Here is a 54,849-nt window from a genome sequence, read left to right as displayed (position 1 = left end):
GGCATGGGTGTCGTATCCGGCATCGTCATGCCCTTCCAGTTCGGCACCAACTGGAGCCGCTTCTCGGACCAGGCATCGAACATCGTCGGCTCCCTGCTCGCCTACGAAGTCGTGACCGCCTTCTTCCTCGAAGCCGCCTTCCTCGGCGTCCTGCTGTTCGGCCGCAACCTGGTGCCGCAATGGGCGCACGCGCTGGCGGCTGTGCTGGTCGGGCTCGGCACCCTGATGTCTTCGTTCTGGATCCTGGCGGTCAACAGCTGGATGCAGACGCCGCGCGGATACGAGATCGTCGATGGAAAGTATTTGCCGACGAGCATGTTCGAGATCATCTTCACGCCCTCCTTCCCCTACCGCCTCACGCACACCGTCATCGCCTTCCTCGTCACCACGGCCTTCGTGATCCTCGGCGTCGGCGCGCACTACCTGCGGCACAACCGCTTCCCGGCGGAAAGCAGGATCATGATGCGCATGTCGCTCGCCTTCCTCGGCATCATGGTGCCGCTGCAGGTCCTGGTCGGCGACCTCCACGGACTCAATACGCTCGAACACCAACCGGTCAAGGTCGCGGCCATGGAAGGCCTGTGGGAAACCGGGCGCGGCGTGCCGGCGTCGATCTTTGCCATCCCCGACCAGGAAGCGGAAAAGAATCATTTCGAGGTCGCCATCCCCAAGTTCGCGAGCCTCTACCTCACGCACGAATGGGACGGCGAGGTGAAAGGCCTCAAGGACTGGCCGAAGGAAGATCGCCCTCCCGTGGCCATCGTCTACTTCGCTTTCCGCATCATGGTCGGCATCGGGCTCGTCATGCTGACGACTGTCATCATCGGACTCGTGCTCTGGTCGAAGAAGCGCTTGTTCGACAGGCCGTGGTACCTGCGCCTGTGCATGCTGGTCTCGCCGCTCGGCTTCGTCGCCGTGCTCGCCGGCTGGACCACGACGGAAGTCGGACGGCAGCCGTGGGTCATCTACGGTTTGATGCGCACGAGCGAGGCCGTCACGCCATCGCTGACCACGAGCGACGTCGCCATCTCGCTGGCGACCTACGTGATCAGCTACCTCTTCATCTTCGGCGCCGGCTTCATCCTGCTGCGCCGCCTGGTACGCATTGGCCCGCCACCGGATGAAACGCACGAATCCCAGGCGCACCCGAAGCGGCCATTGTCAGCGGTCACCGGCCACGACAAAGGCGTGGGCGTGCCCGTGATGCGCGGATTGGGAGGACGCCATGACGCTTGACCTCGTACCGCTGTGGGCCTTCATCCTGTCGCTGGCCGTGCTGATGTACGTGCTGCTCGACGGCTTCGACCTGGGTGTGGGCATCCTGTTCTTTTTTCGTCGGCATGACAAAGACCGCGACGTCATGGTCGCCTCGGTCGCGCCCATCTGGGACTTCAACGAAACCTGGCTCATTCTTGGCGGCGGCGGCCTGCTCGCCATGTTTCCGCTGGCGTTCGCGGTCATCGTTCCTGCGGTGTACTTCCCCATCCTGCTGATGCTGCTTGGCCTGCTGTTCCGTGGCGTGGCCTTTGAATTTCGCGATGCGCCCGAAGCGCGCAAGCACTGGTGGAATGCTGCCTTTGCCTACGGCTCGCTCATCGCAACGTTTGCGCAGGGCGTGGTACTGGGCAATTTCATCCGCGGATTCCCGGTCGAGGGGCGCTCGTTTTCGGGCACCAGCTGGGACTGGATCGCGCCGTTCCAGCTCCTGACCGGTCTCGGCCTGCTCGTCGGTTACAGCCTGCTGGGTGCGACCTGGCTATACATGAAGACCGAAGGTGAACTGCAAGCGTGGGCACGCCGCATGTCGCGCTGGTTCCTGCTCGGCCTGCTCGCGTTTATCGTGATGGTCAGCGTATGGACGCCGCTGGAGGAACCGCGCATTGCCGAACGCTGGTTCAGCTTTCCGAACCTGCTGTATTTCTCACCCGTGCCGATCCTGACGGTAGTACTGGCCTGGCTGCTCCTGTGGGCGTTGAACAAGGGGCGCGACGTGCTGCCCTTCCTGTGCGCAATGGGCCTGTTCTTCCTGTCCTACACCGGCCTGATCATTTCCATTTGGCCGTATGTCGCGCCGCCATCCATCACGCTGTGGGACGCGGCGGCGCCGCCGATGGCGCAGCAGTTCCTGATGGTGGGTACGATGTTCCTGCTGCCGGTCATCCTGCTGTATGTATTCTGGTCGTACTGGGTGTTTCGCGGAAAGGTGCGGGCGGGAATGAGTTATCACTGAGCACGTCACCTTCTTCTGCTTGTTTTCGCGCTGGCAAATCAATTTTGCCCCAGGCCCGCCGCATTCCCGTGAATTTGATCCAGGTCATAGTCGCAGGCAGGTCAGATTTCTAGTATGGCCTCTCACTCTCCGAAGCGCCGTGCTTGAAGCTGGCGCTTTGGTGCATTCTCTTTCACGACGTCAATGGACCTGCATACTGAATCGGCTTCTGCGCGCAGCAAGCCAGGCACCGCTCCCAACGGTAACATGCATCACTGTGGACGAAACACCGACTCGCCCGACACGCTCATTTCAGATGCGCTGCACGCCGTGCGCACGCTGCTCGACATGGACGTGGCATTCGTATCCGAATTCAATGGTGGACGAAGGATTTTCCGCTATGTCGACAGCAGCGAGGAATTCACTTCGGTGAGTGCGAACGCGTCCGACCCGCTTGAGGAAACTTACTGCCAGCGCGTGCTCGACGGCCGCATGCCGGAACTCATTGCCGATACAGCAAAGAATCCCGAGGCACTGAAGCTGGCAATTACCTCTCACCTGCACATCGGCAATTACCTCGGCGTACCCATCCGCTTCAGCGACGGCGCCGTGTACGGCACCTTCTGCTGCTTCAGCACGCAGGCTAATCACGCGCTGAACAACCAGCACCTCGAGACGGTGCGCCTGTTTGCGAATTTCGTAGGCAAGGTGGTGGAACGGCATTCGCTCGCGGACCTGCGGAAGGAGAGCAGGGCGCGGCTCAACAAAGTCCTGGAGGAGGAGCGTTTCGACATCCACTATCAGCCGATCATCCACGTCTCGGAGAACAGGCTGGTGGGACACGAAGCGCTCGCCCGCTTTTCATGCGACCCGATCCGCACGCCCGATTGCTGGTTCTCGGAAGCCGCCGAAGTCGGATGCCAAGAGGCACTCGAACTTGCCGTCATCAGGAAGGCGCTGTCGGCGCTGCCCCACCTTCCGCAGGACACCTACGTCTCGGTCAACGTCTCACCCGAGACCGTGCTCAAAGGATCGATTTCCACCGTGCTCGACGGTTACCCGCTTGAGCGCATCGTTCTGGAGATGACGGAGCACGCGCTGGTCGACGACTATTCCTCGATCGCCCGTCAGCTCGCCTTCTTCAGGAGAAAAGGATTGCGACTTGCCGTCGACGACGCGGGCGCTGGATTTGCCAGCTTCCGCCACATACTCAAGCTGAAGCCGGACATCATCAAGCTCGACAGCAGTCTCATCCAGCGCATCGACATCGACGTGAATTCGCGCGCGCTGGCTGCCGCGCTGATCCGGTTTGCCGAAGAGACCGGGAGCAAGATCGTTGCGGAAGGTGTTGAAACAGAGTCGGAACTGAGCGTGTTGCGAGAGTTGAAGGTGAACAAGGTGCAGGGCTTCCTGCTTGGGCGGCCGCGACCGATCTACGCGCATTGACCGGCCAGTGTGCGGCCTCATCCGCTAATTGAGTGCGCCGAACACCTTGCCGATGATCTTGCTCCCCGTGCCGATCGGATCCTTGCGAATCGCCTTCTCTTCCTCGGCAATGATCGTGTAAAGGCCATCCAGCGCCTTTTGCGTCACATAGCCCTCCACGGTGGCCTGCTCCGATCCGAGTCCCAGCTTCGATGCCTGCGCCATGGCGCCGTTATACGTCGCCGAGAGATTGGATCGATCCGTGATTTTCTTCACGATCGGCAGGAATTTCACGGCGAGTTCGGCGGAGGTCTTCTGACGGAAGAAATCCGTCACCGACGTCTCGCCGCCGGTCAGGATCTGCTTGGCATCGGTGAGCGTCATGGATTTGACGGCATTGACCAGTAACGGCTTGGCCATCGGGACCGCTGCTTCCGCCGCGCGGTTCATGGAAACGACCAGCTCGTCGAGCTGCTTGCCCTTCCCGGTCATTTTTAGGATCGGCCGCGCCTGTTCGAGGATCGACGGCAGCTGGATCTTCACCTTTTCATTGTTGAGGAACCCGTTTTCGACGCCGAGCCTGGCGACGGCGGCGTTCGATCCGCGCTCCAGGGCGGCCTTCAGACCGCTTGATGCGTCCTGGTTGGACAGGTCGGACAAGGAGGCCGCGATGGCTGTCGATGCGAGGAAGGACAGTGACAGGACGAGGCCATTGGCGAGAGGGCGCAAGGACATTGGGACTCCGCGGGGAAGTTGGTGACTTTGTCAGTCTACGCCGGATGATGCTGCTTGGACATGGGAAGCCCGGTGCCCCAAACATAATGGCTCACAACTCTGCGAGCCGCTTATTGATTTCTAGTGCGGATCAGTCTGAATCATCCCGTGTGCCTCACCCTGTGCAGCTCTCAGAGGCCCCTCTCCTTTTGTAGCAGTTCACGCCCTGAATTGTTGAATACAAGCATCAGAGATGATCAATCGCAAAAATCTGATGCGTTTCATCCCGACGTAGTGCAGCTGCACTATTGCGCATGGAAATGTCGAATGGCATTGTCGTATCGACAAAACAACCAAGGGAGGTAACCACGATGAAGACGAGGCGCAGCACTATGTGCGGACTGTTAATGGCAGCTCTGGCCGGGTGCGGGGGTGGGGATCAGAGCCGCACCGAGAAATTGCAGTCGAATTGTGCAGCAGGATTCGAGGCAGCGTGCACGACCCTCGCTGTAGAGACTGGAAAGACCACAACAACGACAACGTCCAGCTCCACCGGTAGCGGCTCAAGCGCCGGGTCAACCACAACAGTGAGCACCGCCTCCATCTCGCCTATCTCGATAAGCCCCCATGAATTGACGGTTAGTGACTGTACGACCAATTTGCCATTTATATTTTCAGGTGGAACGCCACCCTACACAGTTCTGACCAGTGACAACCAAAAGATTCCTGTCACTAACGCAGAGCCACTCGGAAGCACAAATTTCTTCTTCATGGCAAGTATCGGCCCGCTGATCCTTATCAAGCGCGACTCGCCAGATTCTCCACCACGTTACAGTGACATGTATCCGCCGGCGACCCTGACCGTTCTGGACGCCCAAGGGCGCACTGGAACAACGACCCTCAAATTTCCAGTGATTCATCTGACCTGTCCAGACAATCCTCTGCTTATTGCCAGCCCAGCGTCGGCAAACGCACGAGAGACGGAAGTCCTTGCGTTCAATGTGGATGGCGGTTCGGGAACATTTACTGCCGTATCGAGAGACAGCAACATTGCCACCGTACTCGGGCAGACTTCAACCGGCTTCACGGTGCAAGCAAAGTCCGTCGGCAGCGTTCTAATCACTGTATCGAGCAGCGACGGACAGAACTCAAACATTGTATTCCGCGTGTTGCCTCTACAATGACTGAACGAACCGTCAGTCGATAACGCCCATCTGTGTGGGCGCCTGACATGGCCACATGAGCAAAAAAAGAAAAAGGGTTAGTGCCGTGGAAGGCGCTAACCCTTTAATTCTGGTGCTGATGAGAGGAGTCGAACCTCCGACCTACTGATTACGAATCAGTTGCTCTACCAACTGAGCTACATCAGCGAAAACGGGGATTCTACCAAAAAAAGTTACAGATCCGCTAGTCCGGCGTTTCCCCGCCTTGCCGAAGCGGCATTATTTCAAGGAAAACACCAGTAAATTACTCGGGAACTACGGCGGGAGAGGCTGTCCGCCCCTCGCACTGCCGCAGCCTTATTCCGCGTGATAGCTCGTCACGCGCTCCACTTCGCTGCGCGATCCCAGGAACACGGCCACACGCTCATGCAGCTTCGACGGCTGGATGTCGAGGATGCGCTGCTTGCCGTTGGTCGCGGCACCGCCGGCCTGTTCGACGATCATGGACATCGGGTTGGCTTCGTACATCAGGCGCAGTTTGCCCGGCTTGTCCGGCTCACGCGCGTCGGCCGGGTACATGAAGATGCCGCCGCGGTTGAGGATGCGGTGCACGTCGGCGACCATGGAGGCGATCCAGCGCATGTTGAAGTTCTTGGCGCGCGGGCCGGTTTCGCCGGCGAGCATTTCGTCAACGTAGCGCTTGACCGGCGGGTACCAGTGGCGGGCGTTGGACGCGTTGATCGCGAATTCCTTGGTTTCGGCCGGGATTTTCATGTTGCGCTGGGTGAGGACCCAGGAGCCCATTTCGCGGTCGAGCGTGAAGCAGTTGACGCCGTTGCCGGTGGTCAGCACCAGCACGGTTTGCGGGCCGTAGACGGCGTAGCCGGCTGCAACCTGCTTGGCGCCGCACTGGAGGAAGTCCTTTTCCGTCGGTTCGGCCATGCCTTCCGGTGCCTTGAGCACGGAGAAGATAGTGCCGATCGAGACGTTGACGTCGATGTTGCTGGAGCCGTCGAGCGGATCGAACAGCAGCAGGTATTCGCCCTTCGGATAGCGGTTGGGGATGGGGAAGATCTCTTCCATTTCCTCCGACGCCATCGCGGCCAGGTGGCCGCCCCACTCGTTGGCTTCGAGCAGCATTTCGTTCGAAATGACGTCGAGCTTCTTTTGCACTTCGCCCTGCACGTTTTCGCTGCCGGCGCTGCCGAGCACTTCACCGAGCGCTCCCTTGCTGACGGCGTGGCTGATGGTCTTGCACGAACGCGCGACCACTTCGATCAGCAGGCGCAGTTCGGCGGGGATGTTGTTGTAGAGACGCTGTTCTTCGACCAGGTACTGCGTCAGGCTGACTCTTTTCATGGATTTTTCCGGTAGGTGCGTGGTTAGTTGGATAGGGATTTGGTAATGACTTCGAGGACGTCCTTCGACAGGTCCTTGGTGCGCGAGACCTTCTTCAGGGCGGCATGCATCTTTTCCTGCAGGGCGGGCGCGAACTTGCGCCAGCGGTCGAGGGTGCGCGCCAGGCGGGCAGCGACCTGCGGGTTGATGGCGTTGAGCGCGATCACCTGTTCGGCCCAGAATTCGTAGCCGCTGCCGTCAACCGCGTGGAATTGCGACGGGTTGCCGTTGCAGAAGCTGAAGATCAGGCTGCGGGCACGGTTCGGGTTCTTCAGGGTGAAGGCCGGGTGCTTCATCAGGGCACGTACGGCGGCGACGTCGGTCGTGCGTGAGGTGGCCTGCAGCGAGAACCATTTGTCGATCACCAGCGCTTCCTGCTCGAATTCGTTGTAAAAACTGGCCAGCGCGTCGTTGCGGCCGGGAGCGCTGCTGTTGGCCAGCGCGGTCAGGGCGGCAATGCGGTCGGTCATGTTATTCGCGTTGTCGTACTGGGTCTGCGCGTGGTGGTGCGCTTCCGCGTCGTCGTTGTCGGCGATGTAGGACAGGGCGAGGTTCTTCAGCGCGCGTTTTCCTGCCGAAGCGGCATCGGGGCTGTAGGTGCCGGGCGTGCGGTTGGCCTGGTAGGCCACCATCCAGTCGACGCGCAGGGACGATGCCAGCGAGCGGCGCAGGAAGCGGCGCACCGCGTGGATGGCGTGCGGGTCGATGACCTGCATCTGTTCGGCGACCACGGTTTCGGACGGCAGCGTGAGCGCGAGTTCGCGGAAGGCGGGGTCGAGCGCGTCGTCATTCAACGTGGCGCGGAAGGCATCGTTGAGCACGTTCTTCTCGAGCTCGGCATCGCTCAGCGCGTGGTTGTTCTGCACCGCTTCGGCCAGCGCCAGCATGCGGCGCATCGCAAGGCGCTGTCCTGCTTCCCAGCGGTTGAATGCGTCGCTGTCATTGGCCATCAGGAAGGCGAGCTCTTCGTCGCTGTAATCGATGTCGAGGACAACCGGGGCGGAGAAACCGCGCAGCACCGAGGGCACCGGGCGTTCCGCGACCTGCTTGAAGCGGAAGGTCTGCGTGGCTTCGGTCAGCTCCAGGACCATGGTCGCCGGCGCGTCGTCCTTCTCTTCGCCTTCAAGGTGCAGCGGCATGTCGTTGCCGCGCGCGTCCAGCAGGCCGATGGAAACCGGGATATGGAAAGGTTTCTTTTTCGGCTGACCCGGCGTCGGCGGGCAGGACTGCGTGAGCGTGACCGCATAAGTGAGCGTGCCGGCGTCATATTCAGTGTCGACCTTCACGCGCGGCGTGCCGGCCTGGCTGTACCAAAGTTCGAACTGGTCCAGGTTGCGCCCGCCGGCGTCCGCCATCGCGCGGCGGAAATCGTCGCACTCGACCGCCTGCCCGTCATGACGCTGGAAGTACAAGTCCATGCCCTTGCGGAAACCGTCGCGTCCCAGCAGGGTCTGGTACATGCGCACCACTTCCGAACCTTTTTCGTAGATCGTGACGGTGTAGAAATTGTTGATCTCGACGTAGGAATCGGGGCGCACCGGGTGCGCCATCGGACCAGCGTCTTCCGGGAATTGCGCCTGGCGCAGTACGCGCACGTCCTCGATGCGCTTGACCGCGCGGCCGCTGTCGGTGCCAATCAGGTCGGCGGAGAATTCCTGGTCGCGGAAGACGGTCAGGCCTTCCTTCAGCGAGAGCTGGAACCAGTCGCGGCAGGTGACGCGGTTGCCGGTCCAGTTGTGGAAGTATTCGTGGCCGACGACGGATTCGATCCCGGCGTAATCCGTATCGGTGGCGATGCGCGGATTGGCGAGCACAAACTTCGTGTTGAAAATGTTGAGGCCCTTGTTCTCCATCGCGCCCATGTTGAAGTCGCTGACGGCGACAATCATGAAGCGATCGAGGTCGAGTTCCAGGCCGAAACGCTCCTCATCCCAGCGGATGCTGTTCTTGAGCGAATCCATCGCGTGCTGGGTCTTGTCGAGGTTGCCCTCTTCTACCCAGACCTGTAGCAGGACTTCGCGGCCGGATTTCAGCGTATAAGTTTCTTCCTGGCACACCAGGTTCCCGGCGACGAGTGCGAACAGGTAGGACGGCTTCTTGAAGGGATCTTCCCACACGGCGTAGTGGCGGCCGTCGCCGAGATCACCTTCTTCGATCAGGTTGCCGTTGGACAGCAGCACCGGATACTTCTCCTTGTCGGCGCGCAGCATGACGGCGTACTTCGCCATCACGTCCGGACGGTCGGGGAAATAGGTGATCTTGCGGAAGCCTTCTGCCTCGCACTGCGTGAAGAAATTGCCGTTGGACACGTACAGGCCCATCAGCGAGGTATTCATGTTGGGGTGCGTGACGGTCTCGATCTCGAGCGTGACCTTGTCCGGCGGATTGAAGATCTCGAGCGTCCCGTGGCCGAGCGCGTACTGGCGCTTGTTCAGCGGCTTGCCGTTCATGCGCAGCTGTTCCAGGCGCAGTGATTCGCCGACCAGCACGAGGTTCCTGTTCGGGCTGTCCGGGTTGCGGCGCATGGTCATGCGGGTGGCGACATGGGTCGCTTCGGGATCGAGGTCGAAACCCATTTCAACGGTATCGACCCAGAAGCTGGGAGGCGTGTAATCCTTGCGATAAATCGTCTGGGGAGTATCGGTGCGCATAGGCTGAGAATCCGGTGAATCGGGGGGATAATGCTGGAAACTGCTATTTTACCAACCGACAGGGACGGGAGCCCATCTCGATGAAATCATCCTTTGCGCTTTTCGTAGTTGCCATTTCGGCATTGCTCGCATCCTGTACGCAGGAGCAGCAGAACCAGATCAGCCGCAGCGTGCAGAACTGGACCGGCACCAACGGCGTGCTGGAGGTCTACGCGGGCGACAAGGTGGTGCGGCGCTTCATCCAAGTGGACAAGATTTCAACAGCGCTCGGCACGGACGACAACAAGCCGCGTCCCTACCGCTACGGATACGGCGTGCTGGACGAGAACCTGAACATGGTGGCCGATCCGGGCGAGAAGAAGGTGTACTTCGAGATCAGCGATTACGCGTCGAATTACCTTTTCTTTGAAAATCCGCGGTAGATACAAAACGTTACGGATCTTTTTCGACTTGTCCGGAACTAATTTCTATACTGGCATCAAGATATATCCCGCTGGAGAACATCATGAAAGCTTTGCTGTCCGCCTGCATCCTGGCCGTCAGCACCCTGGTCGCCGGCTGCGGCACCATGATCAGGAGCGATGTCACCACCTTCCACGAGTGGCCCGACACCCTTCCCGACAAGTCCTACGTCTTCGAACGCACGAAGGAACAGAACGACAGCCTCGAGTACCGGAATTACGAAAACCTGGTGCGCAACGAGCTCAACCGGCTCGGTTTCACCGAGGCGCCCGCTTCGACCAAGCCTGCGCTCAAGGCGGCCATCCACTACAGCATCAATGGCCGCGATGTCCGCGAGGTGTACCCGGCGGTCGTGAATCCTTATCCCTATGCGCATCCGTACTGGTACGGGCCGGCATGGCGCGGCTACTACGGCCCGTTCTACGATCCGTTGTGGTACGGCCCGCCGATCGTCGAACAGCGCGTCGCGCAGTACCAGCTGTTCAACCGCCAGCTGCGGATTTCACTGGCGCGGATGACGGACAGCAAGAAGCTGTTCGAGACGACGGTGGTGAGCGAAGGCACCAACGGCACGCTGGCGACGATCATGCCTTACATGGTGCGGAGTGCGTTTGCGGAATTTCCGGGGAAGAGCGGGGTGCCGCGGCGCATTGAGTTGAAGATGGAGCAGTGATTGTGGGAGCGAGTCAAGCGCTGCCCTCTCCCCGTCGTTCCCGCAAAGACGGGAACCCATAGTGCGGCGATCAGTGCAAGCTCAGCATGGATGACCGTCCTTCGAAACTGCGGCCTTCGGCCTTGTTTTCCCGCCTTCGCGGGAATGACGAAGCATTGAGAGACGCGCACTAAACCCCGTCAAGAACCGTTTTCCGCGCCGCTTATCTTTTGCAAGGCCGCAGCAATCGCGCGGCTGACGAATTCACCCGCAGGAAGGCGCGCCACCCGCTCTGCGAGCATCCCCTGCGCCAGCCCTTCCCGATCAAGCGTGAACAGCCGCTGCCCCTGCTTGCCCGCGAAGATAAAGCGGCTGCTTCCCGGACTGGTCCAGAGCAGCTTGCAGTTGACCTTGCTGCCGTCATTGCGCACGAACTCGAACCATGCCCCCGGCCCGAGTTCATCAATTTCCTGCATGAAAGGCGCAAACGCTTCTGCGCGCTGTTCCTGCGCACGCCGCTCGAGACGATGTTCGCTGGCGCGTTCCACCGTGTCCATGCGGCGTTCCAGTGCCTGACGCGCGTCGATGTCCGCGCCACGCATGGACGCGGCATGCCGGCTGGCCAGATTATCGAAAAAGAGATCCCGCTCCGGACCTTCCCATTTCACGACGTTCAGCCATGCATTAAGCATCGAGAGCAGTGCCGGCAGACGCGCCACCAGCTCCTTGCGCGCCTCCGCGCTCGTCCTCGGCTTTACGCTCCCGAGCAACTCGTCCATGGCCTCCAGGGCCTTCTGCAGGACGTCGGGCTTGGCGTCTCGCACGCCGTGGGCAAATGCCAGGACACGCGTCCATTGCGCCCGAAGGAATGACTCGATCAACGGGTCGGCCTCGCCGCTTTCGATGCGCGCCAGCACATCCTGCTCCGCGCGGCGTTCGGCCTGCGCGACATTTTCCTGCGTGACAGCGTCAGCGACGGCGGCGATCAGCTTGTCGTCGAGCAGACGGTCTTCGTGGTCGGCAAGGACAACGAGTTCTTCAGCGATAGCCTTGTACTGAGCCAGTGCCGCAGACGGAACGCGTGCGCACTGTGCCTCGATGGACGGGAAAAGCCGGTCCTCTCCCTCGTCCTTGCGACAGCCAAGGCCTGCGGCGAGGATGCCTTCCAGCACGCGCCGCACCGGATGCTGCAGCTCAAAGAAAAACTGCGAATCGTCGAGGATGGCTTGCTTGAGCGGCGTCTCCAGACATGCCAGCAGGCGCCTGATGCGAACGGGCACGGCGTCGAGATTCGACAGGAAAACAAACAGCTCATCCGCCAGCGATGCTGCGCGCGCATCAATCACCTTCAGCACACCTTCCGGCGCCAGCCATTGGCGCAGCGTCTCGTCCGCGGGCGGCGGTGGAATGGAATCGCTGCCTTTCGCACGCTTGCGAAAAGCCTGTTCCGCATCGGGCAGCACATGGCGCAGCGCCAGTTCCTGGTTAAGCGCCTTCCACACCGGGAGCAAATCGAGGAAAACCTGCGGGTCCATCTGCCGCAGGACCAAGCGGTGCGTCTCCTCCATCGGGTCGAACGTGAACCAGGCATCGGCAACGGCTTTGAGGAACACCTCTGAGCGGAACGGATTGCGCAAGGCGCCGATGTCGTCCGCGCCCAGCCAATGGGAAACACGCAGGCTGAGCACCGCGAGTTCTTCAGCGCCGGTACGGTCGATCGCCTGGCTGAGGTTATCGACGATGACCTTGCGCTCCATCGCCTCAAAGGTGATCAGGCTCAGGTCGAGTGCGCCGCGGTCGACGCCATACGCCACGTCGTCGGCCGTATCCTGGATGGCCTGCATCAGCGCGCGCTGCAAGGCATCCGCGACGAGGCGCTGGAATGTGCCGCAATGGGCTTGCAGTTGCTGGTGAGCGGCACGGAATAGTATGCGCTCTGCATGGCTTTCGGCGTCGCCAGAACGTGCACTCAGGGCCTGTTCAAGACGCGCCGTAAAGGCCTCGCGCTGCGCGGCACAAAGTCGCAGCGCCGCGAACGCCAACGTATGCAGCAGGGCGAGACGATCCGGGGTGATCGCAGCTTTTCCTGCTGTACGATGTGTGTGCGGATCGGACATGGTGACAGGCCGGCTTGTGGCCGGCCTTCGTGGGTCAGGAGTAAAGGGCTTCCGAGGCGATGGTGACCGCAACGATCACCAGCACCGCCGCGCCGAGGACGAGCAGCAGGCGCCCGAACCTGGGCGCCTCGTCCGCACCTGACGGCTGCTCGGGCGGATGGTCCATCGGGTTGTCGGATTCGTCGCTCACGGCAGCAGAATGGTGGAGCCGGTGGTCTTGCGCGACTCCAGGTCGCGATGCGCCTGGCCCACGTCCTTCAGCGCATAACGCTGGTTGATGTCGATCTTGACCTTTTTGCTTTCCACCATGCCGAACAGGTCTGCGGCCATGTTGTCGAGGTCCTCGCGCTTTGCGGTATAGGTGAAGAGCGTCGGCCGCGTGATGAACAGCGAGCCGCGCGAGGCGAGTTCCTGCAGGCCGAACGGCGGCACTGGTCCCGACGCGCTGCCAAAGCTGACCATCATGCCCAGCGGCGAGAGGCTGTCGAGCGAGCCGGTAAACGTGTCTTTGCCGATCGAATCATAAACGACGGGCACGCCCTTGCCGCCCGTGATTTCCTTGACGCGCTCGACAAAGTTTTCGGTGTTGTAGTTAATGGTGTGCGTGCAGCCATGGGCTTTTGCCAGGGCCGCCTTTTCATCGGAGCCGACCGTGCCGATCATCGTCACGCCCATCGCACGCGCCCATTGGCAGGCGATAAGGCCGACGCCGCCGGCAGCGGCGTGGAACAGGATAGTTTCGCCGCCCTTGAGCGGGAAGGTACGGCGGAACAGGTATTGCACCGTCAGACCCTGCAGCATCATCGCTGCACCGGTTTCGAAGTCGATCGACTCCGGCAGCTTCACCAGGATGGATGCCGGCATGACGCGCAGTTCCGCGTAGGCGCCAGTGGGCCGGCCGGCATAAGCCACGCGGTCACCCGGCTTCACATGGGTGACGCCCTCGCCCACGGCTTCGACCACGCCCGAGCCTTCCATGCCCAGCCCGGCGGGCAGCGGCTGCGGATAGGCGCCCGTGCGGAAATAGACATCAATGTAGTTCAGGCCGCACGCCATCTGGCGCACGCGCGCCTCACCCGGACCGGGATCGCCGACCTCGACGTCGACGTATTCCATCACCTCCGGTCCGCCGACTGCGTTGATTCGGATTGCCTTTGCCATGTGTGCTCCCTAAGTGTGAGTGTGGTGATGATGCGGCACCATCTGCGTCAGCAACAGCCGTGCCGACGTGACATTGGTGGCGCAGGGAATATTGTGAACGTCGCAGGCACGGACCAGGGCATTGATGTCCGGCTCATGCGGTTGCGGCGTCATCGGATCGCGCAGGAAAATCACGCAGTCGATCTTGCCTTCGACCAGCTCCGCGCCGATCTGCAAGTCGCCGCCGTACGGCCCGGACAACTTGCGTTCGACGGTCAATCCTACTTCATCATGCAGCCGCTTGCCGGTGGTGCCGGTGGCGACAAGGATGCACTGGCGCAAGAGGTCGGCGAACTCCGAGGCGAGTTCGACCATGTCGTCCTTCTTCTGGTCGTGGGCGATCAGCGCGATGCGTTTTTTCACTTTGCCTCCTAGAAGGTTCCCGGATAGTTGCCGCCGTCGAGCAGCACGTTCTGGCCCGTCATGTAGCCGGCATGCGCGCTGCACAGGAAGGCGCACACCGCGCCGAACTCCGCCGGGTTGCCGAAGCGTTGCGCGGGAATCTGCACGCGGCGCGCCTCGAAGACTTCGTCCATGCTCTTGCCCGTCGTAGTGGCCGCCGAGCCCAGCGTCTTCTTCAGGCGGTCCGTATCGAACTGTCCGGGCAGCAGGTTGTTGATCGTGACGTTATGCGCGACCGTCTTCCGTGCGATGCCGGCGACAAAGCCGGTCAGGCCCGAGCGCGCGCCGTTGGACAGGCCGAGGATGTCGATCGGCGCCTTGACCGCGCTTGACGTGATGTTGATGATGCGGCCGAAGCGGCGATTCATCATGCCGTCGACCGTGGCCTTGATCAACTCGATAGGCGTCAGCATGTTGGCGTCGAGCGCGGCGATCCAGTCGTCACGCGACCATTTGCGGAAGTCGCCGGGCGGCGGGCCGCCGGCGTTGGTCACGAGGATGTCCGGGTTGGGACAGGCGGCGAGCGCCTGCGCGCGGCCTTCCGGCGTCGTGATGTCGCACGCGACCGCAGTCACGGTCACCCCGGTTTTCTGACGGATTTCCTGCGCCGTCGCTTCCAGGGCATCCGCGGTGCGCGCAACGATGGTGACATGCACGCCTTCAGCGGCCAGCGCTTCCGCGCAGCCGCGCCCTAGTCCCTTGCTTGCGCCGCAGACCAGCGCGTGTTTTCCTGCAATTCCCAGATCCATGGTTTCCCCTATGCTCTCTTCCTGGACAACAAATAAATGCCGGTCAGCACCAGCGCCGTGCCGGCCAGCTGGATGCCGGTGATCGGTTCACCGAGGATCAGCGCCCCCATGAACAAGGTCGACACCGGCCCGATCATTCCTGCCTGCGATGCCGTGGCGGGACCGATGCGCGACACCGCCTCCATTGTCAAATATACCGGGAACACCGTGCAAAACACGGCGTTCACCAGCGACAAACCATAGACCTGCATTGGCTGCAGCAGCATGGACGGCGGCCGCAACAGGAAAAACTGCACGATGCATGCCACGCTGGATACGCACATGGCGTAGGCGACGAGGCGCAGCGATCCGACACGCTTGACCAGTTCGCCGGACAGCAGCAGGTACATCGCGTAGGCGACTGCGCTGCCGAGCACGAACGCACCGCCGAGCATCACATTCGATCCGCCCAGGCGCACGTCATGCAAAAACACCAACACTGTTCCAAGATAGGCCGTCCCGAGCGCGAGCCATTCCACCATGGTGATCTTCTTGCGCAGGAATACCACTGAAATCAGCAGCACGAACGATGGCGTGAGGAACAGGATGAGACGCTCGAGGCCGGCCGAGATGTACTGCAGGCCGAGGAAATCGAGGAAGCTGGACAGGTAGTAGCCGAGCAGGCCGAGCACCACGATCCTGCCGCGCTCGCCGCCGGTCAGCGGCGCTTCGGTGCGCGACTTCCATAGCGCGACCGCCGCAAAGAACGGCAGCGAAAACAGCATGCGGAAGGTGATCAGCGTGACGGCGTCGACGTCGTAGCGGTAGATCAGCTTGGCGACGATCGCCTTTGCCGAGAAAAGGATGGCGCCCGCGATTGCAATCGCCAGGCCGGTGAGGAAGGCCTGGCGCGCGGACGGTGAAATGGTGGTTGAAGACATCCGGCGATTTTACGACGCCGGTGATTTTCTTACATTGAGCCCGATTACTTCTTCAGGATCGAGCCGAGGACGCCGCGGATGATCTCGCGTCCGACTTGCGAACCAATGCTGCGCGCGGCGGATTTGACCATCGCCTCCACCATCGTGTCCTTGCGCCGTCCGACGCCGCCGCCCCCACCGAACAAGCCGCCCAGCATGTCGCCGAAGCCGCCGCCCGATTCCGCCGGGGCTTCCGTCTGTGCTCCCGCCTTTCCTTTCCCCGGCTTGGGTGCTTCGGCAGGCATTTCCCTCTCCACGCGCCCTTTCAGCTTCTCGTAGGCGGATTCGCGGTCCACGGATTTTTCATAGACGCCGGCGACCACCGAATTCGACATGATGTCCTTGCGTTCGTCGTCGGTGACGGGGCCGATCTGCGACGCGGGGGGAACGATGAACGCGCGCTCGACGATGTTCGGCCGGCCTTTTTCATCGAGGAAGGACACCAGCGCCTCGCCGACACCCAGCTCGGTAATGACCTGTGCGGTATTCAGCTTCGGATTGGGGCGGAAAGTCTCGGCGGCCGTCTGCACCGCCTTCTGGTCGCGCGGGGTGTAGGCACGCAAAGCGTGCTGCACGCGGTTGCCAAGCTGGCCAAGCACGGTGTCGGGAATATCGAGCGGGTTCTGGGTGACGAAATACACACCGACACCCTTGGAACGGATCAGGCGCACCACCTGCTCGATCTTCTGCAGCAATGCTTTGGGCGCCTCGTCGAACAGCAGGTGCGCTTCATCGAAGAAGAACACCAGCTTCGGCTTGTCGAGGTCGCCAACTTCGGGCAATTGCTCGAACAGCTCTGCCAGCATCCATAACAGGAAGATTGCATACAGGCGGGGCGAATGCAGCAGCTTGTCGGCGGCCAGGATGTTGACCATGCCCTTGCCGCGCGCGTCGGTCTGCATGAAGTCCATGATGTTGAGCATCGGCTCGCCAAAGAACTTGTCGCCGCCCTGCTCTTCGATCGCCAGCAGGCCGCGCTGGATGGCGCCCACGCTGGCCGGAGAAATGTTGCCGTACTCCGCCTGCAGCTGGCTGGCGTTCTCGGCCACGTTCTGTAGCATGGCGCGCAGATCCTTGAGGTCGAGCAAGAGCATGCCGAGATCGTCGGCAACCTTGAAGACCAGTTGCAGCACGCCTTCCTGCACTTCATTGAGATTCAGCATGCGCGACAGCAGCAGCGGCCCGAGGTCGGACACGGTAGCGCGCACCGGATGGCCTTTCTCGCCGAACACGTCCCAGAAGGTGACCGGGCAGGCCGACCAGGCGGGCTCCTCCAGTTTCAGCAGGTCAAGGCGCTCCTTGATGCGTGGCGTCGCCGATCCCGGCTTGGCCAGACCCGACAGGTCGCCCTTGACATCGGCCATGAAGACCGGCACGCCGATCCCCGACAAGGCCTGGGCCAGCGCTTGTAGCGTCACCGTTTTGCCGGTGCCGGTGGCGCCGGTAATGCAGCCGTGGCGGTTGGCAAGGTTGGACAGCAGGGCGAGTTCCTGCTCCTGGTTCTTGGCGATCAGCAAGCTTTTGGACATGTTTTATGAACTTTCCGGCAAGTTTTGGGAGGGGGCGATATGGTAAAATTGTAGATTGGTTTTCGGCTGGGCACCGGGCTATTTTGGATCAATTCTCGCGGTGCCGCCGCCCTCCCTCGAATACTTCCAAGAAAGAAACACCATGGCTGGACACAGTAAATGGGCCAATATCAAGCACAAGAAAGCGGCTGCTGACGCCAAGCGCGGCAAGATCTGGACGCGTCTCATCAAGGAAATCACGGTTGCAGCCCGCCTCGGTGGCGGCGACCTGGACAGCAACCCGCGTCTGCGCCTCGCGGTGGACAAGGCGGCCGACGCCAACATGCCGAAGGATAACGTGACCCGCGCGATCCAGCGCGGCACCGGCGGCCTGGAAGGCGCGAACTACGAAGAAATCCGTTACGAAGGCTACGGCATCAACGGCGCCGCCATCATCGTCGATTGCATGACTGACAACCGCGTCCGCACCGTCGCCGAGGTGCGCCATGCGTTCAGCAAGTTTGGCGGCAACATGGGCACTGAAGGTTCGGTGGCATTCCTGTTCAAGCATTGCGGCCAGCTCTTCTTCGCGCCGGGCACGGACGAGGACAAGCTGATGGAAGCAGCGCTCGAAGCCGGCGCCGAGGACGTCGTGGCCGACGAGGAAGGCGGCTTCGAAGTGCTGACCGCCCCGAACGACTACTCCGCCGTCAAGGACGCACTGGAAAAGGCAGGTTTCAAGGCGGAAATGGCTGAAATTGTGATGAAGCCTTCCACTGAAACGGTCTTCACCGGCGATGACGCCGTCAAGATGCAGAAATTGCTGGACGCGCTGGAGAATCTCGACGACGTGCAAGAGGTCTACACCAACGCCGTGATCGAAGAATAAGATAGAGCAATACCTGTCGAAGTCTGTCTTTCGTTTTACCCGTTTCACAAGTAAATTGGGGAGTGCAGGGTTGAATCGCTGCACTCCCCCCCAACGTTTCGATATCTCCATGAAAATTCTGGTAGTCGGTTCAGGCGGCCGCGAACATGCCCTGGCTTGGAAGCTTGCGCAATCCGAGCGCATTCAAATGGTTTATGTTGCTCCGGGCAATGGCGGCACCGCGTCCGATCCGCGCCTGCAGAATGTCGACATGACCGATCCGGGCTGGCTGGCGCAATTCGCGATCAAGGAAAACATCGCGTTGACCGTCGTCGGCCCTGAAGCGCCGCTGGCTGCCGGGATCGTCAACATTTTCCGCGAGCAGGGCCTGAAGGTCTTCGGCCCGACCAAGGAAGCCGCGCAACTGGAAAGCTCGAAGGACTTCGCCAAGGCCTTCATGAAGCGCCACCGTATCCCGACGGCGGACTACCAGACCTTCTCGGATGCCGCGCTGGCCCGCAAGTACATCAACCAGAAAGGCGCGCCGATCGTGATCAAGGCCGACGGTCTGGCTGCTGGCAAGGGCGTTGTCGTCGCAATGACTGTCGACGAAGCGCACGCCGCCGTCGACATGATGCTGTCGGACAACAAGCTCGGCGATGCCGGCGCGCGCGTCGTGATCGAGGAATTCCTCGCCGGCGAAGAAGCCAGCTTCATCGTCATGGTGGACGGCAAGCACGTCCTGCCGCTGGCTACCAGCCAGGATCACAAGCGCCTGAAGGACAATGACGAGGGCCCGAATACCGGCGGCATGGGCGCCTATTCGCCCGCCCCGATCGTCACGCCGTCGCTGCACGCCCGCGTGATGCGCGAGATCATCAACCCGACCGTGCTCGGCATGCAGAAGGATGGCCTCCCCTACACCGGCTTCCTGTACGCTGGCCTGATGATCGACGCCAAGGGCAACCCGAAGACCCTGGAATTCAACTGCCGCATGGGCGATCCGGAAACCCAGCCCATCATGGCCCGCCTGAAGACTGACTTCGTGAGCGTGATGGAGCATGCCGTCAACGGCACGCTGGATGAAGTTGAGCTGGAATGGGACCGCCGCACCGCGCTGGGCGTGGTAATGGCCGCTGCAGGCTATCCGGATGCGCCGCGCAAGGGTGACGTGATCACCGGCATTCCCGCTGAGACGCCGGATTGCGTGACCTTCCACGCCGGCACGACGATGGCTGGCGGCAAGCTGATGACTTCCGGCGGCCGTGTGCTGTGCGTGGTCGGGCTTGGCGACAGCGTACGTATTGCGCAGAAGCATGCGTATGACGTGGTGGACAGCATCCGTTTCGATGGCGCGCAGTTCCGTCGTGACATCGGCTGGCGCGCGCTGAAGCGGCACGGGCAGTAAAAGAATTTACCTTTGGGCGGGACGCGATTCTCAAGTTTCCTCGCCTTCCCCCGCGTCATTCCCGCGAAGGCGGGAATCCATACTGAGGCTGAAGAGTCGAGCTCCCTATGGATTCCCGCCTGCGCGGGAATGACGGGGAAGCTGTGACGAAGGCTACGCCGAAGCCGCCCGCCTTCACGCCAAGCGAACCGGTCTGCCCCGTCCGCCGAGCCGCAGTAAAATCTCCCGATCCCAATCCAGCCGAAGTCCCACATGACCACCTCCCCCGACACCGTCAAGGCCTACCTCCTCGACCTGCAGAAACGCATCGTCGCCGCCCTCGAAGAAGTCGACGGCAAACAGTTCATCACCGACCAATGGGAACGCCCGCATGGCACGAGCCCCATCAACGGCGGCGGCATTTCGCGCATCCTCGAGGAAGGCAACGTCCTGGAACGCGGCGGCATCGGCTTCTCGCATGTGAGCGGCAGCAGCCTGCCCCCGACCGCCGCCGCCAACCGCCCCGAGATCGCCGGCCGCAATTGGGAAGCGATGGGCGTGTCGCTGGTACTCCATCCGCGCAATCCGTACGCCCCGACCTCGCACATGAACGTGCGCTTCTTCACCGCGACCAAGGAAGGCGAAGAGCCTGTCTGGTGGTTTGGCGGCGGCATGGACCTGACGCCTTACTACGGTTACGAAGAAGACGCGAAGCACTTCCACCAGACCTGCAAGGATGCATTGGCCCCCTTCGGCAGCGACCTGCATTCGCGCTTCAAGAAATGGTGCGACGAGTATTTCTTCCTTAAGCACCGCCAGGAACCGCGCGGCATCGGCGGCATCTTCTTCGACGATTTCCATGCGCTCGGCTTCGAGCAGAGCTTTGCGATGATTAAAAGCGTCGGCGACCGCTTCATCGACGCCTATGTGCCGCTCCTCGAAAAGCGCAAGGACACGCCCTACGGCGAACGCGAGCGTGACTTCCAGGCCTACCGCCGGGGACGCTATGTCGAGTTCAATCTGGTGCTGGATCGCGGTACGCTGTTCGGCCTGCAGTCGGGAGGCCGTACCGAATCCATCCTGATGTCGATGCCGCCGGTCGTGAAGTGGCGCTATGACTGGAAACCCGAGCCGGGCACCCCGGAAGCGACGCTGTACACCGATTTCCTCAAGCCGCGGGAATGGGTGTGACTTCACCGCGCTGCATTGCCGTCCTGGGCGGAAGCTTCGACCCCGTCCACAACGGCCATGTGGCGCTCGCCGGCTACTTTGCCCGGCTGCTGGTGCCGGATGAAATGCGCATCATCCCCGCCGGGCAGCCCTGGCAAAAACAGGGCTTGCAGACACTGCCGGCGCATCGCGTGGAAATGGCCCGCATCGCCTTCCGGCATCTTGCCGTCCCGGTCACGATCGACGAGCAGGAAATCCGGCGCACCGGGGCGACCTACAGCATCGATACGCTGCGCGCGCTACGGGAGGAACTCGGCCCGGACGCTTCGATCAGCTTTCTGATGGGTGCAGATCAGTTGCAAAAATTGCAAACATGGAAGGACTGGCAGGCGCTGTTCGAGCTTGCCCACCTGTGCGCCGCATCGCGCCCGGGATATGGAATCGACGATACAAGGATCGCACCGGAAGTCGCCCGCGAGTTCGCCCGGCGCGCAGCGACACCGGAACAAATCCGTCACACCCCCAAGGGATTGGCCTACGTGGCGACCAACCTCGCGGTGGATATTTCGGCGACGCAAATCCGTGCCGCCCTCGAACAGGACGGCGATGTAGCCTCGCTGATCCCGGCCGGGGTGCTAGACTATATACAACAACACCATCTCTACAGAAACTAATGGACATCAAAAAACTGCAATCCGCCGTCATCGACGCCCTTGAAGACGTAAAAGCACAGGACATCCGCGTCTATGACACTGTCCATCTGACCAGCATGTTCGACCGCCTGGCCATCGCTTCCGGTACCTCCAACCGCCAGACCAAGGCACTCGCCGCCTCGGTGCGCGACAAGGTCAAGGAAAAGGGCGGCAACATCGTCAGCATCGAGGGCGAAGAGACCGGCGAATGGGTGCTGGTCGACCTCGGCGACATGGTCGTGCACATCATGCAGCCGGCGATTCGCGACTACTACCGCCTCGAGGAAATCTGGGGCGACAAGGAAGTGAAGTTCGGCGCCGCCAAGCGTACGGCGAAGAAGACGGCCGCGACCGACGATGCTGAACCGGCACCGCGCAAGCGCTCCACACACATCGCCGCAAGCCAGACGACGCTGGACGACGACGAGCCGAAGAAGCCCGCGCGCAAGACCGCAGCGCGGAAGACCACGGCCACCAAGACCGCTGCGACCAAGACGGCTGCTACCAAAACGGCTGCTACCAAGACCACCGCCGCAAGGAAAACGGCCACCAAGACGGCCAAGACGCCAGTCGGCAAGACCGTGAAAGTCGCTGCAGCAAAAACCGCCGCGCCAAGGAAGACAGCCGCCAAGCGCACGACCGCAAAATAAGCTGCCATGCAGCTCATCATCGCCGCGGTAGGCCACAAGATGCCTGCCTGGATCGAAGACGGGTTCGGCGAATATGCGAAGCGCATGCCGCCGGAGTGCCGCATCCACCTCAAGGAAATCAAGCCTGTAGAACGTTCCGGCAGCAAGACTGCCGAAACGGTCATGGCGTTGGAACGCGGAAAGATCGAGGCGGCCATCCCGAAAGGCGCGCGCATCATTGCCCTCGACGAGCGCGGCAAGGACCTTACGACGGTGCAACTCTCGCAGCTGCTGACGCAGTGGCAACAAGACGGGCGTGATGTTACATTCGTGATAGGCGGAGCAGACGGGCTGGACGCAGGTTTCAAGGCGTCCGCGGATATGCTGATCCGTATATCGAGCCTGACGCTTCCCCACGGAATGGTGCGCGTCCTGCTTGCAGAACAGCTGTACCGCGCGTGGTCGATCACGCAGAACCATCCGTATCACAGGGTTTGAGAATTTCCATGAAACCGGCAGACAACAAGATTTACCTCGCTTCCAAGAGTCCCCGCCGCCGCGAACTCCTGCGCCAGATCGGCGTCGAGTTCGAACTGCTGCTGCTGCGCGGCGAAGGCCCGCGCGGACCGGATGTGAGCGAGGAAGTGCTGCCGAACGAAAAGGCGGACGCCTACGTGGTGCGCGTGACGCGCGAGAAGGCCGAACAGGCATGGAAGATCATGCTGGCCCGCCGTCTTCCGCTGCGCCCCGTGCTGGCGGCCGACACGACGGTAGTGATCGATGGACGCATCCTCGGCAAGCCGGCCAACGAGACCGAAGCCATGGACATGCTGCGCGCCCTTTCCGGCCGCACGCACCAGGTCATCACCAGCGTCGCCCTGCACCGCGATGGCGAAACCTTCCAGCAGACACAGACCTCCGAAGTCACCCTGGCGCCCCTGACCGAGGAAATGATGCGCGCCTACTGCGCCACGTCGGAGCCTTACGACAAGGCTGGCGGCTACGGCATCCAGGGCATCGCCGCGGTGTTCATCAAGGACATTGCCGGCAGCTACACGGGCATCATGGGCCTGCCGCTTTACGAGACCGCACAACTATTAAATCAAGCCGGTATTCCGACTTTATGAGCGAAGACATCCTCATCAACATCACCCCGCAGGAGACGCGGGTTGCATTGATTCTCCAAGGCGCAGTACAGGAACTCCACATCGAACGAACCTTGTCGCGCGGCCTCGCCGGCAACGTCTACCTCGGCAAGGTGGTGCGCGTGCTGCCGGGCATGCAGTCCGCCTTCATCGACATCGGCCTCGAACGTGCCGCCTTCCTGCACGTGGCCGATATCTGGGAAGCCCGTCCGCACGACAATTCCAACACCATGCCGGCGCCGATCGAGAAGCTGCTCTATGATGGCCAGTCGGTGATGGTGCAGGTGATCAAGGACCCGATCGGCACCAAGGGCGCGCGCCTGTCGACGCAGATTTCGATCGCCGGCCGCATGCTGGTCTACCTGCCGCAGGATTCGCACATCGGCATTTCGCAGCGCATCGAGAACGAAGCCGACCGCGAAGCACTGAAATCCAAGGTACAGAAACTGCTGCCGCCCGAAGAAAAGGGAGGCTTCATCATCCGCACCATGGCCGAGGATGCCTCCGACGCCGACCTGCAGATGGACGTCGACTACCTGCGCAAGACCTGGGCGAACATCACCCAGCAGGCGCGCACCCGGCCGGCGCCGACGCTGTTGTACCAGGACCTGAACCTGGCTCAGCGCGTACTCCGCGATTTCGTCAATGACAACACCTCGACCATCCAGGTCGACTCGCGCGAGAACTTCCAGAAACTGCAGGAATTCGGCAACGCCTATACGCCGTCCGTGCTGGCGAAGCTGGTGCACTACACCGGCGAGCGGCCGCTGTTCGACCTGTACGGTGTGGAAGAGGAAATCCAGCGTGCGCTGGGACGCCGCGTCGACCTCAAATCCGGCGGCTACCTGATCATCGACCAGACCGAGGCGATGACGACGATCGACGTCAATACCGGCAGCTATGTCACCGGTCGCAATTTCGACGACACGATCTTCAAGACCAACCTGGAAGCGGCGCACGCCATTGCGCGTCAGCTGCGCCTGCGCAACCTCGGCGGCATCATCATCCTCGACTTCATCGACATGGAGAACGTCGAGCACCGCAATGCCGTGCTCGCCGAGCTGAACAAGGCCTTGTCGCGCGACCGGACGAAGGTCTCGGTGTCGGGGTTCTCACAGCTTGGCCTGGTGGAAATGACACGCAAGCGCACCCGCGAGTCGCTGGCGCACATCCTGTGCGAAGTGTGTCCTGCATGCGCCGGCAAGGGGCAGGTCAAGACCGCACGCACCGTCTGCTATGAAATCCTGCGCGAACTGCTGCGCGAAGCCAAGCAGTTCAATCCGCGCGAATTCCGCATTCTCGCGTCACAGGTCGTCGTGGACATGTTCCTCGAAGAGGAATCCCAGCACCTGGCGATGCTGGGCGATTTCATTGGAAAGCCGATTTCGCTTCAGGTAGAGACGCTGTACCACCAGGAGCAGTACGACATCATCCTGATGTAGTACCTGTCAGGACGCCGTTGCGGCGTCCTGCACACGATTCTTCGCAAGCTTTTCCAGCATGGCCATGCCCTGCGCGAAGTTCTCCACGAGTTGGGACTTGGCGCCGCGCTTTCCGTTCCTGGACAGCCAGGACTGCGACAGCCGCCAATCCCCGAGCAAGTCCTGGTCGAGCACGACGGTATAGATCCGTGCCTCAGTCGTGAAATGCACCCGTGTCGGTTTTTGCAAGGGAAGCGTGCGGGAATCTGCTGGGTCGATCATGGGGCGTGGCAGTGGGTTGGGCGGGAAGAATTATAGCGGTCGAATGCCGTTCACACATGCGTTTGCATCGCACCAGTCACACACATGCATTCCTGGCAATGATCCATGGTCCAATCGGAGTATGGTCAGGCTCTATCGAGCGTTATATCATCCCGTGTATAAGCTCAAACAACGCCTTTCCATGCCCTCGTCCAACACAATGCACCTCGGCGTGCAGGCCTTCCGAAAGGGACACCGCCGATGAGGATGCTTGCCGTTCCCCTGCTCTTCGCGCTATGCAGCGCCGCCGGAGCTGACACGCTGACCGTGGCCGTCGCGGCAAACGTGCAATACGCCTTCGACGATATCCAGGAAGCATTCAGGAAGGAAACCGGCCATACGTTGAAGCCGGTCTACAACTCCTCCGGCAAGTTCACCGCGCAGATCATGAACGGCGCCCCGTTTGATGTTTTCCTGTCCGCCGACATGGAATATCCGGAAAAGCTGCACAAGGAAGGGCATGCTGCCGCGCCGCCGAAGGTCTATGCCTACGGCACGCTGGTGCTCTGGACGATGAAGGACATCGATCTCGCCAACTGGCGCAGCACGCTTGCGAGCCCTGCCGTCGCGAAGATCGCCATCGCCAACCCCAAAACCGCGCCGTATGGCAGGGAGACGATGAAGGCCCTGGCGCATTACAAGCTTGATGCATCGCTGGCCACGAAATTCGTCTTCGGTGAGAGCATCTCGCAAACCAACCAGTACATCCACTCCCGCGCGGCGGATGCAGGCTTTACCGCGAAATCGGTCGTCGTCTCACCGGAAATGCAGGGACAAGGCAAGTGGATCGACCTGCCGAAGGAGTCCTACCAGCCGATCGCGCAGGGCATCGTGATCCTGAAGCATGGCCAGCAGAACAATCCGGCGCTGTCCCGGCAGTTCCATGACTTCGTCCTGGCGGCGAAGTCGCGCGCCATCCTCGAACGCTACGGCTACCAGCTGCCATGAACCGCCTTCCCGGAAGCATTCACGCGATCGATGTCCACGGCAGCATCGTGCTGGTGGACGTGGACGTCGGTACGCACCGGTTTACCGCGACCCTGATCGGCGCCAGCGAGGAAGCTTCAGGTTGGACGCCCGGCATGCCAGTCACCCTGCTGTTCAAGGAAACCGAGGTCTCGCTCGCAAAGAATCTGTCCGGGCTAATCAGCATGCGCAATCGGCTGCCCTGCACCGTGATGGCCATCGAGCGTGGCAAGCTGCTGGCACGGGTGACACTCGATTTCGAAGGACGCAGGGTGGAGTCGGTGATCACCACGCGCTCCACGCATGCGCTCAGCCTTACGGTCGGCGACGCCGTTGAAGGCTTGGTCAAGGCAAATGAAATGACACTGCTCGCGGGGGAGATGCCGTGAGCCACGACTGGCAGCCGCTGCTGCTCACCTTCCGCCTCGCCGCGATCACCACGCTGATCCTGTTCGTCATCGGCATTCCGCTCGCGTACTGGATTGCCCACACCCGCACGCGTCTCAAGCCGGTCATCGAAACCCTGGTCAGCATGCCGCTGGTGCTGCCACCCTCAGTGCTCGGCTTCTATCTGCTGCTCGCGTTCAGTCCGCAAAATGCATTCGGGCAGTGGCTGGAACAATGGTTCAACATCCGCCTCGTGTTCAGTTTCGCGGGGCTGGTGGTGGGGTCCGTCATTTTCAGCTTGCCCTTCATGGTGCATCCGATCCAGTCCGGATTCCAGAACCTTCCCGGCTCACTGGTCGAGGCCTCGCGGACGCTGGGCAAATCCGACGCTTACACCCTGTTCCGCGTGCTCCTGCCAAACATCAAGCCCGCCCTGCTGTCAGGCGCCGTCCTGAGTTTTGCGCACACCGTCGGTGAATTCGGCGTGATCCTGATGATCGGCGGGAACATCCCCGGCGTGACCAAGGTGGCGTCGATTGCGATCTACGACGAAGTGGAAAGCCTGAACTATGCCGCCGCCAACTTTTACGCGATCGTCCTGTTCGCCATCACCTTCGCCATCCTGCTGACGGTGTACGTGATGAACAAGAAGCTGCTGAAGGCGGGCTGAGATGATCGAATTCTCCCTCGGCATGCAGCTCGGCAGCGCCAGCGGCCCCCTGCAACTGGACGTGGAAGCGCGCATCGAGAGCAAGAGCTTCGTCACCCTTTTCGGCCCTTCCGGCGCGGGGAAGACAACCGTCCTGCGCATGCTAGCGGGACTGGTGCAACCGGAACGCGGACGCATCGTCGTCGACGGTGTCACATGGTTCGACGCACAGCGGCGCATCCATCTCCCGCCCCAGCAACGGTCAATCGGCTTCGTTTTCCAGGACTACGCGCTGTTTCCCAACCTCACTGTCAGGGAGAACATCGCCTATGCCGTGCCACGCGACGACAGGCGTTGGGTGGAAGAGCTGCTTGAACTCACGGGCCTTAACATGCTGCAAGACAGGATGCCCCTCACCCTGTCCGGCGGACAGAAGCAGCGCGTCGCACTGGCGCGGGCGATTGCGCGCAAGCCCGCATTGCTCCTGCTCGACGAAGCGTTGTCGGCGCTGGACATAAGCATGCGCAATCAGTTGCAGAACGAGGTCGCGTCACTGCACCGGCGCTTCGGCCTGACCACCATCATGGTGAGTCACGAATTGGGCGAGGTGTTCAAGCTGTCGGGAAAGGTCTTGCGTCTGGAAGGCGGGCGCATTGTCGACTCCGGTACGCCACGAGAAGTCTTCCTGCAGAAGCGGCTTTCGGGAAGGCTGAACCTGCATGCGCAAGTACTGGACATCCGCCAGGAAGATGTCGTGTACATCGTCACGCTGCTGATCGGGCAGGAAGTCATCGATGTGGTCGCGTCAGAAGACGAAGTCACGCAACTGCGCATGGGAGACAACGTCTCTGTCGCTGCACGCGCCATCAGCCCTTATCTTTCGAAAACAACAGCCTCAGCGAACCGTAAATGAAAACGGCCGCCGGAAGGCAGCCGTTTCAAGCGCGGGAGTAGCGCTTACTTCATTTTGCACGCCGACGCATAGGCATCACCGTGATTCGCCAGCACCACGCCGAGTGTCTTGTTCGTCACCCTTCCCTGCGCATCCTGCACGATCACGCGCGTGTAGTAATTCTGCACCGGGAACTGGTTGTTGTTGAACTTGAAATCGCCGCGCACCGACTTGAAGTTCGCCGCCTTGATGGCCTTGCCGAGCGCTTCCTTGTCCTCGATCTTGCCCTTCACGCCGCGCACCGCGGAGTCCATCAGCATCGCCGCGTCGTAGCCCTGCGATGCGTACAGCGACGGCAGGCGGCCGTACTCCTTCTGGAAATCGGCGACGAAGCGCTTGTTCTGCGCGTTGTCCATGTCGTGCCCCCACTGGGACGCATTGAACATGCCCAGCATCGGCGCGCCGACTGCCTTGATGATGTCCTCGTCGGCGGAGAAGCCCGGGCCGAACAGTTGCGCATTGCGCGACAGGCCGGCGTCGACGAACTGCTTGATGAAGTTGATGCCCATGCCGCCCGGCAGGAAGATGTACACCGCGTCGGGCTTCAGCGAACGGATCTGCGCCAGTTCCGCGCCGTAGTCGAGCTGGCCGAGCTTGGTGTAGATCTCGTCGGCGACCTTGCCCTTGTAGAAGCGCTTGAAGCCGGCGAGTGCATCCTTGCCGGCCGGGTAGTTGGGGGCGACGAGGGCGACATTCTTGAAGCCTTTCTCGGTGACATGCTTGCCGACCGCCTCGTGCAGGTTGTCGTTCTGCCATGCCACGTTGAAGAAGTACGGATTGCATTGTTCACCCGCGTACTGGGACGGGCCGGCATTGGCGCTAATGTAGTGCGTCTTTGCGTTGAAGACCGACGGGCCCACCGCCAGCATCACGTTGGAAAACACGATGCCGGTCATCATGTCGACCTTGTCGCGCTTCAGGAGCTTGTCGACGAGCTGCTTGGCCGCGTCGGGATTCTGCTGGTCGTCGCCGCTGATCACCTCGACCGGGAGGCCGCCGAACTTGTTGTCCAGGTGCTTCAACGCCAGGCTGAACCCATCGCGGATATCGACGCCGAGGCCGGCGCCCGCGCCGGACAGCGTCGTTACCATGCCTACCTTCACCTTGTCCGCTGCCTGTGCTGTCAATGCGGCGGAAAGTGCCACTGCGAGGGCGGAATAACGGATAACGCTCACGAACTTCACAAATCGCCTCCTGATCGGGATAACAAAAATTGGTTTTTCTAGTAAAGTTTTTGATTCTAATCGGTTTCAACCACTTCATAGAAAACATTGCATGGATGTCACTCTGGTCATCGAGCATCTGCTGAACGGTTTGCAGTTCGGCCTGATGCTGTTCCTGCTGGCGGCAGGGCTGACGCTGGTATTCGGGATCATGGACCTGATCAACCTCGCGCACGGCTCGCTTTACATGGCGGGGGCGTACCTTGCCGCCACCTTTACCTCGATGAGCGGTTCGTTCTGGATCGGCCTCGCCAGCGCCTTGGTGGCAACTGCGGTACTGGGCGTCATTCTTGAGGTCAGCGTTATCCGCCGGCTCTACGGGCGCGACCACCTGGCGCAGGTGCTGGCGACCTTCGCGCTGATCCTGATCTTCAATGAAGGTGCGCGCATGGTGTGGGGTTCGCAGCCGCTGACGTTAAGCGCACCCGCTGCGCTGTCGAAACCCGTTGAGCTTCTCCCCGATTTCTTTTACTCGTCCTATCGCCTGTTCATCATTGGCGCCGGCATCGCTGTCGCCGCGTTGCTGTATGTCGTTGTGGTCAAGACGCGTATCGGCATGCTGGTACGCGCCGGCGCGTCGAACCGCGAAATGGCGACGGCGATGGGCGTCAACATCAAGCTGGTGTTCACCTGCCTGTTCGCTTTCGGCGCCGTCCTGTGCGCGCTGGCCGGCGCGCTGCTTGGTCCCATCCTCGCGGTGCAGGTCGGCATGGGCGAGAGCATCCTGATCCTTGCGTTCGTGGTCATCGTGATCGGCGGTATCGGATCGATCCGCGGCGCCCTGGTCGGCGCGCTGCTGGTCGGCATCGTCGATACGCTCAGCCGCACCGTGCTGCCGCTCGCATTCAAGGCGATGCTTCCAGCAGATATTGCCGCGGACCTGGGACCGGCGATCGCCGGCATGCTCACCTACGTGCTCATGGCCGCCGTCCTCTTCTTCAAACCGCAGGGCCTGTTCCCTGCACGCGGGTGAGGACGGCATGCAAAGCAGACTGCATCACCACTTTTCTCCCGCTGCCATCGCCCTGCTGCTCGCGGCACTGGCCTTTCCTTTCGCCGCCACGGCGCTTGAACAGGAGTTCTACATCGGCGTCGCCAGCAGACTGATGATCTTTGCCCTTGCGGCAACCAGCCTGAACCTCGTGCTCGGTTTCGGCGGAATGGTCAGCCTCGGGCATGCCGCCTACTTCGGCACGGGCGCCTATGCGGTCGGCATCCTGATGCAGCATGGCATCTCATCGGCATGGGTCAGCTGGCCGTTGGCCATGGCGGCCAGTGCCTTTCTTGCCGCCATTGTCGGATTGATTTCGCTACGCACGCGTGGCGTGTACTTCATCATGATCACGCTAGCGTTTGCACAGATGGTGTACTTCCTGTTCATCTCGATGCGCGCGTATGGTGGCGACGATGGCCTGTCGCTCGCAACGCGTTCGTCGGCCGGGTTCGACATGAGCTCGGACACGGCGTTCTACTACGTCGTGCTGGTGCTGCTTGCCGCCGGCATGCTGTTCGTGCACCGGCTCGTCAACTCGCGCTTCGGCCGGGTGGTGCAGGGCATCCGGGAAAACGAGACGCGCATGGAGGCCATCGGCTATCCGGTATATCGCTACAAGCTGGTGTGCTTCACCCTCGGCGGCGCACTGGCGGGACTGGCGGGCGCGCTCATCGCCAATCAGAACATGCTGGTCAGCCCCAACCTGCTGCACTGGACGCAATCCGGCATGCTGATGGTGATGGTCATCCTTGGCGGCGTGGGCTACCTGTTCGGCGGCGTGGCCGGTGCCGTGGCGATCCTCCTGCTGGAGGAAATCCTCTCTGGTTACACCATGCACTGGCAGCTCGCATTGGGCATCGTCCTGCTCGCCGTCGTGATCGTGCTGCCGAACGGCTTGCTGAGCCTGGTTCGCGCGCGCGGGAAGGATGTGCAATGACGCAGCCCATCCTTCAATTGCGCGGTCTCGTGAAGCGCTTCGGTGCGCTTGCAGCCACCGATGAGCTGGACCTGACCATCCACGCCGGCGAGATACACGCGATCATCGGACCGAATGGCGCGGGCAAGACGACACTGATTCATCAGGTATCGGGCGCCTTGCGGCCCGATTCGGGCTTGATCGTGTTTGATGGTCACGACGTGACGCGCCTGTGCATGCACAAGCGCGTGGAGCGCGGGCTTGCCCGCTCGTACCAGATCACCAATATCTTCAACGGTCTATCCGTGCGCGACAATCTTGCCCTTGCGGTCCAGGCGCGGCAGGGAAGCAGCATGCGTTTCTGGCGGCCTGCGGTTTCCGACGCGGCGTTGTTCCATGAAGCCGATGGAATTGCGCAACGCATCGGCCTTGCTGCTCGTTTAGAAGCGCTGGCAGGCAAGCTCTCCCACGGCGAACAGCGGCGGCTCGAAGTCGGCCTCGCACTCGCCACGCAGCCGAAGCTCCTTCTCCTCGACGAACCCATGGCGGGAATGGGACATGACGAATCGGACGACCTTGTTCCCTTGATCGAATCCTTGCGTCCATCGGTGAGCGTGCTGCTGATCGAACATGACATGGATGCGGTGTTCCGCGTCGCTGACCGTATCTCCGTCCTGGTCGCGGGACGGATCATCGCCACCGGCACGCCGGATGAGATTCGCGTGAATGCGGAAGTCAAACGCGGCTACCTGGGCGACGAGGTGCCGGCATGATCCTGCGCGTGGACAACATCGAAACGGCGTACGGCGCGAGCCAGGTACTGTTCGGCATCAGTATGCAGATTGAACGCGGGCAGGTGGCGACCCTGCTCGGCCGCAATGGCATGGGCAAGACGACTACCGTGCGCTCGATCATGGGCTTGAATCGCACGCATGGCGGCAGCATTCAATTTAATGGCCAGCGCATCGACGGACTTTCCGCCGACCAGGTGGCGCGTCTCGGCATCGCACTGGTGCCCGAAGGACGGCAGATTTTTCCCAACCTGACGGTCGAGGAAAACCTCGTGGCTTTTGCTGCGAACCGCTGCAAGGCGAAGCAGCCGTGGACGCTCGAACGCGTGTATGCGCTATTCCCGCGCCTGCAGGAACGGCGGCGCAACATGGGCAACCAGCTCTCCGGCGGCGAGCAGCAGATGCTGGCGATCGGACGCGCGCTGATGACGAATCCGCATTTGCTGATCCTTGACGAGGCAACCGAGGGGCTGGCGCCGCTCGTGCGTGAAGAGATCTGGCAGTGTCTTGCCCACCTGCGCGAAGTGGGGCAGACGGTGCTGGTGATCGACAAGTATGTGGAGCGGCTAATCAGGCTTGCGGATACGCATACGGTGATCGAGCGCGGGAAGGTGGTGTGGTCGGGGAGTTCGGAGGCGTTGCGTGCGGCGCCGGATGTTTGGCACAGTTATGTGGGGGTGTGAGGAATTCTGATGCCTTCGAATGCGGGTTGATTTCCGAGCGCTTCGACTATCCACTCCCCGTCATTCCCGCGAAGGCGGGAATCCATAGGAAGTCGATCAGAACAACCTCAGCATGGATTCCCGCCTTCGCGGGAATGACGGCGGGTTTGTTGCGGCAGCAGGTATTAGAAACTCCCCGCAAACTGATACCGCCCACCCGGATGCCACATTGTCGCCACCGAGGCAACCTCCCCCTTCGACAGCGTCCTGCGCTTCAACACCAGGCACGGCTCCTTCGACGTAATCTGCAGCATGTCCGCAATCTCCTGCGGCGGGCTCAATGCCTCGATGCTGTAATTCACCCCCTGCAGCGGCGCCGCCGCCATCAGGTATTCGTTCGGCGTGATCGCTGAAAAATCCTGCAGCATGTAATCCGGCGCCACGTCCGGATTGACCCATCGGTCCTCAACCTGGATCGGGATCTCATTCTCGAAATGCACGATCACCGAGTGGAACAGCGGGTGCGCAGGCTTCACATTGAAATACAACGCGAGCTGCTCGTTCGCCTTGCTGCGCTCCAGCAGGTGCAGCTCGCTGCGGTGACGGTGGCCGCGCGCGCGCACTTCCTCGGCGATGCTCTTGATCTCTACAAGTGTCGCCTGGTACTTGTGCTGGGCGACGTAGGTGCCCGATCCCTGGATGCGGCTGAGGATCTGTTCGTCGGTCAGCTCGCGCACCGCGCGGTTGACGGTCATGCGCGACACGCCGAACTGCTTCGCCAGCGCCTGTTCCGACGGGATGGCGTCGCCTTCCTTCCACTGCCCCGCCTGGATCTGTTCCAGCAAGTAATTCTTGATATGCAGGAACGCGGGAACCCGCCCCTCCTGGCCTTCTTCCGCGCTTTCCTGTGCGTCCTTCATGCTGCCCTCTCGTCAACTTTTATCGATTTTATGGCATTAATTTGTATTGTCAATTAATGTCGCTATTGCGTAAGTTGTCTATACAACCTAAACTAAATCGTCGGCCCAAAAAACGCCTTCGCTTTTCGGGCACGCAATCCCACGATTCAGACCCTTGAGGAGACACGCAATGATTCCATTCCGCAGGCAACTGCTCGCTTCCGCATGCTTCACCGCCTTCTTCGCCGCCGTTCCCGCCCACGCACAGATCAAGATCGGCTTCAATGTGCCGTTGACCGGCTTCGCGGCAGCCGACGGCAAGTCGGCACTGGAAGGTGCCAAGCTGGCCGTTGCGCAGGCTAACGACAAGGGCGGTGTTGCCGGACAGAAGCTGGAACTGGTGATTTATGACGATCAGGCGTCGCCGAAGGAAGCCGTACCGGTCGCCACCAAGCTGGTGGAAAAGGACAAGGTGGTCGGCGCGGTGTCCGGCTCCTATTCCGGCTCGACGCGCGCCGCCGCCGGCATCTTCCAGCAGGGCAAGGTGCCTTATGTCGTGTCCTATGCAATCCACCCGGACATCACGCTGACGGGCGATTACATGTTCCGCGTGTCGGCGATGGGCGAAGTGCAGGGCCGCGCCGGTTCGATGCTGGTCCAGAACCTCGGCAAGAAGAAGGTCGCCATGATCACGCTGAAGAATGACTTCGGTCAGGCGCTGGCAGCCGGCTTCAAGGAAGGCGCGCAAAAGTTCGGCCTGCAGGTCGTCAACGAATACGAGTACGGCATCCAGGACCGCCAGTTCGGCGCGCTGGTGTCGAAAGTGAAGTCCGACAACCCGGACGTCATCTACGCATCGGGTTATTACTTCACTGCGGGCCCGTTGGTCAGCCAGCTGCGCGCCGCAGGCGTGAGCGCCCCCATCATCGGCCAGGAAGGCTACGACTCCGACAAGTTCATCGAGATCGCCGGCGCTGCCGCAGAGGGCGTGTATGTCACCACCTCGCTGGATCGTGACTCCGATTCCGCCGCCACCAAGTCCTTCATCGCCGACTTCCGCAAGGCGGTGGGTTCCAACGCCGACATGGTCGCCGCCTCCGCCTACACCGCGACCTCGGTCCTGATCGAAGGCTTGAAGAAGACCAACGGCAAGGGTGGCGAGGAGCTGAAGAATGCGCTGGCAGCCGGGAACTTTGATACGCCGATCGGCAAGCTGGCGTTCAATGACCTGCATGAAGTGAAGAAGGATGTGCAGGTGCAGGTCGTCAAGGACAAGGCGTTCCGCCGTCACTCGGTGATCTCGGGTCCGATGCTGACGCCGCCGTCTAAGTCGGCGAAGTAATTTCGCACGCGGGATTGTTTGGTGAATGAACTGCCAACCGTAACCCGTCATCCCCGCGCAGGCGGGGATCCATAGTGAGTCAGCACGAGCAAACTCACTATGGGTTCCCGCCTTCGCGGGAACGACGGGGGAATTGCAGCGAAACGTCATCCGTCCATGCCCGCCCGCAAGAGTAGGGAAAACTTCACCCGACCCACCCGCATCAAGGAGTCATCATGCTCTTCCTGGAGCTCACCGCCCAAGGCCTCGTCCAGGGCAGCATCTACGCGCTCGTCGCGCTGGGGCTGACCCTCGTCTACGGCCTGCTGCGCATCCTGCACGTCGCGCACGCCGCCCTGTTCACGCTGGGCGGCTACCTCGGCGTGCTGGTCACCAACGTTACCGGCAGCCTCGCGCTCGGCTTCTTCGCCGCGATGATGGTGGCCGGCATGTCCGGCGTGGCCATGTATCGCGTCTGCTATGAACCCATCCTCAAGCAACCGCCCTTCGTCGCGCTGATCGCCTCGATCGGCCTCTACATCGCTTTCGAAGAGTTGTTCCGCATCATCTTCGGCGCCGCCGGCATGTCGTACCAGGCGCCGCCGCTGCAGGACCAGGTTGCGCTGTTCGGCGGCCTGCAGTTCAAGCAGGCGGAATTGCTGGTCATGCTCGGTACCGCCGTCATCATCGGCGTGCTCGGTTACCTGCAGAACAAGACTCGCGTCGGCGTCGCCTGCCAAGCCACCGTGTCCGATCCGCAGATGGCCGAATCCTTCGGCATCAAGCTGCGGCAGGTGCGCGACATCAACTTTTTCGTCGGCTCCGCGCTGGCCGGTTTTGCCGGCGTCTGGGTGGCGCTGCTGAACAACCTGGTGGAACCGACCATGGGTAGCGTGCCGTCTTACAAGGGTCTCGCGATCATCGTTCTCGGCGGCATGGGTTCGGTGCGCGGCACCCTGCTGGCGGCGCTGGTGCTTGGCGTGGTCGAGTCCTTCGGCACGATCTACCTGGGCAAGCTGCTCGACCGCAACGCGATCGCTTTCGCCTTCCTGATCGCGGTGCTGATGGTGCGCCCGCAAGGCCTGTTCGCACGGAGATAAGAGATCATGGAATACGAAATTTCCCTGCTTACTACGATGGCGATCAGCGTACTGTTCGCGCTGTCGCTCAACCTGATCACCGGCTTCTGCGGCCAGATCAGCCTTGGTCATGCGGCCTTCCTCGGCATCGGCGCGTACATGTCGGCACTGCTGTCGAAGGCCGGATTGCCTTTCCTCGTTACGCTGCCGCTGGGCATGCTGCTCGCCGGCATTATCGGTGTCGTCGTCGGACTGGCCAGCCTGCGGGTGCGTGCCGACTTTCTCGCCATCACCACCATGGGCGTGGGCTTCCTGTTTGTCGGCATCGTCCGCCAGCAGGACTGGCTGGGCGGCGAACTCGGCGTGTCCGCCATCCCGGATTCCGGCCTGTCCAAGACCGGCTTCATGCTGCTGACCCTTGCCTTCTGCGTGGCCACCGCCGCGCTCTGCATCTACATCCGCAAGTCGTGGATGGGCCGCGTCTTCAACGGCGTGGCGGAAGATGAAGACACGATGCGCGTGCTCGGCATCGATGTGCCGCGCTACAAGCTGGCCGCGTTCGCCATCGGCACCGCGCTGGCGGGACTGGCCGGTGGCCTGTATGCGCAGCACCTGAAGTTCATTGGTCCCGACAGCTTCGGCTTTGTCGAGTCGGTGACGGTACTGTCCATGGTCGTGGTCGGCGGCATCGGCTCCGTCGCCGGCGTTACCGTCGGCGCAGCGGTACTGAGCGCCCTGCCCGCCTGGTTCCAGTTCATTGGCGATTACAAGCTGCTGGTTTACGGCGGCCTGCTGTTCCTGATGATGCGCTTCTCGCCCGGCGGCATGGCCGCCATCGTGACGCGCGTCGTACAACGCTCCAACGGAGGCCGCGCATGATCACGCAACTGAATGCACTGCTGCGCGTCGCCAACGTCACCGTGCGCTTCGGCGGACTGACCGCGATCGACGATGTGTCCTTCGATGTCTATCCTGGCGAGCTGCTCGGCCTGATCGGCCCCAACGGGGCAGGTAAGACGACGATGCTGCGCGCCATCACTGGCGTCGTGCGCGCCTCGGAGGGCGACGTCCTGCTGGAAGGCGAAAGCCTGTCCGGCATGCCGATCCACAAGCGCATCCAGAAAGGCCTGTCGCTGTCACAGCAGCTGGTCAAGCCCTTCCGCGAGATTTCGCTGCTGGACAACGTCGCCCTCGCCGCCGGCATGGCGCGGACACGCTCGCCGCTGAAGGCGCTGATGCACGTCTCGCAAGACGAGGAAGCCGTCGTCGGCATCGACATGCTGGAACGCGTCGGCATTGCCGCGCATGCGGACCAGAAGCCGGGCATCCAGCCGCTGGGCATCCTCAAGCGTCTCGAAATGGCCCGCGCGCTGGCGCTGAAACCCAAGCTCCTGCTCCTGGACGAACCGTTGGCCGGCCTCAACTCGAAGGAAGCGAATGCGCTGGCAACGACCATCGCCGACATCAACCGTCAGGGCGTGACCATCATCCTGATCGAGCACAACCTCAGTGAAGTGATGCGCGTCTGCCAGCGTCTCGTGGTGCTGGACAACGGCCGCAAGATTGCCCAGGGCGAACCGCGCAGCGTAATGAACGATCCCGCCGTGCGTTCCGCCTATCTCGGCGGCGACACCATCGCGGACAAAGCGAAGCAACCCAACCTCGCCGTCGTCGGAGGCACGCATGCTTGAACTTCATCACCTCTCCTGCGGCTACGGCGCGTTCGAAGCAGTGAACGACTTGTCGCTCACGCTGCGGCCGGGCACGATCACCGGCCTCATCGGCGCCAACGGGGCGGGCAAATCGTCCACCCTGATGTGCGTAGCCGGCCATGTCGGGCTGAAGGCCGGCGCCATCATGTTCGACGGCAAGGACATCAGCACGCTCACACCCGACCAGCGCGTGCGCCGCGGCATCGCCATCTCGCCGGAAGGCCGGCGCCTGTTCAAGGACCTGAGCGTGGAAGACAACCTGCGCGTGGGCGGCCTGATCCAGCCGGCCAGCCGTTTCAAGCAGGACCGCGACTATGTGCTCGGCCTGTTCCCGCGCCTCGGCGAACGCCTCGACTCGCTGGCGGGCAACCTGTCCGGCGGCGAACAGCAGATGCTCGCCATCGGCCGCGCGCTGATGACGCGCCCCAAGCTGATCATGATCGATGAACTCTCCCTGGGCCTGATGCCCAAGGTCATCGATCTCTGCTACCGCGCACTTAAGCAGTTGCAGCAGGACGGCATGACCATCCTGCTCGTGGAGCAGAACACCGACCGCGTGCTCGCCTTCGCCGACGACGTCTGCGTGCTGGAATCCGGCCGCACCGTCTGGCAAGGCAAGGCGAGCGACGCCATGAACGATACCTCTTTGACCGCAGCCTACCTCGGCCTGCACTGATCGACACTGGAAGGAAGAACAATGAACACGATGACTGATGCCGCAAAACTGAACGACGATCCGCGCTGGGACGAGTCCCGCGTCATCCGCGCCCCGCGCGGCAGCGAACGCACCTGTAAGAGCTGGCTGACCGAAGCCGCCTACCGCATGATCCAGAACAACCTCGATCCGGAAGTGGCCGAGAACCCGAAGCACCTCGTCGTCTACGGCGGCATCGGCCGTGCCGCGCGCAACTGGGAATGCTTCGACAAGATCCTGGAAACCCTGAAAGACCTGAACGACGACGAAACTCTGCTGGTGCAGTCCGGCAAGCCGGTAGGCGTGTTCAAGACCAACCCCGATGCGCCGCGCGTCCTGATCGCCAACTCCAACCTGGTGCCGAAGTGGGCCAATTGGGACCACTTCAACGAACTCGACCGCAAGGGCCTGTTCATGTACGGCCAGATGACCGCCGGCAGCTGGATCTACATCGGCAGCCAAGGCATCGTGCAGGGCACCTATGAAACCTTCGGCGAAGCCGGCCGCCAGCACTACAACGGCAGCTGGGCCGGCCGCTGGATCCTGACCGCAGGGCTCGGCGGCATGGGTGGCGCGCAGCCGCTGGCCGCAACGCTGGCCGGCGCCGTCTCGCTGAACATCGAATGCCAGCAGAGCAGCATCGACTTCCGCCTGCGCACGCGCTATGTCGACAAGCAGGCCAAGGATATCGACGATGCAATCGCGCTGATCAAGCATCACTGCGAACGCAAGGAAGCCGTTTCGATCGCACTGCTCGGCAACGCCGCCGAGATCCTGCCGGAACTGGTCAAGCGCGCGAAAGCCGGCGGTATCAAACCGGACCTGGTCACCGACCAGACCTCGGCGCACGACCTTATCAACGGCTACCTGCCGATCGGCTGGACGGTCGAGCAATGGAAGGCCGCGCAGAAGGACCACAGCCGCCATGCGGAACTCACTGCCGCCGCCGCCAAGTCCTGCGCGGTGCACGTGCAGGCGATGCTGGATTTCCATGCGATGGGCATCCCGACCGTGGACTACGGCAACAACATCCGCCAGGTCGCCTTCGACACCGGCGTCAAGAATGCCTTCGACTTCCCCGGCTTCGTGCCGGCCTACATCCGTCCGCTGTTCTGCGAGGGCAAGGGCCCGTTCCGCTGGGTTGCGCTGTCGGGCGATCCGGAAGATATTTACAAGACCGACGCCAAGATCAAGGAACTGTTCCCGGAGAACAAGCACGTGCACAACTGGCTGGACATGGCGCGCGACCGCATTTCCTTCCAGGGCTTGCCGGCACGTATTTGCTGGCTGGGCCTCGGCGAGCGCCACATTGCGGGTCTGGCGTTCAATGAAATGGTGAAGAACGGCGAGCTGAAGGGTCCGATCGTGATTGGACGCGACCACCTCGATACCGGCTCCGTCTCCAGCCCGAACCGCGAAACGGAAAGCATGAAGGACGGCACCGATGCCGTGTCCGACTGGCCGCTGCTCAATGCGCTGCTGAATACCGCTGGTGGCGCGACCTGGGTGTCGCTGCATCATGGCGGCGGCGTGGGCATGGGGTATTCGCAGCATTCCGGGATGGTGATCGTTGCCGATGGTACTGACGCTGCGGCGAAGCGCCTGGCGCGCGTGCTGGTTAACGACTGCGGATCGGGCGTGATGCGCCATGCTGACGCTGGGTATGAAGCCGCGGTAGCATGCGCGAAGCGTAATGGACTGAAGCTGCCGATGATCAAGTAAGGAATCGGCATGAGTGCGGGTGTAGCAGTTTGATCCAACACCATCCTCTCCCCGTCGTTCCCGCGAAGGCGGGAACCCATAGTGAGTTTGCTCGAGTACCGGGCTTATGGGTTCCCGCCTACGCGGGAACGACGGGGGAGATGTAGCGAATAATCCAACTACAACACCCGCCCTCGAACGCATGTTGAAAAAGACAAGTACATACAGCAGAACACAGAAAGCAATCCACCTATGAACGCAACTTTCACCCTGCAGCCCGGCCAGATGACCCTGACGGACCTGCGCAAGATCTGGCGCGACGCCATCCCGCTCGCGCTGGCTCCTTCTGCCTATGAGGCGATCAACACGTCGGCCGCCACGATCCACAAGATCGTGGAACGCGGCGCGCCCGCTTACGGCATCAACACCGGCTTCGGCAAGCTGGCAAAGACGCACATCCCGAACGACCAGCTGGAAGAACTCCAGCGCAACCTGATCCTGTCGCACTCGGTGGGCAGCGGCGAGCTGATCGCCGACGAAGTCGTGCGCCTGATCCTCGCGATGAAGATCGGCAGCCTCTCGCGCGGCTTCTCCGGCATTCGCGCGTCGGTGATCGACACCATGATCGCGGCCTACAACGCGGGCGTCATGCCCTGCATCCCGAGCAAGGGCTCCGTCGGCGCGTCCGGCGACCTTGCGCCGCTGTCGCACATGACGCTCACCCTGATGGGCGAAGGCGATGCCCGAGTCGACGGCCGCATCATGCCGGCAAAGGAAGCGCTGGCTTCCGCCGGCATCGAGCCCGTCACCCTCGCCGCCAAGGAAGGCCTCGCACTGATCAACGGCACCCAGGTCTCGACCGCCCTCGCGCTGCACGGCCTGTTCCTCGCCGAACGCATGCTGGAGGCCGCAACCGTCGCCGGCGCACTCTCCGTCGACGCCGCCAAGGGCAGCGACGCGCCCTTCGATCCGCGCGTGCATGCCGTGCGCGGTCAACCGGGCCAGATCGCGGTGGCAAAGATCTACCGCCAGCTGCTGTCAGGCAGCGAAATCCGCCGCTCGCACCTGGAAAACGACGAACGCGTACAGGACCCGTATAGCCTTCGCTGCCAGCCGCAAGTCATGGGCGCCTGCCTCGACCTGATCGGCAATGCCGCACGTACCCTGCTGATCGAGGCGAATGCGGTCACCGACAACCCGCTTGTCTATGCGGAAGAAGGCGACGTCATTTCCGGCGGCAACTTCCACGCCGAGCCGGTCGCCTTCGCGGCCGACACACTGGCACTCGCCATCGCGGAAATTGGCGCGCTGTCCGAGCGCCGCATCGCGCTGCTGATCGATTCAACGCTCTCCGGTTTGCCGCCTTTCCTGGTCGCTTCCTCCGGACTCAATTCCGGTTTCATGATTGCGCATGTGACCGCTGCCGCGCTCGCATCGGAAAACAAGTCCCACGCCCACCCGGCCAGCGTCGACAGCCTGCCGACTTCGGCCAACCAGGAGGACCACGTCAGCATGGCGACCTTCGCCGGCCGCCGCCTGCACGAGATGGCGCACAACACGGCGACCATCGTCGGCATTGAGCTGCTGGCGGCCGCACAGGGCGTCGACTTCCACGGGCCGCTCAAGACCTCGCCACAACTGTCCCAGGTGCAGCAGCGCCTGCGCCAGCGCGTTGCCTTCTACGACAAGGACCGCCTGTTCGCGCCCGACATCGAAGCGGCCAAGCAGATGGTGCTGTGCGGCGACTTGAGCGCCACCTGCCAGGACCTGTTCGCGGGCCTGTACGCCGCCTAGGAGACGCCATGCACCACAAGGCAGACATGACACGCTGGCAAGGCCGCGTTGATGCCACGGAAGGCGAGCACGGCAAGCGCTGGCACCAGATCGTGAAACCGTTGGAAGACGCCACGGACGATGGCGGCGTGGCACTGATCGGCTTTGCCTGCGATGCGGGTGTCGCCCGCAACAATGGCCGCACCGGCGCCCGCCAAGGGCCTGCTGCCCTGCGCAGCGTGCTCGGCAACACGCCGGTGCATCGCTGCCGTTCGTTGGCCGATGCTGGTGATGTCGTGTGTGACGACGATCGCCTCGAAGCGGCACAGGAGGAACTGGCCGGCGTTGTCGCCAACGTGCTTGCGCGTGGCAAGCTCCCCGTCGCCATGGGCGGAGGGCATGAAATCGCTTTCGGCTCCTTCAGCGGACTTGCGCATCACCTCGCTCAACGGGAACAGGCGCCGCGCATCGGTGTGATCAACCTCGACGCGCATTTCGACCTGCGCATGGCAGAGCGCGCCAGCTCCGGCACGCCCTTCCGCCAGATAGCGGAAGACTGCCAGGCACGCGGCTGGCCCTTCCATTACTGCGTGCTCGGCATCAGCGAATTCGGCAATACGCAGGCACTGTTCGAGCGCGCCCGCGCGCTTGGCGTGCGCTGGATGCTGGACGAGGACATGCATGTGGCCGCGCTGGACAAGGTGCGGGCAACGTTGGCGGATTTCCTCGCGCAAGTTGACCATGTGTATTTCACGGTCTGCCTCGATGTCCTGCCCGCATCGGTTGCACCGGGCGTCAGCGCACCGGCTGCGCGCGGTGTCCCGCTCGACGTGGTTGAGCCGGTGATCGACATGGTGGCCGGCAGCGGGAAACTGCGCCTTGCCGATTTCGCGGAGCTGAACCCGAGCCTCGATATCGACCAGCGTACGGCACGCGTTACTGCGCGACTGCTGGCACGGATCGTCGAACGCAGCAATGCGTAAGCTGACGGCCGGCGACTACCAGGTCATGCCGTGGAAGAACGGCGGCGGGGTTACAACGCAACTCGCTGTCTTTCCATCCGGCGCTGGACTGGATACCTTCGACTGGCGCATCAGCACTGCTCAGGTTGCCAGCGAGGGACCGTTTTCGGTTTTCCCCGGGATCGACCGTTCGCTGGCCGTCATCCAGGGACACGGAATGGTGCTCACAGACGCGGACGGCGAATGTTGCAGGATGGGAGCGGGATCGGCACCGTTTGTCTTTCGCGGCGAGCAAAGGATTGATGCACAACTGAAGGACGGCCCGGTCGTCGATTTCAACGTGATGACGCAGCGATCCGTCTGCTCGCATGTGCTGGAGGTCACCGAATTGCACGGAACCCGGCATTGCACGCCCCAATCGGACCTGATGCTGGTCTATGTCGCGCAAGGGCGAGGAACTGCCTGCGGCATGCACGCCGGTGCTGGAGAAACACTCCTGGTCGACTGGCGCGAAGAATCGGCAATCGAACTATCCGCCGTGACACCGACGTTACTGTGCGTAGCGCACATTGCATTCAAGGAAAAGCGGAATGACTGAACAGCTCCAACCTTGGGACAGCCTGTGGGTCAATGTCCACCTCGCCACCATGTCCTCGGCCGGAGGCTACGGCGAAATCCGCGACGGCGCGATTGCCGTGCGCGACGGACGCATTGCGTGGCTGGGAAGGCGAAGCGACCTTCCCGCTCATCAGGCAGCGACGACACATGACGGCAAGGGCCGCTGGGTCACGCCGGGCCTGATCGATTGCCACACCCACGTTGTCTATGGCGGCAATCGCAGCGATGAGTTCGAAGCGCGCCTGAACGGCGCCAGCTACGAGGATATCGCGAGACAAGGCGGCGGCATCATGTCCACCGTCCGTGCCACCCGCGAAGCCAGCGAGGACGGCCTGCTGGAGGCCAGTCTGCCGCGCGTGCAGAACCTGCTTGCGGAAGGCGTGACGACGCTGGAAATCAAATCGGGCTACGGGCTGAACCTCGACACCGAGCGCAAGATGCTGCGCGTCGCACGCCGCATCGGCGAAACCATGCCGGTGCGCGTGCGCACGACGTTTCTGGGCGCGCATGCCCTGCCTCCCGAATATGCCGAACAGGCAGACCGCTATATCGATCTCGTGTGCGACACCATGCTTCCCGCGCTCGCGTCGGAAGGACTGGTCGATGCCGTGGATGCTTTCTGCGAAAGGATCGGTTTTTCAGCCGCGCAGACCGCGCGTGTCTTCGAAGCTGCTCGCAAGCACGGTTTGCCGGTGAAGCTGCACGCGGAGCAGTTGTCGGATCAAGGGGGAGCCGCCCTGGTTGCGCAGCATGGCGGTCTCTCGGCGGACCATCTTGAATACCTTTCGCCAGAAGGCATCGCAGCGATGTGCAAAGCGGGAACTGTTGCCGTGCTGCTGCCGGGCGCATTCTATTTCCTGCGCGAGACGAGACTCCCACCAATTGCGGGCCTGCGCGAAGCCGGTGTACCGATCGCTGTATCGACGGATTGCAATCCTGGTACTTCGCCGATGACTTCCTTGCTGCTGGCGATGAACATGGCCTGCACGCTGTTCAGGCTGACGCCGCAGGAAGCGCTGGCCGGGACGACGATCCATGCGGCGAAGGCGCTTGGCCTCGCCGACGTGGTAGGCAGTCTGGAGGTTGGGAAGGCAGCGGACTTCTCGGTGTGGGAGATTGAACGTCCAGGGGAGCTGGCGTACGCGATCGGCGGGAATCCCTGCCGGTGCGTGGTGAATGGCGGGAATGTGCGTTTTACGGGGCACTGAAGTCCCGGCTAGCAGGCGGGCACGCCAAGTCAATGTTCACATTCTCTTCCCCCGTCATTCCCGCCTTCGCGGGAATGACGGGCATGGTGAGGCGGTGAATCGACCGCCACGGCTCGCCCGCGGCAGACAGAAAACTCACCGCCCCTGAATCATCTCCCGCAACGGCTCCCACACCATCCCCGCCGAAATATCCTTCATGCAGCGATGATGCCCCAACGGGCACTCGCGCTCCCTGCAGGGCGAGCATTCAATGCCAAGAAAAATCGATTTGGCGACATCCGAAAACGGCGGCGCGTGCAGCGGATCGGTTGGACCATAAATCGCGACAATCGGGCGGTTGAGCGCGGACGCAATGTGCAGCAATCCGGAATCGTTGCTCACCATCGCACTGGCGCAGGCGATCAGCGCCACTGCTTCATCGAGCTTCGTCACGCCTGCAAGATTGTGCACGCCAGGCGCCAGGGCGGCGATTTCCTCGCACACCTCCTTGTCCTTGCCCGATCCCATCAGCACCACCTGCGCATCGCTGCGTTCGGTGCGGATTGCCTTCGCCAGTTCAGCAAAATGCGTGGTCGGCCAGCGCTTGGCGGAGCCGAACTCGGCGCCGGGAGCGAACAGCACCAGCGGACGCTTCATGCTGAGTCCGACATGCAGCGCCACTTCCGCCATGCGCTCCTCCGGCACGAACAATGACGGCCGCGGCAGCGCGGAAGGCAGCGGCACGTCACGCGCGGGGGCATTTGCCAGTGCCGCGTAGAACGACACCATGGGCCGCGGCACATCGCGATTGTCGTGATGGATCACGTTCAGCAACCCGTAGCGCATTTCCCCCTTGTACCCGACGCGCTTCGGAATCCCGGCCAGCCAGGGGATGAGGGCGAATTTCAGCGTGTTCGGCAGTACGTAGGCGTCCGCATAACCGCGCGTGCGGAGCATCGCGGCGTATTCGCGCCGCTCGCGCAGTTGCAGCGCACCGTGGCGGAACGGTGCTTCGAGCACCGTATCCACTTCCCGCATCGCTCGCCACACCGGAGCCACCCATGCAGGCGCGAGGACATCGATCGGGCGATCGGGCTGTTTGTCTTTCAGCAGGCGCAGGAGCGGCTGCGCCATGACGGCGTCGCCGATCCAGTTCGGCGAAATCACGAGCGTGCGGAGCACGCCCTGGACGGGCACGCTCATTTGCTGCGCGGCACGCGGCCCATCAGGAAGAATTCGTCGTTCGGGCGCATGGAGATGGCGTTGGCCATGCGGTTCGACAGGCCGAAGAATGCGGTAATCGCGGCGATGTCCCAGATGTCTTCGTCGTCGAAGCCATGCGTGCGCAGCTCGGCATAGTCGTCGTCATTGATTTCTTGTGAGCGCAGGCAGACCTTGACCGCGAAATCGAGCATGGCCTTCTGCCGCGGCGTGATATCAGCCTTGAGATGGTTCACCGCCACCTGGTCCGCTACCAGCGGCTGCTTGGCATAAATGCGCAGCAGCGCGCCATGTGCGACCACGCAGTACAGGCAACCGTTCTTCGCGCTGGTCGCGGTCACGATCATTTCGCGGTCGGCCTTGGTCAGGCTGCCGGTTTCCTTGAGCATGAGCGCGTCATGGTAGGCAAAGAAGGCACGAAACTCCGCCGGACGATGCGCCAGCGTGAGGAACACGTTGGGCACGAAGCCGGCCTTTTCCTGCACGGCCAGGATCATGTTCTTGATATCGTCCGGCAGCGCGTTGATCTCGGGCACGGGAAAACGGGAAATCGGTGTACTCATGCTTCTGTCTCCTTGGCGAACTGTAAGTGATACAAGTTGGCGTAGACGCCGTTCTTTTCCAGCAATTCTGCATGTGTCCCGGTTTCCACGACGCTGCCATCGGCCAGCACCACGATGCGGTCGGCGCGTTCGATGGTGGACAGCCGGTGGGCGATGACGAGCGTGGTGCGGCCCTGCATCAGTTCCTCGAGCGCGGCCTGCACCGCGCGTTCCGACTCGGTATCGAGCGCGGAGGTTGCCTCGTCGAGGATCAGGATGGGGGCATCCTTGTAGATGGCGCGTGCGATGGCGAGACGCTGGCGCTGGCCGCCGGACAGGCGGCTGCCGTTGTCGCCGATCATGGTGTTCATGCCCTCGGGCAGGCCCGCGATGACGTCCGTCAAGTGTGCCGCCTTCGCGGCAGCCTCGATGCGTGCCATGTCGGGAGTGGCGTCACCGTAAGCGATATTGGCAGCGACGGTGTCGTCGAACAGCACCACGTGCTGGCTCACCATGGCGATCTGCGCACGCAGGCTGGTGAGCGCGATGTCTTCGATCGGCTCGCCGTCGACGCGGATTGCGCCGGACGAAACCGGATAGAAACCCGGGACGAGATTCACCAGCGTGGACTTGCCGCCGCCGGACATGCCGACGAAGGCGACAGTCTCGCCGGGCTCGATGGCGAGGTTGACGCCGGTGAGCGCCGGCTGCTTTTGTTCAGGATAAGTAAAACCGACATCAACAAATTCCAGCCTGCCGCGCGCGCGTCCGGGCAGCAGTTTGCCTGTCTTGCGTTCCGGCTCCGCATCGATCAGCGCAAACACCGCATCCGCGGCCGCCATGCCCCGCTGCAGCGGACCGTTTACCTCCGCCAGGTGCTTGAGCGGCGTGAGCAGCATCAGCATGGCGGTAATGAAGGACGCGAAACTGCCGACGGTCGTCGTGCCGTTGTTGGCCTGGACCAGCGCGATCACGATGACGATCGATACCGCGAACGCCGTCATCAGTTGCGTGACCGGCACGGTCGCGGCAAAGGTTGTCGCCATGCGCATCGAGTACCCGCGCAGCGTCTCCGCGCGCTGCTTGAAGCGCTTGCGCTCGTATTCCTGTCCGCCGAAGATCTTGATGACCTGCTGCGCGCGCGTCGTCTCCTCGATGACCTGTGTCATCTCGGCATTGATGGTGAGGAAATGCGTGTTGAGCCGGCGCAGGCGCTTGCCGGTGATGCGGACCACGACAGCGATCAGCGGAATCAGTACCAGCGTGATCAGCGTAAGTGCCGGATTCAGGTAGAACAGGTAGCCGAGCAGGCCGATCACCGTCAACGTGTCGCGGATCATGGACGTGAACACGTTGCGCAGCATGTCGACGATCTGCTGCACTTCGAACATCATGGAATTGATCACGCGTCCGACCGAGGACTGCGCATAGAACCCGATCGGCACATCGAGCAGGCGCACGAAGGTCATGTACCGCAATTCGTTGAGCATGCGCGTCGTCACCCAGGCCAGCATGTAGTTGGTCATGAAGGTGGAGAATCCGCGCAGCGCGAAGATGCCGATCACGAAGGCCGGCACCAGCCAGAGGGAGAAGCTGACCTTGCCGCCGAAGCCGTTGTCCAGCAGCAGCTTCATCATCGCGGCGAGCGTCGGTTCGGTGGCGGCCGTGATCACCATGCCAAGCAAGGCCAGCAGCAAGCGCCCCTTGTACGGCACGACCATGCGGGACAGCCGTTTCAGGTGGGGGGACAGCTTCATGGGAAAACTCGTTGCATTGTGATGTCAGACCGGCAAGCCGGGGAAATGTTGCTGGTCGTAGATTATAGAGGAAGGGCCTTCCCGCCGGGGCGAGGAGACGGGCGGTCGATCAGGTATACTGCCCCGCAGTTTTTCGCAGCGCAACGCGCGCCTTTCCATGCCAGGCTATCAACACATGCTGATCTCGGTCATCGTCACCACTTACAACCGTCCCGATGCGCTGGCGGCAGTCATCCGCGCCCTGCTCGACCAGACGGACCCGAATTTCGAGGTCATCATCGCCGATGACGGCTCCGGCCAGCCGACGCGCGACGCCCTGGCCGCCTTCCGCAATTCGCCGCATGCGAGCGGCATGAAACGGCTGGTGCATGCCTGGCAACCCGACGACGGATTCCGGGCGTCGGCCGCGCGCAATCTCGGCGTGTACGCCTCGAAGGGCGAATACCTGGTTTTCCTCGACGGCGACTGCGTGCCGCGCCCGGACTACATCGCCCGTCACCGCCTGCTGGCGGAAAAGGGATTCATGGTGTCGGGCAGCCGCGTGCTGATGTCCGAACCGTTCACGAAAGAAGTCCTGGCGTCCAACGACCCGATCCACAAGCGTGGCCTGTCTTACTGGCTGCGCCAGCGCCTGTCGGGCAATACCAACAAGATCGTCCCGCTGCTGCATTTCCCGAACACCGGCATGCGCCACTACCGCGCCGTCAAATGGAATCGCATCAAGAGCTGCAACCTGGCGATCTGGCGCGAAGACTATGCCGCGGTGGACGGCTTCGATGAAAGCTTCGTGGGCTGGGGCCACGAGGATGCGGACGTGGTGCTGCGCCTCGCGCGCCATGGCATCCGGCGCAAGGGCGGTGCCTTCTCCACGGAGGTGTTCCACCTGTGGCACCGCGAGAACACACGCGCCACGGAATCGGAGAACCGCAAGCGCGTCGAAGATCGGATGAAAACAGGCGTCACACGCGCCGATGCGGGACTGTCGGCGCATCCCAAGGCGGAAGACCGCATCGAAGTAATCTGCTGAAACGCGTCAGCGCGCGGTCGTCAGGTCGTAAACCTGTTCCGCAATCCTGTCCCAGGTAAAGGTCTTGGCGAAGGCCAGGTTCGCCGCGCTCGTCGCTTCCCAGTACGCCGGGTCCTCGAACTTCAGGATTTCCTGCTTCCAGGATGCCGCATCAAGATGGCCCGCATAGCGCGGATGTTCATGCGCCCACACCGCGATGCTGTCCAGCCGATGCGTAATAACGGGGACGCCGGCGGCCATCCCTTCCAGGATGGTGAGCCCGAAACTCTCCAGGTCGGTCGGATGCAGAAGCAGGAAAGCCTGCCGCAGCAAGCCGATCACCTCATCCTGGCGCTTGCGCCCGTGAAAGACGATGCCGGCGGAGCGGCCGTGCTGCTCCAGTAACTCCTGCTGAAGCGGCCCGTCACCGACGATATCGAGCTGATAGCCTCTTGCGGCCAGACCGCTGGCAGCGAAGAAATCCGCCAGCCAGTCAACGTGCTTGCTCTTGTCGAGCCGGCCGACAAAGACCAGCCGACGCGATTCCGGAAACCGTGGCAAGACATCAGGAAAAAACGGCTCGTCGACGCCCAGCGGCAGCGACTCGACCTGCACGCCCCACTTGCGTTGCGCACGCGGCGCGGCACGATAGCCGAAAAAGTACACGTCCCGCGCCGGTACCCGGCGGAAGAAACCCCGCATCGAGACACCCGGAAGGAAATGCCTGAAGCGCGCCCGCAATGCCGGATACTGCTTCTCAAGCAGGAAGGCGTCGGCCTCGTAAAACGTCAGGATGTAATCGAACGATGCAAGATCGATGCCGCTCTTAGCCAGCGAGCGGAAGAAAGTCCGGCTCTCGATTTTGAATCTGCTCGTCATCAGGAGCTTGCTGAGCACGCGGTTGAAACGCGAGTCGCGTCCCGCGAACGAAATGGTGCGCAAGGTGTAGCCGCTTGCGTCGACCAGCACTTTCGCTCCCGTGCCCGGATCGCCGCTCAGCACGGTCAACTTGACCTTGTCCTTCATCCGCCGCGCAAGCTGACTCACCACCGTCTCGGTGCCGCCGATATAGCAGGCCACCGTCGGGCAGAGGAACAGCACGTTCAACGGCCGGGTCATCGCCCATTCCTGCGCAAGCCTGGCGCGAAGGAAAATGCGCTGCGCAGCAGGCCGCCTTCCAGGCCGATGAACAGCATCATCCAGGTATGGCTGACGGCGCCGCGGAACATCGTATTGGTAAAGCTGCCGACGATGCAGACCACCGCAAACGCGAACAGCACGCCTCCCTCCAGCGTGGCGCGCCGACGCCACCCGCTCAGCAGCAAGGCCGCATAGAGCCAGATCAGTGCCGCCAGTCCCGGCAATCCATAGCTTGACGCGTAGTAGAGGAAGGCATTGTGCGGCTCGACGAATCCCAGCCCTTCGCCCGTCCTCGGCGTGCTATGCCACACCTTGTTGAATCCTTCCGGCCCGGCGCCCAGCAGCGGATGTTCGCGAACGACGGTCGCCGCCGTCCGCCACATTTCATACCGATAGCCAAGGGAGGTTTCCGTCACCTCGCTCTGCAGCAGGCGCAGGTCGTTCAGCGCGGCCTCGATGCGCGTCTGCACGCGCGGCGACATCAGCAGCACACCGACCGCTACGGCCGACACGACGATCACTTTGACCATGCTGGCGCGGGGGAAAATATTGAAGAAGACAAACGGCATCAGCACCAGGACAGCCAGCATCCCGCTGCGGCCGTCGCCCGTCAGCAGTCCTGCGTAAAAGCCGGTCATAAGCAGCAGGTAGGCCCCGCGGAGCCGCATGTCCTGCTCGTGGCGGTACAGGACGGACAGCAGCACGATCGCCATCGCCAGCAGCTGCGAGTACAGAATGTAATTGCCGAGCGCCGACGGCGCCCAGGGCAGTGCGAGCCATCCGGCAGTCGTCACCGTCGTATAACAGAAGGCAACGAACACGCCGGCGACGAAGGCACGCAGCCAGGACAGCACCGAGTACGTGCTCGACGCAAGGAAAATGCCGAAGGCCAGCAGCCAGTAATACGACAGTCCGAGATGCGACACAGCGGCCGCGCGGTCGTCATGCACCACCAGCGACAGCAAGGGGAAAGCGGCAAGCAGCAGCGCCGGCGCGACCCAGCCTAGCGTGCGCCAGCGGCGCAAGGCTTCCAACCCGGCCCCCGAGGCGAAGAACAGTACGAACGCCACTGTCAGCGAGGCGAACAGCAGGGCTTTGGAAATGGGGAGGAAAAAGAATGCCGCGCAAAACGCCTTCTGCGCAGCGCTTCCGGCAGAGGCCGAATTCCCGTTGTATGCGACCGATGTCATAAATTCTTGTAATCGTGTGAGGCCGGTCTTGAGACGTGAATCGGGGTGACGCGTCTGACTGCCAGAGCGGATTATAGCGGTCATCGGGAAGGTGGTTGCGTTTTGGAAAGGTGAAAATAAAAAAGGCAGGACGCGCCTGCCTTTCAAAGGAGTACGAGCGGCTTACTTGCTCTTCTCGGCCTTGTTCTCGGCCTTGTCAGCCTTCGCATCCGCAGCGGCGGCTGTCTTGTCAGCCTTTGCCTCTGCTTTCTTCTTGGTCGCCTTGGCGTCAGCCTTGGCTTTGTCCTTTTCCGCCTTGGCGTCGGCCTTCTCGGCCTTCTCGTCAGCCTTGGCCGCTTCCTTCGACGCCTTCGCATCGGCCTTGCTGTCCTTGCTCATCGTGGAGCCCGGCGCGGCGGTATGGGCGGCGGCGAATGCGGTGCTTGCAAATACACTGGAAATCAACAGGGCAATCAGTTTTTTCATGGGAGACCTTTCACGGTATGTTGATTGGATAGTCCGCTTACAAGTCTAGTCATGCGCCCCGTTCACCCCTTAACAAAAAATAAAAAGTTACACATTTCGTCCAGTCATGATGCGGGTCAGAAATCATCCCAGTGGGGACGCGGCCCGAAGTACGCAGTCAGGTGGTCAATGAAGGCGCGTACCTTGGGCTGCATGTATCGGTTCGGCAAATAGGTCATGTACAGCGACATGCCAGGATTGGCGACCGCGTCGGGCAGGATGACTTTCAGGCGCCCGCTCTTCAGGTGATGACCGAGGATGTAGGTGGGAAACAGGACGATGCCCACGCCGCCGAGGGCAAGCTGCAGGAGCGCTTCGGAATTGTTCACCCGGCACTTGCCCCCGACGTTGACCGCCACCTCCTTGTTGCCGACCCGGTAGCGCCAGCCGTCTCGGTTGGGCGGGATCCCGTGGTACAGGAGGCAATCATGCTCCAGCAGGTCCTGCGGCGTACGCGGCGTCCCCCGTTGCTCCAGGTATTCCGGCGAGGCACAGGTCACCCAGTGCAGCGGCGCGATCTGCCGCGCAACCATGGTCGGCGAAGGATGGTCAGTAATGCGGATGGCGAGGTCGCAGCCCTCCTCGACAAGGTCGACGATGCGGTCGCTCGCGTTGACCTCGACTTCGACCTTGTCGTAACGCTTGAGGAAGTCGCGGATGGCCGGGGCGAGATGCAGGGACGCGAAAATCACCGGCGAGGTGATGCGCAGGACGCCGCGCGGTTCTGCCTGCAGCTGCGTGACGGTCTCCGACGCCGCGTCGATCTCCTGGGCGATGCGAGCGCAGTGCTCGTAGTATGCGGCGCCGATTTCGGTCAGGCTCATGCGGCGCGTAGTCCGGTTCAGCAGCCGTACGCCGAGCACGCTTTCCAGCGTGCCGATCTGCTTGCTGACCAGCGACTTCGAGGTCTTCAGTTCAGCCGCCGCAGCCGAGAAGCTTCGGGTTTCCACGACCTTGACAAAGGTCATCATCTCCGAAAGATGTTCCATACACCCCTCCATTGTCCACATACAGAAACAATATTATTCCAATTCCCATAATTGTAAATATACGAGAACAAACCATAATGAGCTCCATGGAGGCAACACAAGACCTCCCTACTCGGAAAGAAGGAGCACATCATGCAAGCCAAGGTCCACAAGACTGTCGCACAGATCGCTCATCACCACCGTGATGGCGCCACCTCGCATGCCGCGCGGGAACTGAACCCGGCCGGAGACATCCTCTCCCTGCGCGCCACCCAGCACATGCATCTGCCCCAGGCCCGCGGCTGGACGGTACGCGCACTCGCCGGCACGGTCTGGATTGCGCAGGACGGCGACATCCGCGATGTCGTGCTGGAAGCAGGCGACTGCATCGTGCTCGACCGGGATACGCCCGCCCTGTTCTCGCCGCTCGGCGACGCGCGCATCAGCCTGTCGCGCGAGACCGGCCGCTGCACTTCCGTGCGCGAAGCCGTCCATGTGGTCGCGGCCCGCCCCGCTTTCGCCTGATCCGGAGGCCGTCATGCTCAACCTGCTGAACTTCCCGCTTGGCTGGAAGCAACTGCTCCCATTCCGCTCACCAGCCTCACGCGAGGTGCATGACACCTGGCGCCTCAAGGACGGCACCGCGGTCACGCTGCGCGCCGCACGCACCGACGACGGCGAATTGATCCAGGCGCTAGTGCGCGGCCTGTCCGAGAAGTCCCGCTACCACCGCTTCTTCAGCCCGATCCACGAACTCACGCCGCGCATGCTCGACCGCTTCACGCATAACGCGGCAACCGACGCGATGACGGTCGTGGCGATCGTGCAGCAGGACGGCGAAGAAGTGGCGATCGCGATGGCGCAGTACGTCGCCGATCCTTATCCGGAGCGGTGTGACTTTGGCGTCGTGGTGGCGGATGAATGGCAGCGCAGCGGCTTGGGGCGGAAACTGATCGAGTCGCTGATCTGTATCGCGCGCGCCGCCGGGTTTGAACGGATCGAAGGCGATGTGCTGGTGGAGAATGTGCCGATCCATCGGCTGATGCGCGACATGGGGTTCGGGTTCGGCCCGCATCCGGATGGAGCGTATCTCAGCCGTGTGAAGAAGCAGTTGGTGGCGGAGGAGTGGAAGTGCACGCCGTTGACGGCGCTGGTGGGAAAAGCGGATCGGGTGCGGATTGCGGCGACGTAGGGCGAATGCGGGTGGATGCCGTAGCGACTAACCTTTTCCTCCCCCGTCATTCCCGCGAAGGCGGGAATCGATACTGGGTCTGCCGCATCACCTCCCCATGGATTCCCGCCTTCGCGGGAATGACGGGGTGAGTGAAGGGGGTGAAAAACTGGGCATCACCCGCATTCAATCACCGCAATCAATACTCCACCGTCGCGCCCTTCACACCCAGCTTCTCAAACAGCATCTGCTTCAACCCATCCGCCGGCGCCACGCGCCAATCATCCGCCAGCCGGATCTCGCAAGCCCCCACACCTTCCTGCGTATAGCGCATCGTCAGCGGCAATCCATTCTCCGACCGATACGGCGCGAGAATGGTCTTCATCTGCGCCGCATCCAACCGCGTCGTCAGGGAGAACGCAAACTGCTTGCCGAACTGCACGCGCGCCATGGCGATGTCCATCACCTTTTCCGCCGTGATGCGCACGCCGCCGTTGAAGCGGTCTTCCGTGACCTTGCCCACCACCGCAAGGAATTCATCTTCCTTGAACAACTGCTTGTGGGCTTCGTAGATCTCGCTGTACACCGTCACGTCGACCGCCGCCGTGCCGTCGTCCAGCGT

56 protein-coding genes and 1 tRNA gene (2 of these 57 cut by a window edge) are annotated in these 54,849 nt (G+C 62.1%); 35 read left to right on the top strand and 22 right to left on the bottom strand.

All coding sequences use genetic code 11. The annotated features are described in order from the left end of the window. The 3 genes from ACNOHI_RS03200 to ACNOHI_RS03190 all read left to right on the top strand — a co-directional run. A protein-coding gene (locus tag ACNOHI_RS03200; protein ID WP_420473181.1) for a cytochrome ubiquinol oxidase subunit I crosses the window boundary here: on the top strand, window positions 1-1,236 show its 3' portion. It extends 186 nt beyond the left edge of the window; only the last 1,236 of its 1,422 coding nucleotides appear in the window; its start codon lies off the left edge, out of view; the stop codon is at window positions 1,234-1,236. Then, a complete protein-coding gene (cydB, locus tag ACNOHI_RS03195) occupies window positions 1,226-2,230 on the top strand; it encodes a cytochrome d ubiquinol oxidase subunit II (RefSeq protein WP_420473180.1) in 1,005 nt (334 codons plus the stop codon). The genes ACNOHI_RS03200 and cydB overlap by 11 nt, the downstream gene beginning before the upstream one ends. Window positions 2,231-2,413: 183 nt before the next feature. Next, window positions 2,414-3,655, top strand: coding sequence for a sensor domain-containing phosphodiesterase (locus tag ACNOHI_RS03190; RefSeq protein WP_420473179.1), 1,242 nt, complete (start codon window positions 2,414-2,416; stop codon window positions 3,653-3,655). Between the two features lie 24 nt (window positions 3,656-3,679). On the opposite strand, the gene ACNOHI_RS03185 is transcribed toward ACNOHI_RS03190, so the two are convergent. Next, window positions 3,680-4,369, bottom strand: coding sequence for a DUF4197 domain-containing protein (locus tag ACNOHI_RS03185; RefSeq protein WP_420473178.1), 690 nt, complete (start codon window positions 4,367-4,369; stop codon window positions 3,680-3,682). Window positions 4,370-5,118: 749 nt separating this feature from the next. On the opposite strand from ACNOHI_RS03185, the gene ACNOHI_RS03180 reads away from it, so the two are divergent. Next, window positions 5,119-5,532, top strand: coding sequence for a hypothetical protein (locus ACNOHI_RS03180; protein ID WP_420473177.1), 414 nt, complete (start codon window positions 5,119-5,121; stop codon window positions 5,530-5,532). A 110-nt stretch (window positions 5,533-5,642) separates the two neighbouring features. Here the strand turns inward: ACNOHI_RS03180 and ACNOHI_RS03175 are convergent. The 3 genes from ACNOHI_RS03175 to pepN all read right to left on the bottom strand — a co-directional run bounded on the left by ACNOHI_RS03175 (window position 5,643) and on the right by pepN (window position 9,560). Continuing rightward, window positions 5,643-5,718, bottom strand: a tRNA-Thr gene (locus tag ACNOHI_RS03175). 150 nt (window positions 5,719-5,868) lie between these two features. Then, window positions 5,869-6,870, bottom strand: a complete 1,002-nt coding sequence (locus ACNOHI_RS03170; protein ID WP_420473176.1) for a class 1 fructose-bisphosphatase — start codon at window positions 6,868-6,870, stop codon at window positions 5,869-5,871. A 23-nt stretch (window positions 6,871-6,893) separates the two neighbouring features. Then, on the bottom strand, window positions 6,894-9,560 hold the full coding sequence (gene pepN, locus ACNOHI_RS03165) for an aminopeptidase N (RefSeq protein WP_420473175.1): 2,667 nt from the start codon (window positions 9,558-9,560) through the stop codon (window positions 6,894-6,896). Between the two features lie 80 nt (window positions 9,561-9,640). On the opposite strand from pepN, the gene ACNOHI_RS03160 reads away from it, so the two are divergent. After that, on the top strand, window positions 9,641-9,982 hold the full coding sequence (locus ACNOHI_RS03160; RefSeq protein ID WP_420473174.1) for a hypothetical protein: 342 nt from the start codon (window positions 9,641-9,643) through the stop codon (window positions 9,980-9,982). A gap of 83 nt (window positions 9,983-10,065) precedes the next feature. Beyond that, window positions 10,066-10,695 (top strand): DUF4136 domain-containing protein, encoded by a 630-nt coding sequence (locus tag ACNOHI_RS03155; protein ID WP_420473173.1) that lies wholly within the window; start codon window positions 10,066-10,068, stop codon window positions 10,693-10,695. Window positions 10,696-10,874: 179 nt separating this feature from the next. On the opposite strand, the gene ACNOHI_RS03150 is transcribed toward ACNOHI_RS03155, so the two are convergent. Genes ACNOHI_RS03150 through ACNOHI_RS03120 form a run of 7 tightly spaced genes read right to left on the bottom strand, consistent with a single transcriptional unit; the run spans window position 10,875 to window position 17,630 of the window. After that, complete coding sequence (locus tag ACNOHI_RS03150) at window positions 10,875-12,791, bottom strand: DUF1631 family protein (protein ID WP_420473172.1); 1,917 nt, start codon at window positions 12,789-12,791, stop codon at window positions 10,875-10,877. A gap of 34 nt (window positions 12,792-12,825) precedes the next feature. After that, on the bottom strand, window positions 12,826-12,981 hold the full coding sequence (locus ACNOHI_RS03145) for a hypothetical protein (RefSeq protein WP_420473171.1): 156 nt from the start codon (window positions 12,979-12,981) through the stop codon (window positions 12,826-12,828). Next, window positions 12,978-13,952: a quinone oxidoreductase family protein gene (locus ACNOHI_RS03140; RefSeq protein ID WP_420473170.1), complete on the bottom strand. Its 975-nt coding sequence runs from the start codon at window positions 13,950-13,952 to the stop codon at window positions 12,978-12,980. The genes ACNOHI_RS03145 and ACNOHI_RS03140 overlap by 4 nt, the downstream gene beginning before the upstream one ends. Window positions 13,953-13,961: 9 nt before the next feature. Beyond that, window positions 13,962-14,354: a methylglyoxal synthase gene (locus tag ACNOHI_RS03135; RefSeq protein WP_420473169.1), complete on the bottom strand. Its 393-nt coding sequence runs from the start codon at window positions 14,352-14,354 to the stop codon at window positions 13,962-13,964. A gap of 8 nt (window positions 14,355-14,362) precedes the next feature. Then, window positions 14,363-15,142 (bottom strand): SDR family oxidoreductase, encoded by a 780-nt coding sequence (locus ACNOHI_RS03130; protein ID WP_420473168.1) that lies wholly within the window; start codon window positions 15,140-15,142, stop codon window positions 14,363-14,365. An 8-nt stretch (window positions 15,143-15,150) separates the two neighbouring features. Further along, window positions 15,151-16,062, bottom strand: coding sequence for a DMT family transporter (locus ACNOHI_RS03125; RefSeq protein ID WP_420473167.1), 912 nt, complete (start codon window positions 16,060-16,062; stop codon window positions 15,151-15,153). A 44-nt stretch (window positions 16,063-16,106) separates the two neighbouring features. Then, window positions 16,107-17,630, bottom strand: a complete 1,524-nt coding sequence (locus ACNOHI_RS03120; RefSeq protein WP_420473166.1) for a helicase HerA-like C-terminal domain-containing protein — start codon at window positions 17,628-17,630, stop codon at window positions 16,107-16,109. Window positions 17,631-17,772: 142 nt separating this feature from the next. On the opposite strand from ACNOHI_RS03120, the gene ACNOHI_RS03115 reads away from it, so the two are divergent. The 8 genes from ACNOHI_RS03115 (at window position 17,773) to rng (ending at window position 24,942) form a co-directional block, all read left to right on the top strand. Then, a complete protein-coding gene (locus tag ACNOHI_RS03115; RefSeq protein ID WP_420473165.1) occupies window positions 17,773-18,498 on the top strand; it encodes a YebC/PmpR family DNA-binding transcriptional regulator in 726 nt (241 codons plus the stop codon). 109 nt (window positions 18,499-18,607) lie between these two features. Next, complete coding sequence (purD, locus tag ACNOHI_RS03110; RefSeq protein ID WP_420473164.1) at window positions 18,608-19,885, top strand: phosphoribosylamine--glycine ligase; 1,278 nt, start codon at window positions 18,608-18,610, stop codon at window positions 19,883-19,885. Between the two features lie 252 nt (window positions 19,886-20,137). Beyond that, window positions 20,138-21,055, top strand: coding sequence for an oxygen-dependent coproporphyrinogen oxidase (gene hemF / locus ACNOHI_RS03105; RefSeq protein WP_420473163.1), 918 nt, complete (start codon window positions 20,138-20,140; stop codon window positions 21,053-21,055). Then, window positions 21,046-21,708 carry a nicotinate-nucleotide adenylyltransferase gene (locus tag ACNOHI_RS03100; protein ID WP_420473162.1) on the top strand — a complete coding sequence of 221 codons (663 nt, stop codon included), beginning with the start codon at window positions 21,046-21,048 and terminating at the stop codon, window positions 21,706-21,708. Before hemF ends, ACNOHI_RS03100 begins: the two co-directional genes overlap by 10 nt. Then, entirely contained in the window at window positions 21,708-22,376 is a 669-nt protein-coding gene (gene rsfS / locus ACNOHI_RS03095; RefSeq protein ID WP_420473161.1) for a ribosome silencing factor, read from the top strand. Before ACNOHI_RS03100 ends, rsfS begins: the two co-directional genes overlap by 1 nt. 6 nt (window positions 22,377-22,382) lie before the next feature. After that, window positions 22,383-22,853 carry a 23S rRNA (pseudouridine(1915)-N(3))-methyltransferase RlmH gene (gene rlmH / locus ACNOHI_RS03090; RefSeq protein WP_420473160.1) on the top strand — a complete coding sequence of 157 codons (471 nt, stop codon included), beginning with the start codon at window positions 22,383-22,385 and terminating at the stop codon, window positions 22,851-22,853. An 8-nt stretch (window positions 22,854-22,861) separates the two neighbouring features. Further along, on the top strand, window positions 22,862-23,482 hold the full coding sequence (locus tag ACNOHI_RS03085; protein WP_420473159.1) for a Maf family protein: 621 nt from the start codon (window positions 22,862-22,864) through the stop codon (window positions 23,480-23,482). Beyond that, entirely contained in the window at window positions 23,479-24,942 is a 1,464-nt protein-coding gene (rng, locus tag ACNOHI_RS03080) for a ribonuclease G (RefSeq protein ID WP_420473158.1), read from the top strand. Before ACNOHI_RS03085 ends, rng begins: the two co-directional genes overlap by 4 nt. Window positions 24,943-24,948: 6 nt before the next feature. On the opposite strand, the gene ACNOHI_RS03075 is transcribed toward rng, so the two are convergent. Then, entirely contained in the window at window positions 24,949-25,203 is a 255-nt protein-coding gene (locus tag ACNOHI_RS03075) for a hypothetical protein (RefSeq protein WP_420473157.1), read from the bottom strand. A gap of 240 nt (window positions 25,204-25,443) precedes the next feature. On the opposite strand from ACNOHI_RS03075, the gene modA reads away from it, so the two are divergent. From modA to ACNOHI_RS03055, 4 genes are read left to right on the top strand one after another with little or no spacing between them, the layout of a single operon-like run. Next, window positions 25,444-26,190 (top strand): molybdate ABC transporter substrate-binding protein, encoded by a 747-nt coding sequence (gene modA / locus ACNOHI_RS03070; RefSeq protein WP_420473156.1) that lies wholly within the window; start codon window positions 25,444-25,446, stop codon window positions 26,188-26,190. Continuing rightward, complete coding sequence (locus ACNOHI_RS03065; protein WP_420473155.1) at window positions 26,187-26,597, top strand: TOBE domain-containing protein; 411 nt, start codon at window positions 26,187-26,189, stop codon at window positions 26,595-26,597. Before modA ends, ACNOHI_RS03065 begins: the two co-directional genes overlap by 4 nt. Continuing rightward, complete coding sequence (modB, locus tag ACNOHI_RS03060; RefSeq protein ID WP_420473154.1) at window positions 26,594-27,265, top strand: molybdate ABC transporter permease subunit; 672 nt, start codon at window positions 26,594-26,596, stop codon at window positions 27,263-27,265. The genes ACNOHI_RS03065 and modB overlap by 4 nt, the downstream gene beginning before the upstream one ends. A 1-nt stretch (window position 27,266) precedes the next feature. Then, on the top strand, window positions 27,267-28,157 hold the full coding sequence (locus tag ACNOHI_RS03055; RefSeq protein WP_420473153.1) for an ABC transporter ATP-binding protein: 891 nt from the start codon (window positions 27,267-27,269) through the stop codon (window positions 28,155-28,157). 44 nt (window positions 28,158-28,201) lie between these two features. Here the strand turns inward: ACNOHI_RS03055 and ACNOHI_RS03050 are convergent, their stop codons facing one another. Further along, on the bottom strand, window positions 28,202-29,380 hold the full coding sequence (locus tag ACNOHI_RS03050) for an ABC transporter substrate-binding protein (RefSeq protein WP_420473152.1): 1,179 nt from the start codon (window positions 29,378-29,380) through the stop codon (window positions 28,202-28,204). A gap of 91 nt (window positions 29,381-29,471) precedes the next feature. Between ACNOHI_RS03050 and ACNOHI_RS03045 the strand changes: the two genes are divergently transcribed. Genes ACNOHI_RS03045 through ACNOHI_RS03030 form a run of 4 tightly spaced genes read left to right on the top strand, consistent with a single transcriptional unit; the run spans window position 29,472 to window position 32,803 of the window. Then, a complete protein-coding gene (locus ACNOHI_RS03045; RefSeq protein ID WP_420473151.1) occupies window positions 29,472-30,392 on the top strand; it encodes a branched-chain amino acid ABC transporter permease in 921 nt (306 codons plus the stop codon). 7 nt (window positions 30,393-30,399) lie between these two features. Beyond that, window positions 30,400-31,350: a branched-chain amino acid ABC transporter permease gene (locus ACNOHI_RS03040; protein ID WP_420473150.1), complete on the top strand. Its 951-nt coding sequence runs from the start codon at window positions 30,400-30,402 to the stop codon at window positions 31,348-31,350. Further along, window positions 31,347-32,102: an ABC transporter ATP-binding protein gene (locus tag ACNOHI_RS03035; RefSeq protein WP_420473149.1), complete on the top strand. Its 756-nt coding sequence runs from the start codon at window positions 31,347-31,349 to the stop codon at window positions 32,100-32,102. Before ACNOHI_RS03040 ends, ACNOHI_RS03035 begins: the two co-directional genes overlap by 4 nt. Further along, window positions 32,099-32,803, top strand: coding sequence for an ABC transporter ATP-binding protein (locus ACNOHI_RS03030; RefSeq protein WP_420473148.1), 705 nt, complete (start codon window positions 32,099-32,101; stop codon window positions 32,801-32,803). The genes ACNOHI_RS03035 and ACNOHI_RS03030 overlap by 4 nt, the downstream gene beginning before the upstream one ends. A gap of 164 nt (window positions 32,804-32,967) precedes the next feature. Here the strand turns inward: ACNOHI_RS03030 and hutC are convergent, their stop codons facing one another. Further along, window positions 32,968-33,702 (bottom strand): histidine utilization repressor, encoded by a 735-nt coding sequence (gene hutC / locus ACNOHI_RS03025; protein ID WP_420473147.1) that lies wholly within the window; start codon window positions 33,700-33,702, stop codon window positions 32,968-32,970. Window positions 33,703-33,871: 169 nt separating this feature from the next. Between hutC and ACNOHI_RS03020 the strand changes: the two genes are divergently transcribed. The 10 genes from ACNOHI_RS03020 to hutI all read left to right on the top strand — a co-directional run bounded on the left by ACNOHI_RS03020 (window position 33,872) and on the right by hutI (window position 44,749). Next, entirely contained in the window at window positions 33,872-35,023 is a 1,152-nt protein-coding gene (locus ACNOHI_RS03020) for an ABC transporter substrate-binding protein (RefSeq protein ID WP_420473146.1), read from the top strand. Between the two features lie 215 nt (window positions 35,024-35,238). Further along, window positions 35,239-36,102 carry a branched-chain amino acid ABC transporter permease gene (locus ACNOHI_RS03015; RefSeq protein ID WP_420473145.1) on the top strand — a complete coding sequence of 288 codons (864 nt, stop codon included), beginning with the start codon at window positions 35,239-35,241 and terminating at the stop codon, window positions 36,100-36,102. A 6-nt stretch (window positions 36,103-36,108) separates the two neighbouring features. Beyond that, on the top strand, window positions 36,109-36,960 hold the full coding sequence (locus ACNOHI_RS03010; protein WP_420473144.1) for a branched-chain amino acid ABC transporter permease: 852 nt from the start codon (window positions 36,109-36,111) through the stop codon (window positions 36,958-36,960). Further along, entirely contained in the window at window positions 36,957-37,772 is an 816-nt protein-coding gene (locus tag ACNOHI_RS03005; protein WP_420473143.1) for an ABC transporter ATP-binding protein, read from the top strand. Before ACNOHI_RS03010 ends, ACNOHI_RS03005 begins: the two co-directional genes overlap by 4 nt. Beyond that, window positions 37,765-38,469 carry an ABC transporter ATP-binding protein gene (locus ACNOHI_RS03000; RefSeq protein ID WP_420473142.1) on the top strand — a complete coding sequence of 235 codons (705 nt, stop codon included), beginning with the start codon at window positions 37,765-37,767 and terminating at the stop codon, window positions 38,467-38,469. The genes ACNOHI_RS03005 and ACNOHI_RS03000 overlap by 8 nt, the downstream gene beginning before the upstream one ends. 21 nt (window positions 38,470-38,490) lie before the next feature. Continuing rightward, window positions 38,491-40,209 carry a urocanate hydratase gene (gene hutU, locus ACNOHI_RS02995; RefSeq protein ID WP_420473141.1) on the top strand — a complete coding sequence of 573 codons (1,719 nt, stop codon included), beginning with the start codon at window positions 38,491-38,493 and terminating at the stop codon, window positions 40,207-40,209. Between the two features lie 231 nt (window positions 40,210-40,440). After that, a complete protein-coding gene (hutH, locus tag ACNOHI_RS02990) occupies window positions 40,441-41,982 on the top strand; it encodes a histidine ammonia-lyase (protein WP_420473140.1) in 1,542 nt (513 codons plus the stop codon). A gap of 8 nt (window positions 41,983-41,990) precedes the next feature. After that, window positions 41,991-42,944, top strand: a complete 954-nt coding sequence (gene hutG, locus ACNOHI_RS02985) for a formimidoylglutamase (RefSeq protein ID WP_420473139.1) — start codon at window positions 41,991-41,993, stop codon at window positions 42,942-42,944. Beyond that, complete coding sequence (locus tag ACNOHI_RS02980) at window positions 42,937-43,521, top strand: HutD family protein (protein WP_420473138.1); 585 nt, start codon at window positions 42,937-42,939, stop codon at window positions 43,519-43,521. Before hutG ends, ACNOHI_RS02980 begins: the two co-directional genes overlap by 8 nt. Next, complete coding sequence (hutI, locus tag ACNOHI_RS02975; protein WP_420473137.1) at window positions 43,514-44,749, top strand: imidazolonepropionase; 1,236 nt, start codon at window positions 43,514-43,516, stop codon at window positions 44,747-44,749. Before ACNOHI_RS02980 ends, hutI begins: the two co-directional genes overlap by 8 nt. Window positions 44,750-44,884: 135 nt before the next feature. Here hutI and waaF read toward each other — a convergent pair whose 3' ends face one another. Genes waaF through msbA form a run of 3 tightly spaced genes read right to left on the bottom strand, consistent with a single transcriptional unit; the run spans window position 44,885 to window position 48,248 of the window. Next, complete coding sequence (waaF, locus tag ACNOHI_RS02970; RefSeq protein ID WP_420473136.1) at window positions 44,885-45,931, bottom strand: lipopolysaccharide heptosyltransferase II; 1,047 nt, start codon at window positions 45,929-45,931, stop codon at window positions 44,885-44,887. Beyond that, window positions 45,928-46,512 (bottom strand): peroxidase-related enzyme, encoded by a 585-nt coding sequence (locus ACNOHI_RS02965; protein WP_420473135.1) that lies wholly within the window; start codon window positions 46,510-46,512, stop codon window positions 45,928-45,930. The genes waaF and ACNOHI_RS02965 overlap by 4 nt, the downstream gene beginning before the upstream one ends. Beyond that, window positions 46,509-48,248 (bottom strand): lipid A export permease/ATP-binding protein MsbA, encoded by a 1,740-nt coding sequence (msbA, locus tag ACNOHI_RS02960; protein ID WP_420473134.1) that lies wholly within the window; start codon window positions 48,246-48,248, stop codon window positions 46,509-46,511. Before msbA ends, ACNOHI_RS02965 begins: the two co-directional genes overlap by 4 nt. Window positions 48,249-48,423: 175 nt before the next feature. On the opposite strand from msbA, the gene ACNOHI_RS02955 reads away from it, so the two are divergent. Beyond that, window positions 48,424-49,275, top strand: coding sequence for a glycosyltransferase family 2 protein (locus ACNOHI_RS02955; protein ID WP_420473133.1), 852 nt, complete (start codon window positions 48,424-48,426; stop codon window positions 49,273-49,275). 6 nt (window positions 49,276-49,281) lie between these two features. Here ACNOHI_RS02955 and ACNOHI_RS02950 read toward each other — a convergent pair whose 3' ends face one another. From ACNOHI_RS02950 to ACNOHI_RS02935, 4 genes are all read right to left on the bottom strand, one after another. Next, window positions 49,282-50,373: a glycosyltransferase family 4 protein gene (locus tag ACNOHI_RS02950; RefSeq protein WP_420473132.1), complete on the bottom strand. Its 1,092-nt coding sequence runs from the start codon at window positions 50,371-50,373 to the stop codon at window positions 49,282-49,284. Continuing rightward, complete coding sequence (locus ACNOHI_RS02945) at window positions 50,370-51,584, bottom strand: O-antigen ligase family protein (RefSeq protein ID WP_420473131.1); 1,215 nt, start codon at window positions 51,582-51,584, stop codon at window positions 50,370-50,372. The genes ACNOHI_RS02950 and ACNOHI_RS02945 overlap by 4 nt, the downstream gene beginning before the upstream one ends. 162 nt (window positions 51,585-51,746) lie before the next feature. Beyond that, window positions 51,747-52,049 (bottom strand): cell envelope biogenesis protein TolA, encoded by a 303-nt coding sequence (locus ACNOHI_RS02940; RefSeq protein WP_420473130.1) that lies wholly within the window; start codon window positions 52,047-52,049, stop codon window positions 51,747-51,749. Between the two features lie 116 nt (window positions 52,050-52,165). After that, window positions 52,166-53,077, bottom strand: coding sequence for a LysR family transcriptional regulator (locus ACNOHI_RS02935; protein ID WP_420473129.1), 912 nt, complete (start codon window positions 53,075-53,077; stop codon window positions 52,166-52,168). Between the two features lie 132 nt (window positions 53,078-53,209). Here ACNOHI_RS02935 and ACNOHI_RS02930 point away from each other — a divergent pair, with 132 nt between their 5' ends. Further along, the gene (locus tag ACNOHI_RS02930; protein ID WP_420473128.1) at window positions 53,210-53,581 is read left to right on the top strand and encodes a DUF2917 domain-containing protein; all 372 of its coding nucleotides are present in this window, start codon (window positions 53,210-53,212) and stop codon (window positions 53,579-53,581) included. Window positions 53,582-53,594: 13 nt separating this feature from the next. Continuing rightward, complete coding sequence (locus ACNOHI_RS02925) at window positions 53,595-54,248, top strand: GNAT family N-acetyltransferase (protein WP_420473127.1); 654 nt, start codon at window positions 53,595-53,597, stop codon at window positions 54,246-54,248. 178 nt (window positions 54,249-54,426) lie between these two features. Here the strand turns inward: ACNOHI_RS02925 and dnaE are convergent, their stop codons facing one another. After that, window positions 54,427-54,849 carry the 3' end of a DNA polymerase III subunit alpha gene (gene dnaE, locus ACNOHI_RS02920; RefSeq protein WP_420473126.1) on the bottom strand. 3,030 nt of this gene lie beyond the right edge of the window, so the window shows 423 of its 3,453 coding nt (coding positions 3,031-3,453); its start codon lies beyond the right edge, outside the window; its stop codon occupies window positions 54,427-54,429.

Origin of the sequence: Noviherbaspirillum sp. ST9 (assembly GCF_048799745.1) — a bacterium.
In the GTDB taxonomy this organism is placed as follows: domain Bacteria; phylum Pseudomonadota; class Gammaproteobacteria; order Burkholderiales; family Burkholderiaceae_D; genus Noviherbaspirillum.
The sequence above is the reverse complement of the archived record's forward strand: the minus strand, read 5'-3'. Positions and strand labels throughout refer to the sequence as shown.

Excerpts from the sequence above, each read along its gene's own strand:
- ACNOHI_RS03035 (WP_420473149.1), top strand. The coding sequence starts at position 31,347 with ATGACGCAGCCCATCCTTCAATTGCGCGGTCTCGTGAAGCGCTTCGGT.
- ACNOHI_RS03160 (WP_420473174.1), top strand. The coding sequence starts at position 9,641 with ATGAAATCATCCTTTGCGCTTTTCGTAGTTGCCATTTCGGCATTGCTC.
- ACNOHI_RS03130 (WP_420473168.1), bottom strand. The coding sequence starts at position 15,142 with ATGGATCTGGGAATTGCAGGAAAACACGCGCTGGTCTGCGGCGCAAGC.
- ACNOHI_RS03150 (WP_420473172.1), bottom strand. The coding sequence starts at position 12,791 with ATGTCCGATCCGCACACACATCGTACAGCAGGAAAAGCTGCGATCACC.
- ACNOHI_RS03190 (WP_420473179.1), top strand. The coding sequence starts at position 2,414 with ATGGACCTGCATACTGAATCGGCTTCTGCGCGCAGCAAGCCAGGCACC.
- msbA (WP_420473134.1), bottom strand. The coding sequence starts at position 48,248 with ATGAAGCTGTCCCCCCACCTGAAACGGCTGTCCCGCATGGTCGTGCCG.
- ACNOHI_RS02980 (WP_420473138.1), top strand. The coding sequence starts at position 42,937 with ATGCGTAAGCTGACGGCCGGCGACTACCAGGTCATGCCGTGGAAGAAC.
- modA (WP_420473156.1), top strand. The coding sequence starts at position 25,444 with ATGAGGATGCTTGCCGTTCCCCTGCTCTTCGCGCTATGCAGCGCCGCC.
- pepN (WP_420473175.1), bottom strand. The coding sequence starts at position 9,560 with ATGCGCACCGATACTCCCCAGACGATTTATCGCAAGGATTACACGCCT.
- ACNOHI_RS03000 (WP_420473142.1), top strand. The coding sequence starts at position 37,765 with ATGCTTGAACTTCATCACCTCTCCTGCGGCTACGGCGCGTTCGAAGCA.
- ACNOHI_RS02945 (WP_420473131.1), bottom strand. The coding sequence starts at position 51,584 with ATGACATCGGTCGCATACAACGGGAATTCGGCCTCTGCCGGAAGCGCT.
- ACNOHI_RS03115 (WP_420473165.1), top strand. The coding sequence starts at position 17,773 with ATGGCTGGACACAGTAAATGGGCCAATATCAAGCACAAGAAAGCGGCT.
- rsfS (WP_420473161.1), top strand. The coding sequence starts at position 21,708 with ATGGACATCAAAAAACTGCAATCCGCCGTCATCGACGCCCTTGAAGAC.
- ACNOHI_RS03005 (WP_420473143.1), top strand. The coding sequence starts at position 36,957 with ATGATCACGCAACTGAATGCACTGCTGCGCGTCGCCAACGTCACCGTG.
- ACNOHI_RS03180 (WP_420473177.1), top strand. The coding sequence starts at position 5,119 with ATGGCAAGTATCGGCCCGCTGATCCTTATCAAGCGCGACTCGCCAGAT.
- ACNOHI_RS03185 (WP_420473178.1), bottom strand. The coding sequence starts at position 4,369 with ATGTCCTTGCGCCCTCTCGCCAATGGCCTCGTCCTGTCACTGTCCTTC.
- ACNOHI_RS03125 (WP_420473167.1), bottom strand. The coding sequence starts at position 16,062 with ATGTCTTCAACCACCATTTCACCGTCCGCGCGCCAGGCCTTCCTCACC.
- ACNOHI_RS02935 (WP_420473129.1), bottom strand. The coding sequence starts at position 53,077 with ATGGAACATCTTTCGGAGATGATGACCTTTGTCAAGGTCGTGGAAACC.
- hutU (WP_420473141.1), top strand. The coding sequence starts at position 38,491 with ATGAACACGATGACTGATGCCGCAAAACTGAACGACGATCCGCGCTGG.
- ACNOHI_RS03030 (WP_420473148.1), top strand. The coding sequence starts at position 32,099 with ATGATCCTGCGCGTGGACAACATCGAAACGGCGTACGGCGCGAGCCAG.
- hutI (WP_420473137.1), top strand. The coding sequence starts at position 43,514 with ATGACTGAACAGCTCCAACCTTGGGACAGCCTGTGGGTCAATGTCCAC.
- ACNOHI_RS03170 (WP_420473176.1), bottom strand. The coding sequence starts at position 6,870 with ATGAAAAGAGTCAGCCTGACGCAGTACCTGGTCGAAGAACAGCGTCTC.
- hemF (WP_420473163.1), top strand. The coding sequence starts at position 20,138 with ATGACCACCTCCCCCGACACCGTCAAGGCCTACCTCCTCGACCTGCAG.
- rng (WP_420473158.1), top strand. The coding sequence starts at position 23,479 with ATGAGCGAAGACATCCTCATCAACATCACCCCGCAGGAGACGCGGGTT.
- ACNOHI_RS03045 (WP_420473151.1), top strand. The coding sequence starts at position 29,472 with ATGGATGTCACTCTGGTCATCGAGCATCTGCTGAACGGTTTGCAGTTC.
- ACNOHI_RS02930 (WP_420473128.1), top strand. The coding sequence starts at position 53,210 with ATGCAAGCCAAGGTCCACAAGACTGTCGCACAGATCGCTCATCACCAC.
- purD (WP_420473164.1), top strand. The coding sequence starts at position 18,608 with ATGAAAATTCTGGTAGTCGGTTCAGGCGGCCGCGAACATGCCCTGGCT.
- rlmH (WP_420473160.1), top strand. The coding sequence starts at position 22,383 with ATGCAGCTCATCATCGCCGCGGTAGGCCACAAGATGCCTGCCTGGATC.
- ACNOHI_RS03010 (WP_420473144.1), top strand. The coding sequence starts at position 36,109 with ATGGAATACGAAATTTCCCTGCTTACTACGATGGCGATCAGCGTACTG.
- ACNOHI_RS03065 (WP_420473155.1), top strand. The coding sequence starts at position 26,187 with ATGAACCGCCTTCCCGGAAGCATTCACGCGATCGATGTCCACGGCAGC.
- ACNOHI_RS02955 (WP_420473133.1), top strand. The coding sequence starts at position 48,424 with ATGCTGATCTCGGTCATCGTCACCACTTACAACCGTCCCGATGCGCTG.
- ACNOHI_RS03085 (WP_420473159.1), top strand. The coding sequence starts at position 22,862 with ATGAAACCGGCAGACAACAAGATTTACCTCGCTTCCAAGAGTCCCCGC.
- cydB (WP_420473180.1), top strand. The coding sequence starts at position 1,226 with ATGACGCTTGACCTCGTACCGCTGTGGGCCTTCATCCTGTCGCTGGCC.
- hutG (WP_420473139.1), top strand. The coding sequence starts at position 41,991 with ATGCACCACAAGGCAGACATGACACGCTGGCAAGGCCGCGTTGATGCC.
- ACNOHI_RS03055 (WP_420473153.1), top strand. The coding sequence starts at position 27,267 with ATGATCGAATTCTCCCTCGGCATGCAGCTCGGCAGCGCCAGCGGCCCC.
- ACNOHI_RS03040 (WP_420473150.1), top strand. The coding sequence starts at position 30,400 with ATGCAAAGCAGACTGCATCACCACTTTTCTCCCGCTGCCATCGCCCTG.
- ACNOHI_RS03140 (WP_420473170.1), bottom strand. The coding sequence starts at position 13,952 with ATGGCAAAGGCAATCCGAATCAACGCAGTCGGCGGACCGGAGGTGATG.
- ACNOHI_RS03120 (WP_420473166.1), bottom strand. The coding sequence starts at position 17,630 with ATGTCCAAAAGCTTGCTGATCGCCAAGAACCAGGAGCAGGAACTCGCC.
- hutC (WP_420473147.1), bottom strand. The coding sequence starts at position 33,702 with ATGAAGGACGCACAGGAAAGCGCGGAAGAAGGCCAGGAGGGGCGGGTT.
- ACNOHI_RS02965 (WP_420473135.1), bottom strand. The coding sequence starts at position 46,512 with ATGAGTACACCGATTTCCCGTTTTCCCGTGCCCGAGATCAACGCGCTG.
- ACNOHI_RS03020 (WP_420473146.1), top strand. The coding sequence starts at position 33,872 with ATGATTCCATTCCGCAGGCAACTGCTCGCTTCCGCATGCTTCACCGCC.
- ACNOHI_RS02925 (WP_420473127.1), top strand. The coding sequence starts at position 53,595 with ATGCTCAACCTGCTGAACTTCCCGCTTGGCTGGAAGCAACTGCTCCCA.
- ACNOHI_RS02950 (WP_420473132.1), bottom strand. The coding sequence starts at position 50,373 with ATGACCCGGCCGTTGAACGTGCTGTTCCTCTGCCCGACGGTGGCCTGC.
- ACNOHI_RS02940 (WP_420473130.1), bottom strand. The coding sequence starts at position 52,049 with ATGAAAAAACTGATTGCCCTGTTGATTTCCAGTGTATTTGCAAGCACC.
- ACNOHI_RS03075 (WP_420473157.1), bottom strand. The coding sequence starts at position 25,203 with ATGATCGACCCAGCAGATTCCCGCACGCTTCCCTTGCAAAAACCGACA.
- hutH (WP_420473140.1), top strand. The coding sequence starts at position 40,441 with ATGAACGCAACTTTCACCCTGCAGCCCGGCCAGATGACCCTGACGGAC.
- ACNOHI_RS03100 (WP_420473162.1), top strand. The coding sequence starts at position 21,046 with ATGGGTGTGACTTCACCGCGCTGCATTGCCGTCCTGGGCGGAAGCTTC.
- ACNOHI_RS03155 (WP_420473173.1), top strand. The coding sequence starts at position 10,066 with ATGAAAGCTTTGCTGTCCGCCTGCATCCTGGCCGTCAGCACCCTGGTC.
- waaF (WP_420473136.1), bottom strand. The coding sequence starts at position 45,931 with ATGAGCGTGCCCGTCCAGGGCGTGCTCCGCACGCTCGTGATTTCGCCG.
- ACNOHI_RS03015 (WP_420473145.1), top strand. The coding sequence starts at position 35,239 with ATGCTCTTCCTGGAGCTCACCGCCCAAGGCCTCGTCCAGGGCAGCATC.